This is a genomic window from Shewanella profunda, assembly GCF_023283765.1.
Lineage (GTDB): Bacteria > Pseudomonadota > Gammaproteobacteria > Enterobacterales > Shewanellaceae > Shewanella > Shewanella profunda.
In genome coordinates this window covers 1-57,671 of the sequence record NZ_JAKILG010000014.1, presented here as the reverse complement: position 1 = coordinate 57,671, position 57,671 = coordinate 1, and the positions used below count along the sequence as shown (strand labels likewise).

At 43.9% G+C, this 57,671-nt stretch carries 62 protein-coding genes and 2 pseudogenes (1 of these 64 running past the window's edge); 30 read left to right on the top strand and 34 right to left on the bottom strand.

All coding sequences use genetic code 11. From position 1 onward, the window contains the following. Positions 1-794 carry the 3' end of a bifunctional metallophosphatase/5'-nucleotidase gene (locus tag L2744_RS09265; RefSeq protein WP_248991636.1) on the top strand. Its footprint begins 958 nt before the window's first position, so 794 of the gene's 1,752 nt are visible here — the last part of the coding sequence; its start codon lies beyond the left edge, outside the window; it ends in the stop codon at positions 792-794. A gap of 59 nt (positions 795-853) precedes the next feature. On the opposite strand, the gene L2744_RS09260 is transcribed toward L2744_RS09265, so the two are convergent. Continuing rightward, positions 854-1,747 carry a LysR family transcriptional regulator gene (locus L2744_RS09260; RefSeq protein ID WP_248991635.1) on the bottom strand — a complete coding sequence of 298 codons (894 nt, stop codon included), beginning with the start codon at positions 1,745-1,747 and terminating at the stop codon, positions 854-856. A gap of 166 nt (positions 1,748-1,913) precedes the next feature. Here L2744_RS09260 and L2744_RS09255 point away from each other — a divergent pair, with 166 nt between their 5' ends. Together L2744_RS09255 and L2744_RS09250 are read left to right on the top strand one after the other, a co-directional pair. Continuing rightward, on the top strand, positions 1,914-2,357 hold the full coding sequence (locus tag L2744_RS09255) for a DoxX family protein (RefSeq protein WP_248991634.1): 444 nt from the start codon (positions 1,914-1,916) through the stop codon (positions 2,355-2,357). Between the two features lie 12 nt (positions 2,358-2,369). Beyond that, positions 2,370-3,065: a pirin family protein gene (locus tag L2744_RS09250; RefSeq protein WP_248991633.1), complete on the top strand. Its 696-nt coding sequence runs from the start codon at positions 2,370-2,372 to the stop codon at positions 3,063-3,065. 128 nt (positions 3,066-3,193) lie between these two features. On the opposite strand, the gene L2744_RS09245 is transcribed toward L2744_RS09250, so the two are convergent. The 5 genes from L2744_RS09245 to L2744_RS09225 form a co-directional block, all read right to left on the bottom strand. After that, on the bottom strand, positions 3,194-3,727 hold the full coding sequence (locus L2744_RS09245; RefSeq protein WP_248991632.1) for a GNAT family N-acetyltransferase: 534 nt from the start codon (positions 3,725-3,727) through the stop codon (positions 3,194-3,196). 60 nt (positions 3,728-3,787) lie between these two features. Further along, entirely contained in the window at positions 3,788-4,300 is a 513-nt protein-coding gene (locus L2744_RS09240; protein ID WP_248991631.1) for a GNAT family N-acetyltransferase, read from the bottom strand. A 180-nt stretch (positions 4,301-4,480) separates the two neighbouring features. Further along, positions 4,481-4,783, bottom strand: a complete 303-nt coding sequence (locus tag L2744_RS09235; RefSeq protein WP_248991630.1) for an NrfJ — start codon at positions 4,781-4,783, stop codon at positions 4,481-4,483. 126 nt (positions 4,784-4,909) lie between these two features. Then, complete coding sequence (locus tag L2744_RS09230) at positions 4,910-5,119, bottom strand: DUF3820 family protein (RefSeq protein WP_011788692.1); 210 nt, start codon at positions 5,117-5,119, stop codon at positions 4,910-4,912. A gap of 160 nt (positions 5,120-5,279) precedes the next feature. Next, positions 5,280-5,738 (bottom strand): GNAT family N-acetyltransferase, encoded by a 459-nt coding sequence (locus L2744_RS09225; RefSeq protein WP_248991629.1) that lies wholly within the window; start codon positions 5,736-5,738, stop codon positions 5,280-5,282. A 291-nt stretch (positions 5,739-6,029) separates the two neighbouring features. Here L2744_RS09225 and L2744_RS09220 point away from each other — a divergent pair, with 291 nt between their 5' ends. The 4 genes from L2744_RS09220 to L2744_RS09205 all read left to right on the top strand — a co-directional run bounded on the left by L2744_RS09220 (position 6,030) and on the right by L2744_RS09205 (position 10,693). After that, a complete protein-coding gene (locus L2744_RS09220; protein WP_376711940.1) occupies positions 6,030-7,475 on the top strand; it encodes an ABC transporter substrate-binding protein in 1,446 nt (481 codons plus the stop codon). Further along, a complete protein-coding gene (locus L2744_RS09215) occupies positions 7,472-9,208 on the top strand; it encodes a GGDEF domain-containing protein (protein WP_248991628.1) in 1,737 nt (578 codons plus the stop codon). Before L2744_RS09220 ends, L2744_RS09215 begins: the two co-directional genes overlap by 4 nt. A 103-nt stretch (positions 9,209-9,311) precedes the next feature. Continuing rightward, positions 9,312-10,136 carry a M90 family metallopeptidase gene (locus L2744_RS09210; protein WP_248991627.1) on the top strand — a complete coding sequence of 275 codons (825 nt, stop codon included), beginning with the start codon at positions 9,312-9,314 and terminating at the stop codon, positions 10,134-10,136. Between the two features lie 104 nt (positions 10,137-10,240). Further along, positions 10,241-10,693 (top strand): nuclear transport factor 2 family protein, encoded by a 453-nt coding sequence (locus L2744_RS09205; protein WP_248991659.1) that lies wholly within the window; start codon positions 10,241-10,243, stop codon positions 10,691-10,693. An 18-nt stretch (positions 10,694-10,711) separates the two neighbouring features. Here the strand turns inward: L2744_RS09205 and L2744_RS09200 are convergent, their stop codons facing one another. Further along, on the bottom strand, positions 10,712-12,184 hold the full coding sequence (locus L2744_RS09200; RefSeq protein ID WP_248991626.1) for an HDOD domain-containing protein: 1,473 nt from the start codon (positions 12,182-12,184) through the stop codon (positions 10,712-10,714). Positions 12,185-12,359: 175 nt separating this feature from the next. After that, positions 12,360-13,373 carry a low-specificity L-threonine aldolase gene (gene ltaE, locus L2744_RS09195; protein ID WP_248991625.1) on the bottom strand — a complete coding sequence of 338 codons (1,014 nt, stop codon included), beginning with the start codon at positions 13,371-13,373 and terminating at the stop codon, positions 12,360-12,362. Positions 13,374-13,623: 250 nt separating this feature from the next. On the opposite strand from ltaE, the gene L2744_RS09190 reads away from it, so the two are divergent. From L2744_RS09190 to tpx, 3 genes are all read left to right on the top strand, one after another. After that, positions 13,624-14,211: an OmpA family protein gene (locus L2744_RS09190; RefSeq protein WP_248991624.1), complete on the top strand. Its 588-nt coding sequence runs from the start codon at positions 13,624-13,626 to the stop codon at positions 14,209-14,211. Positions 14,212-14,244: 33 nt separating this feature from the next. Next, the gene (locus L2744_RS09185; RefSeq protein ID WP_248991623.1) at positions 14,245-15,072 is read left to right on the top strand and encodes a mechanosensitive ion channel family protein; all 828 of its coding nucleotides are present in this window, start codon (positions 14,245-14,247) and stop codon (positions 15,070-15,072) included. A gap of 122 nt (positions 15,073-15,194) precedes the next feature. Further along, positions 15,195-15,788, top strand: coding sequence for a thiol peroxidase (tpx, locus tag L2744_RS09180; protein WP_248991622.1), 594 nt, complete (start codon positions 15,195-15,197; stop codon positions 15,786-15,788). Between the two features lie 48 nt (positions 15,789-15,836). Here the strand turns inward: tpx and L2744_RS09175 are convergent, their stop codons facing one another. Together L2744_RS09175 and L2744_RS09170 are read right to left on the bottom strand one after the other, a co-directional pair. Then, positions 15,837-16,478 (bottom strand): trimeric intracellular cation channel family protein, encoded by a 642-nt coding sequence (locus L2744_RS09175; RefSeq protein WP_248991621.1) that lies wholly within the window; start codon positions 16,476-16,478, stop codon positions 15,837-15,839. A 353-nt stretch (positions 16,479-16,831) separates the two neighbouring features. Next, positions 16,832-17,392 (bottom strand): DUF4136 domain-containing protein, encoded by a 561-nt coding sequence (locus L2744_RS09170; RefSeq protein WP_248991620.1) that lies wholly within the window; start codon positions 17,390-17,392, stop codon positions 16,832-16,834. Between the two features lie 181 nt (positions 17,393-17,573). Here L2744_RS09170 and L2744_RS09165 point away from each other — a divergent pair, with 181 nt between their 5' ends. The 4 genes from L2744_RS09165 to ruvX all read left to right on the top strand — a co-directional run bounded on the left by L2744_RS09165 (position 17,574) and on the right by ruvX (position 19,517). Continuing rightward, positions 17,574-17,888 carry a hypothetical protein gene (locus tag L2744_RS09165; RefSeq protein WP_248991619.1) on the top strand — a complete coding sequence of 105 codons (315 nt, stop codon included), beginning with the start codon at positions 17,574-17,576 and terminating at the stop codon, positions 17,886-17,888. Between the two features lie 166 nt (positions 17,889-18,054). Continuing rightward, positions 18,055-18,384: a stress response translation initiation inhibitor YciH gene (yciH, locus tag L2744_RS09160; RefSeq protein WP_248991618.1), complete on the top strand. Its 330-nt coding sequence runs from the start codon at positions 18,055-18,057 to the stop codon at positions 18,382-18,384. 112 nt (positions 18,385-18,496) lie between these two features. Further along, positions 18,497-19,060 carry a YqgE/AlgH family protein gene (locus tag L2744_RS09155; protein ID WP_248991617.1) on the top strand — a complete coding sequence of 188 codons (564 nt, stop codon included), beginning with the start codon at positions 18,497-18,499 and terminating at the stop codon, positions 19,058-19,060. Positions 19,061-19,091: 31 nt separating this feature from the next. Next, positions 19,092-19,517, top strand: coding sequence for a Holliday junction resolvase RuvX (gene ruvX / locus L2744_RS09150; RefSeq protein WP_248991616.1), 426 nt, complete (start codon positions 19,092-19,094; stop codon positions 19,515-19,517). A 67-nt stretch (positions 19,518-19,584) separates the two neighbouring features. Here the strand turns inward: ruvX and hemH are convergent, their stop codons facing one another. The 4 genes from hemH to L2744_RS09130 all read right to left on the bottom strand — a co-directional run bounded on the left by hemH (position 19,585) and on the right by L2744_RS09130 (position 23,480). Beyond that, a complete protein-coding gene (hemH, locus tag L2744_RS09145) occupies positions 19,585-20,598 on the bottom strand; it encodes a ferrochelatase (protein WP_248991615.1) in 1,014 nt (337 codons plus the stop codon). A 38-nt stretch (positions 20,599-20,636) separates the two neighbouring features. Further along, on the bottom strand, positions 20,637-21,176 hold the full coding sequence (locus tag L2744_RS09140; RefSeq protein WP_248991614.1) for a glutathione peroxidase: 540 nt from the start codon (positions 21,174-21,176) through the stop codon (positions 20,637-20,639). Positions 21,177-21,320: 144 nt separating this feature from the next. Further along, positions 21,321-22,433, bottom strand: a complete 1,113-nt coding sequence (locus L2744_RS09135) for a PilT/PilU family type 4a pilus ATPase (protein ID WP_248991658.1) — start codon at positions 22,431-22,433, stop codon at positions 21,321-21,323. A 9-nt stretch (positions 22,434-22,442) separates the two neighbouring features. Continuing rightward, complete coding sequence (locus L2744_RS09130) at positions 22,443-23,480, bottom strand: type IV pilus twitching motility protein PilT (RefSeq protein WP_248991613.1); 1,038 nt, start codon at positions 23,478-23,480, stop codon at positions 22,443-22,445. A 35-nt stretch (positions 23,481-23,515) separates the two neighbouring features. Here L2744_RS09130 and L2744_RS09125 point away from each other — a divergent pair, with 35 nt between their 5' ends. The 8 genes from L2744_RS09125 (at position 23,516) to L2744_RS09090 (ending at position 30,560) form a co-directional block, all read left to right on the top strand. Next, positions 23,516-24,214: a YggS family pyridoxal phosphate-dependent enzyme gene (locus L2744_RS09125; RefSeq protein WP_248991612.1), complete on the top strand. Its 699-nt coding sequence runs from the start codon at positions 23,516-23,518 to the stop codon at positions 24,212-24,214. A 180-nt stretch (positions 24,215-24,394) separates the two neighbouring features. After that, on the top strand, positions 24,395-25,213 hold the full coding sequence (gene proC / locus L2744_RS09120) for a pyrroline-5-carboxylate reductase (RefSeq protein WP_248991611.1): 819 nt from the start codon (positions 24,395-24,397) through the stop codon (positions 25,211-25,213). 48 nt (positions 25,214-25,261) lie between these two features. Beyond that, positions 25,262-25,810 (top strand): YggT family protein, encoded by a 549-nt coding sequence (locus L2744_RS09115; RefSeq protein WP_248991610.1) that lies wholly within the window; start codon positions 25,262-25,264, stop codon positions 25,808-25,810. Beyond that, entirely contained in the window at positions 25,810-26,100 is a 291-nt protein-coding gene (gene yggU / locus L2744_RS09110; RefSeq protein ID WP_248991609.1) for a DUF167 family protein YggU, read from the top strand. Before L2744_RS09115 ends, yggU begins: the two co-directional genes overlap by 1 nt. Before the next feature lie 90 nt (positions 26,101-26,190). Further along, positions 26,191-26,625, top strand: coding sequence for a DUF4426 domain-containing protein (locus L2744_RS09105; RefSeq protein WP_248991608.1), 435 nt, complete (start codon positions 26,191-26,193; stop codon positions 26,623-26,625). Between the two features lie 114 nt (positions 26,626-26,739). Beyond that, on the top strand, positions 26,740-27,357 hold the full coding sequence (rdgB, locus tag L2744_RS09100) for an RdgB/HAM1 family non-canonical purine NTP pyrophosphatase (RefSeq protein ID WP_248991607.1): 618 nt from the start codon (positions 26,740-26,742) through the stop codon (positions 27,355-27,357). Next, positions 27,357-28,520 carry a radical SAM family heme chaperone HemW gene (gene hemW, locus L2744_RS09095; RefSeq protein WP_248991606.1) on the top strand — a complete coding sequence of 388 codons (1,164 nt, stop codon included), beginning with the start codon at positions 27,357-27,359 and terminating at the stop codon, positions 28,518-28,520. Before rdgB ends, hemW begins: the two co-directional genes overlap by 1 nt. Positions 28,521-28,673: 153 nt before the next feature. Further along, positions 28,674-30,560: a DUF885 domain-containing protein gene (locus tag L2744_RS09090; RefSeq protein ID WP_248991605.1), complete on the top strand. Its 1,887-nt coding sequence runs from the start codon at positions 28,674-28,676 to the stop codon at positions 30,558-30,560. A gap of 754 nt (positions 30,561-31,314) precedes the next feature. On the opposite strand, the gene L2744_RS09085 is transcribed toward L2744_RS09090, so the two are convergent. From L2744_RS09085 to trmB, 5 genes are all read right to left on the bottom strand, one after another. Then, positions 31,315-32,256 (bottom strand): LysR family transcriptional regulator, encoded by a 942-nt coding sequence (locus L2744_RS09085; protein ID WP_248991604.1) that lies wholly within the window; start codon positions 32,254-32,256, stop codon positions 31,315-31,317. 372 nt (positions 32,257-32,628) lie between these two features. Then, complete coding sequence (locus L2744_RS09080) at positions 32,629-33,450, bottom strand: YggN family protein (RefSeq protein ID WP_248991603.1); 822 nt, start codon at positions 33,448-33,450, stop codon at positions 32,629-32,631. Positions 33,451-33,629: 179 nt separating this feature from the next. Continuing rightward, positions 33,630-34,544 carry a glutaminase B gene (gene glsB, locus L2744_RS09075; protein ID WP_248991602.1) on the bottom strand — a complete coding sequence of 305 codons (915 nt, stop codon included), beginning with the start codon at positions 34,542-34,544 and terminating at the stop codon, positions 33,630-33,632. Next, complete coding sequence (locus L2744_RS09070) at positions 34,544-34,870, bottom strand: YggL family protein (RefSeq protein ID WP_248991601.1); 327 nt, start codon at positions 34,868-34,870, stop codon at positions 34,544-34,546. Before L2744_RS09070 ends, glsB begins: the two co-directional genes overlap by 1 nt. Positions 34,871-34,922: 52 nt before the next feature. Beyond that, positions 34,923-35,639: a tRNA (guanosine(46)-N7)-methyltransferase TrmB gene (trmB, locus tag L2744_RS09065; protein WP_248991600.1), complete on the bottom strand. Its 717-nt coding sequence runs from the start codon at positions 35,637-35,639 to the stop codon at positions 34,923-34,925. Between the two features lie 446 nt (positions 35,640-36,085). Here trmB and mutY point away from each other — a divergent pair, with 446 nt between their 5' ends. Further along, complete coding sequence (gene mutY / locus L2744_RS09055; protein ID WP_248991599.1) at positions 36,086-37,108, top strand: A/G-specific adenine glycosylase; 1,023 nt, start codon at positions 36,086-36,088, stop codon at positions 37,106-37,108. Positions 37,109-37,244: 136 nt separating this feature from the next. On the opposite strand, the gene tnpC is transcribed toward mutY, so the two are convergent. From tnpC to L2744_RS09030, 6 genes are all read right to left on the bottom strand, one after another. Next, positions 37,245-38,741: an IS66 family transposase gene (gene tnpC / locus L2744_RS09050; RefSeq protein ID WP_248991657.1), complete on the bottom strand. Its 1,497-nt coding sequence runs from the start codon at positions 38,739-38,741 to the stop codon at positions 37,245-37,247. Positions 38,742-38,827: 86 nt separating this feature from the next. Beyond that, positions 38,828-39,025, bottom strand: a complete 198-nt coding sequence (gene tnpB / locus L2744_RS21725; RefSeq protein WP_376711941.1) for an IS66 family insertion sequence element accessory protein TnpB — start codon at positions 39,023-39,025, stop codon at positions 38,828-38,830. Between the two features lie 71 nt (positions 39,026-39,096). Further along, positions 39,097-39,924, bottom strand: coding sequence for a restriction endonuclease (locus L2744_RS09045; RefSeq protein WP_011918368.1), 828 nt, complete (start codon positions 39,922-39,924; stop codon positions 39,097-39,099). A gap of 103 nt (positions 39,925-40,027) precedes the next feature. Further along, complete coding sequence (locus L2744_RS09040; protein WP_248991598.1) at positions 40,028-40,453, bottom strand: hypothetical protein; 426 nt, start codon at positions 40,451-40,453, stop codon at positions 40,028-40,030. 579 nt (positions 40,454-41,032) lie between these two features. After that, positions 41,033-41,449, bottom strand: coding sequence for a helix-turn-helix domain-containing protein (locus L2744_RS09035; RefSeq protein ID WP_014611555.1), 417 nt, complete (start codon positions 41,447-41,449; stop codon positions 41,033-41,035). A 5-nt stretch (positions 41,450-41,454) separates the two neighbouring features. Continuing rightward, positions 41,455-41,766, bottom strand: a complete 312-nt coding sequence (locus L2744_RS09030; RefSeq protein WP_011074398.1) for a type II toxin-antitoxin system HigB family toxin — start codon at positions 41,764-41,766, stop codon at positions 41,455-41,457. A gap of 296 nt (positions 41,767-42,062) precedes the next feature. On the opposite strand from L2744_RS09030, the gene L2744_RS09025 reads away from it, so the two are divergent. Further along, positions 42,063-42,305 carry a type II toxin-antitoxin system RelB/DinJ family antitoxin gene (locus tag L2744_RS09025; RefSeq protein WP_248991597.1) on the top strand — a complete coding sequence of 81 codons (243 nt, stop codon included), beginning with the start codon at positions 42,063-42,065 and terminating at the stop codon, positions 42,303-42,305. A gap of 501 nt (positions 42,306-42,806) precedes the next feature. On the opposite strand, the gene L2744_RS09020 is transcribed toward L2744_RS09025, so the two are convergent. Both L2744_RS09020 and L2744_RS09015 read right to left on the bottom strand, forming a co-directional pair. Continuing rightward, on the bottom strand, positions 42,807-43,097 hold the full coding sequence (locus L2744_RS09020) for a hypothetical protein (RefSeq protein WP_248991596.1): 291 nt from the start codon (positions 43,095-43,097) through the stop codon (positions 42,807-42,809). Positions 43,098-43,121: 24 nt separating this feature from the next. Continuing rightward, positions 43,122-43,424, bottom strand: a complete 303-nt coding sequence (locus L2744_RS09015; protein WP_248991595.1) for a hypothetical protein — start codon at positions 43,422-43,424, stop codon at positions 43,122-43,124. Positions 43,425-43,956: 532 nt separating this feature from the next. Here L2744_RS09015 and L2744_RS09010 point away from each other — a divergent pair. After that, on the top strand, positions 43,957-44,178 hold the full coding sequence (locus L2744_RS09010; protein ID WP_248991594.1) for a CopG family ribbon-helix-helix protein: 222 nt from the start codon (positions 43,957-43,959) through the stop codon (positions 44,176-44,178). 425 nt (positions 44,179-44,603) lie between these two features. Here the strand turns inward: L2744_RS09010 and L2744_RS09005 are convergent, their stop codons facing one another. Beyond that, positions 44,604-44,858, bottom strand: coding sequence for a hypothetical protein (locus tag L2744_RS09005; RefSeq protein WP_220777756.1), 255 nt, complete (start codon positions 44,856-44,858; stop codon positions 44,604-44,606). Positions 44,859-44,981: 123 nt separating this feature from the next. Here L2744_RS09005 and L2744_RS09000 point away from each other — a divergent pair, with 123 nt between their 5' ends. Continuing rightward, entirely contained in the window at positions 44,982-45,182 is a 201-nt protein-coding gene (locus L2744_RS09000; protein WP_248991593.1) for a hypothetical protein, read from the top strand. On the opposite strand, the gene L2744_RS08995 is transcribed toward L2744_RS09000, so the two are convergent. The 4 genes and pseudogenes from L2744_RS08995 to L2744_RS08980 form a co-directional block, all read right to left on the bottom strand. Further along, positions 45,179-45,331: a hypothetical protein gene (locus tag L2744_RS08995; RefSeq protein ID WP_161808794.1), complete on the bottom strand. Its 153-nt coding sequence runs from the start codon at positions 45,329-45,331 to the stop codon at positions 45,179-45,181. The genes L2744_RS09000 and L2744_RS08995 overlap by 4 nt on opposite strands. A gap of 49 nt (positions 45,332-45,380) precedes the next feature. Beyond that, a complete protein-coding gene (locus L2744_RS08990; protein WP_248991592.1) occupies positions 45,381-46,250 on the bottom strand; it encodes a phage integrase N-terminal domain-containing protein in 870 nt (289 codons plus the stop codon). 683 nt (positions 46,251-46,933) lie between these two features. Beyond that, a pseudogene (locus L2744_RS08985) lies at positions 46,934-47,437 on the bottom strand (Tn3 family transposase); the annotation flags it as partial. Between the two features lie 256 nt (positions 47,438-47,693). Then, on the bottom strand, positions 47,694-50,099 hold the full coding sequence (locus L2744_RS08980; RefSeq protein WP_069453487.1) for a heavy metal translocating P-type ATPase: 2,406 nt from the start codon (positions 50,097-50,099) through the stop codon (positions 47,694-47,696). 85 nt (positions 50,100-50,184) lie between these two features. Between L2744_RS08980 and cadR the strand changes: the two genes are divergently transcribed. Then, positions 50,185-50,625 carry a Cd(II)/Pb(II)-responsive transcriptional regulator gene (gene cadR / locus L2744_RS08975; RefSeq protein ID WP_011638890.1) on the top strand — a complete coding sequence of 147 codons (441 nt, stop codon included), beginning with the start codon at positions 50,185-50,187 and terminating at the stop codon, positions 50,623-50,625. 369 nt (positions 50,626-50,994) lie between these two features. After that, on the top strand, positions 50,995-51,771 hold the full coding sequence (locus L2744_RS08970) for a hypothetical protein (RefSeq protein ID WP_248991591.1): 777 nt from the start codon (positions 50,995-50,997) through the stop codon (positions 51,769-51,771). 463 nt (positions 51,772-52,234) lie between these two features. Here the strand turns inward: L2744_RS08970 and L2744_RS08965 are convergent. Continuing rightward, positions 52,235-55,276 (bottom strand): annotated as a pseudogene (locus L2744_RS08965) (Tn3 family transposase). 148 nt (positions 55,277-55,424) lie between these two features. On the opposite strand from L2744_RS08965, the gene L2744_RS08960 reads away from it, so the two are divergent. Both L2744_RS08960 and L2744_RS08955 read left to right on the top strand, forming a co-directional pair. After that, positions 55,425-56,000, top strand: a complete 576-nt coding sequence (locus L2744_RS08960) for a recombinase family protein (protein ID WP_014611549.1) — start codon at positions 55,425-55,427, stop codon at positions 55,998-56,000. Then, a complete protein-coding gene (locus L2744_RS08955) occupies positions 55,997-56,269 on the top strand; it encodes a hypothetical protein (protein ID WP_014611550.1) in 273 nt (90 codons plus the stop codon). The genes L2744_RS08960 and L2744_RS08955 overlap by 4 nt, the downstream gene beginning before the upstream one ends. 599 nt (positions 56,270-56,868) lie before the next feature. Here the strand turns inward: L2744_RS08955 and L2744_RS08950 are convergent. After that, entirely contained in the window at positions 56,869-57,480 is a 612-nt protein-coding gene (locus L2744_RS08950; RefSeq protein WP_248991590.1) for a hypothetical protein, read from the bottom strand. Between the last annotated feature and the right edge of the window lie 191 nt (positions 57,481-57,671).

The following is a 57,671-nucleotide window of genomic DNA, read 5'->3' as shown; positions in this document are numbered from 1 at the left end:
ATTACCAAGCTGTACGTCAACAACTCTGCCGTCATCCCCATATTTATTGGGATGACACAGATGAAGATATCGTAGGGATCATTAATGATATTTATCGCCCTGCGATTGCCGAAATGGAAAATAAAGTTCTTGCATTCGTCCCTAAAAATTTAGTCCACACTCGCTTGCCATCAAAAGCGTTGCCCCATGGCAGTGAAGTCGCACCTTGGGTGAGCCGAAGTATGTTCCAAGAGGCTAAAATTGAAGATCCTAGGGTGAACTTTGCATTGCATAATGCCGGCGGCGTACGCCAGTCGGTTGCCCAAGGACAATTGACCCTAGCGGATGTAATGGGGCAATTGTTGCCGTTTGAATTACCTCTAGTGAAATATGAAATTCAGGGCCAGTTCCTCTATCAAGCACTTGAATCGGCAATTAATGCTGCAACCAATAATAGTGTACGAGGCACTGGGGCAGGCAGTTTCCCTTATACCTATGGCTTACGTTATTACTATGATGGTAGACGACCACTGGGCGAGCGCTTATTTAAACTCGAAATGATGCAGCAGGATAGCCAATTGCTTTGGTATCCCGTCCAACCAGAGTCTTTGTATGTTGGTGTATCTACCTCATATACGGCCGCAGGTAAAGAAGGCTATTCCCCTCTGTTACAGGCAAGCTGGCAGGAATCGATGGGATCCCTCACCCTGCCACAGGCATTTATTCGCTTCTTAAATAGATCACCTAATTTAGCGGACTTTTTATCTCCACATGTTCACTACACTAGCCATTTAAAGCGCTCTGGCCAACTTTAAGCACATTACCGGCGAGAATAAGCCCTAAGAATCCTAGGGTATATTTATGAACTGTCATGTTAAAACTGCCATTCACAATGGGGTAACCGCTCGGCAAACCAGGTTTGTGCCTTGCCTTGATTCCCCTTACGCCATGCCAAAAATACCGTCTGTGTGGGGCGGGGGATCTCGACGGCACAGGCAATCAAATCGCCCGATGCAAGTTCTTTAGCAATAAGGTGCGCTGGAATATAGCCCACACCTAAGCCCAGTTGCTGCGCTTTAATCTTAGTTTGCATATTCGGCACTCGAATGACTTGACGACTATCAAATAAACCACTCGAGCGCTGTGCCAATGCCATAGAGCTATCTGCAACCACTATAGATGGAAACTGTAACAGCGCTTCAGTGGGTATTGGCGCCCCATGTTGGGCTAAGGGATGGGTTGGATTAAGCGCAAATACAAACTCAAGATGACCAATTTCAACCAAATGATATTGCCCTTTTGGCAACTCCCCGGTAACGCCAATAGCAATATCAGCGCGTCCTGAATAGAGCGCATCCCAGCCTCCACCTAAGGACTCTTCACTGATATTCACCGTGACCTGTTTGCCCAATTCCGTAAACTCACCAATTAGTTGCAGTAAAGGTAAAATCGGTACAACGGTATCTATCGCTAAGGTTAAGGACGACTCCCAGCCAGTTTCCAACTGGCGCACCGCCTCTTCGAGCCGCGATGTGGCAGCAAGGATCTCCCGACCTTGGCGCAAAACGAGTTGGCCGACAAGTGTCAGTTCAGCCCTTTGTCCCTTACGTTCAAATAATTTTACGCCTAAATCGCTTTCAAGTTTCTGCACTGTATAGGTTAAGGCTGAAGGTACTCGAAATAACGATTCTGCCGCGGCTGAAAAACTCCCTTTTTTATCAATAGCATCGAGCACAATTAATCCATCAAGGCTAATAGCTGGCAACATAGACACCTCTTATTCAAATTATTTGAAGTTAACATTGAAAATGTTCCGATTTTCTTTGCCTAAGGTCAAGCCTAAACTGTTTAGCAATGGAGAGGTTCACAGAGAACATCCACCTAACAGCACTATTAACTCACTTAGTTAAAAAATTTGAAATAAGGAATATCCCATGAAAGCACTCATCGTAAAAACACTGAAATCAGCTCCTAGCTTTGCACCACTGTCCCTGCGTATTCCGATAGGGATTATCTTAATCGCCCACGGTGCTCAAAAACTGTTTGGCTGGTTTGGCGGCTACGGCTTAGAAGGCACTGGACAGTGGATGGCATCAATTGGTCTAACGCCTGGCTATTTAATGGCACTGATGGCGGGTTCAAGTGAATTCTTCGGCGGCCTATTCCTATTACTCGGCCTACTAACACGCCCAACCGCCCTCGTACTGTCATTCACTATGATAGTGGCGATTTTCTCGGTCCATATAGGCAATGGCTTGTTCCTTGCCAACAACGGTTATGAATTTGGTCTAGCTCTATTAGCAGCAACAGTATCTCTAGCGGTTTCAGGGGCAGGCAAGTTAGCTGTAGATAATGTATTCGCTAACCGCATCAAATAAAGGGGAATGAAGATGATCACATTAAGAAAAGCACAGGATCGCGGTCAAGCAGACTTAGGCTGGCTAAAGAGTCAACATACCTTCTCTTTCTCTAGCTACTATGATCCAGATCACATGGGGATCTCATCCCTAAGAGTCATTAACGATGACAGAGTAGCGCCCGGTGCAGGTTTTGATACCCATGGGCATAAGGACATGGAGATCATCAGTTACGTGATATCTGGCACTATCGCCCACAAGGATAGTTTCGGTAATATCAAAACCTTACCAGCGGAAGAGTTTCAATTGATGTCTGCGGGTAAAGGGATTTATCACAGCGAATTCAATGCTTCAAACACTGAGCCGCTGCACTTTTTACAGATTTGGATCCAACCAGACACCTTAGGGATTGATGCGGGCTATCAACAAAAAGCCTTTGCTCAAACCTCGGCTCTTACGCCTGTAGTCACACCAACGGGTGAAAATGGCACGTTGAAGGTACAGCAAGACGCAACACTTTATCGACTTAAGCTTGCCCCAGCCGAGCAAGTGACGATGGAGCAAGTGCAAGCGAACCGTAATCTGTATGTGCAATTAGTGGAGGGGCAATTGAGTGTCAATGGAGCTCTGTTAAATCCGGGGGATGGAGCACACATCACAGGACTCGATACGCTTACGTTTACGGCAGCACAAGAGGCAGTGACAGCCCTAGTATTTGACTTAGCTTAATGTTAGATCGCGTGACATAAACTCGTTAAGCTGCTGCTAAATGATAATAAAATAACCGCCTTTGTTTGCATTGGCGGTTTTTTATTGCCTAGACGGATAGCATAAATGGCGATTAACTAAGCGAGGCCTTAGTGAGAGAGTGACAGCATCAAGCTAAAATTCACTAATACCTGCGCTTGATCCTGCTGTTTATCTTCAGGGGTTAAGTATCGACGCAGCTCATTACGGCGAATACAGTTAAATCCATGCTTTTCAAAGAATGGACGCGCTTGATATGAGGCCTCGACCGTTAAACGTTTAAACTCACGCTTTTTAACCTCTTCAAACAACGCTAGATATAACAGCGTGGCTACGCCTGCACGACTGTATTCAGGGTGAACAAATAAACAATCCACTTCCCCGACCTGCACATCGAGTTCGACTATGGGGCAAGACTTCAGGGTGATAAACCCGACCAACTTATCACCGAACTCAGCCACCCAAGTGGTTGTATCTTCAAGTTTAGCGAGCCAGTAATCATCGCTACGGGCTTCACCTTGATTTTGTGCCCACGCTAAACGCTCGGTCAGCGAGTAATATTCCTGTGCGCCTTCCATCACACTGGCATTGAACACAGAGGCAATCTGTGCAACATCCTTAGGGGAGAATAAGCGTATCTGCATTGTGTTCGCTCCTATGGGTAATGGAGGTCAATCGACAAAAGGGAGGATAATCCCATTCAGTTACAGTTTTTTAGTCATATAAAAACTCGAGAGCACTTGCCCCAGTTTTTGTTGGTAGCTACGTTGGATTTGGATAAATCCCAATTTAGTAAACAATCCCTTAGATAAATAAGAGGCATCAACACTTAAACTGGCATATCCCTGTCCCTTCGCCCACTGTTCTAACGCGCTATAGACGCGCCCACCCAATCCTTGGTGCTGCCAATCAGGATGAATATAGAAACTATCTATGTAACCACGGTGGTAATAATCGCTTTCAACGTTGATAAAACCAACACAAATCTTAGATAAGCTCTCGGCCGATGTCACCAAAATAATCCAAGCTTGGGAGCGACTTAAGCGTAAATGCCAATGTTTCGCCGATCTGGGCGCTTGGGACCAAGCATTAAGCTGCGCCTGCGAATAGCGCTCATGCTTAATTTGGTGGACGCACAAATGAAACAGCTCACTTATTTCTTGGGCATATTTAGGTTGGTAAGGCAGAATCTCCACTTGTCGAACAATTGTCACCATTTACTCCAAACGCCAAAATACGCAACGACTATTCTGCCGTGTTTTTTTACATTGCCGATAGCACAAGAGTACAAGAGCACACTAAGTAAGGCCGAGAATAATCCCGCTGAAAACAAAACGGCCTCGATATCTTCGAGGCCGTTTTATGACTGGCGTTCGCCAATGGCAATATTAAAGCGATTATTTCTTTTCGATTTGCCCAACAAAAAGCAACTTATCGAAGGTACGATTTAACGTTTTACTGGTGAACTCGTTCATCCACATTTGTTCAACAACGGCCACTTTATCGCCTTTGCTGACTTCAGTTTGTGGACCTGCAGCCCAAAATGTCTTGTCCGCTTCTTTAATCTGAACATAGGTGTAACCACCGCCGTTCATTGTATCAACAACAGTACCTTCATGGGTTACGCCCTGAGCCCAAGCACTTGACATACCTAATGCTAAGGTTGCTACTGCTGCTAATTTTACCAATTTTGCCATCATGCCTACGTTCCTTTTGTTTTGCTAATATGCTTCATTAAAGCACGCCAAACGCAATAAATCGCTAATCTCTATCACGAAATACAACACCTATCGCAAAAGTATGATTTTTATCCCAAGGATGGGAACTCATTTCAATAGGGGTTTTAGCATACCTTCCAAGCCATTGAGCTTAATTTCATACATCAGAGCTAACTGTTCTCCGAGCTTTCCTTGGGGAAATCCCTGTTTATGAAACCAAACAAGGTAAGGCTCGGGTAATTCTAAGAGTTTTCGTCCGGCATATTTACCAAAAGGCATGGTTTGATTAACGGCATCGATAAGCTGTTGCTGATCCATCTTATGACCTCAGGGCAACGCCCTGTATGCAATATTTGGATCAAGATGCTACATCAGAAACTGGGCAAATACTTGCATAAAATCGATCAACGCACCGAGTCACGTGCGCAAACCATGCAAAAGCGGGTTGGTACTAACGTTAACCCGCTAATGCTTCATTTTAAGCATAGATTTTCAATAAATTTGGCCCAAAACTGGCACAATAGGAATGCACAAAACCATACTCAGCGCACAAGCGATCATCTTCACCATAGGCATTAATACTCACACAAGTACCAGACTTGGCCTGCTCATCCACAAAGGTCATCACACGTTCTAAGACTATTTTTGCAAGCCCATGATGTTGATATTCTGGAAGCACAATAAAGTCTTCAATGGCTAAATGAGTAGGCCGATCTCGATAGACACAGGCAGTTGCAACCACATTTGATTGCAGTTTTTCCACCTCCCCCTTCATCCGTACTGATACCCAGTACAATACTTGGGATTGCCTATGATCCGCGAGCTCAACCCCGATTGATGGTCGCCCCACCGCATCACGTAGATAAAGTAACTCATGGAATAAAGGCGCTGTTTCAACTAATTCAAATTCGATTGGCATGATAGTTTTGATATCCATTTTGCATCCGTTCTCTAATGGTAAAAATCAAGGTAATTAGACGACATATTATGAAGATAGTAACGGGATTATTTGGCAGTTTGATGACACAGATACCGATTCTTATGCCTACTTTCGACTGAAAAGATGCTGCTATCTCCCTATTTTTTAAAATCTTTAGATTATCGGTTTTTTTATGGCATAAAACCCTCAAAAAACCACCTCATAAATTTTTATCCCGCCTATCATTAACATATAACAACCATGATAAAAGTGATCTATTAACATATTAATAAAAATAAGGGGCATTTTTTGTTAAAGAAGCTTCATTTCATACTCATTGGATTTGGATTAACGCTAGTGACGCCGTTGAAGGCTGAGTTCACTGTAGCGCAAATACCGCCACTGACAAATAAAACCCCCATCACTTTAGTGGCTGAAAAAGGCTTTTGGACCGATTACCTCACCCAAGAAATGCTACCTAAATTTACTGAAAAAACAGGTGTCAGTGTCAAAGTTGTCAGCACTGAACTTGAGTCAATGTTTAACCTTCAGACTCAGGCATTAAAACAAGGTGAAGGGAAATATGATCTACTCACAATGGAGGCTGGATGGGCAAAGGAATGGGCTGCAAATGGTTATACCGTTCCCCTCGTACAATTAGCAAAACTATATGATCCAGACGGCGAAAAGGCGATGCAGTGGTATCTTGAACCTTACTATCCTTCCCTGCTCAATATTTTATCCTATTCCGGAGAGATCCATGCCATTCCCTATAATAATTATGTGATGGGAAGCCATTACCGTGCGGATCTTTTTAATCATCCAACTGAGCAAGCGGACTTCTTAAAACGTTTTGGCTATCCGTTAATTCCAGCCACAACCCCAGAAGAACTGCTCGATCAAGGCATGTTCTTTACCCGTAAAGCCGGTTCCATGCTTGCAGATAAAATGTTAACCCACGACTTTTATGGCCTTGCGTTAATGTCAGGTAATAAACCTCATATTAATGATGAATTTTCAAGCATGCTCTGGAGCCTAGGAGGCGCTTGGATGTTGCCTCAATATAATCAACAACAAATCACCCACTTTGAAGTACCAATAATTAATCATGAAGCCATAAAAACCGCCGACATTTATCGCAAATTAATGGCCTACGCAGTCCCTGCAAATGAACAATTTGCCTTTAATGAAGCCGCAAATGCCATTGCCACAGGTAAAGCAGCCATCTGGCCCTTCGCCTACAACAATCTTTGGTCAATCTCTTTTCGTGTCGAGAAAAATATCCCCGGTGCACGTCTTGCCGTCGCACAAGTGCCCGGCGGACACCCCTATAACGGAGCCTATGCTTTTGCCGTCAGTTATGACAGCAAAAACCCACAGGCAGCATATTGGCTGCTTAAATATATGGGAACATATGAAGCACAATATGCCTACGCACTCGGGGGCGGCAACCCTTGTCGTATGGATGTAGTCACTGCAGCAGAATTTAATAAAGAAGAATTAAGAGAAATAGCCGGAGCATTCAACGCAAGTCATATAGCTAATTTATTTTGGTCAACTAAGGTATTAACTCTTGGACACTTTACGACAACGGCAATGGGACAAATCTACCCAGAACTTAGTCAAGCATGTTATGCCGCGAGCAATAACGCTACAGATAGTACTGATATTTTTATCAAATTAAGTACCAAGATAAAAAACATCCAGAATACCTATGGAGAAGTTCCAGCAATTGACAAGAACAATAACAAATGACCTCTAAACGGTTGACTAGTTTAAAACGTAAAATCGCCTTTGCCTTCTATATTGTAGTGGGCATGGCACTCTTTAACGGTATTATCGCCATCGTACTATCCCAGCAATTAAGAACAGAAATTGAACACTTAGTGACTAAAGATGTCGTCAAAGTCAGCACGGCGTTAAAACTTGCAAAAGATACTGAAAAACTCCAAATCATCACAACCAAACTCAATCACTACGACAATGAACTGCAACGTCTTCAACTTTTAGCTGAGCTATCCGCACAGTGGGGGCTGCTTATTGATAACTCTCGAACAATTGCCAACCTTGAAATATCCCCTCAGCTACATCAGGCATTAAATGAGGCTATTGATACCCAACTCTATTATATGCAGCAAATACCGCTGCTTAGCACATTGACAGATAATGCATTACAAGCAAAATTACAGGCTGGAAATATTCAAGCTAACTTGACCAGTTTAACATCGGCCTTTGGCGATAAGATGCAGACTCAACTAAAGCAAATAAACAATCGCTATCCATCCTTTCTTGCTCACAAAGATTTCAGCGCAATTTCAAATAACATTAAAGAAAACCAATTAGTATCAGAGTTTCTTCACCAAGGAGAACATCTTTTTACACTACTTGCACAGGTAAAAAATGCTGAAGATATAGTGCAATTAAATCAACTCCAACGGGAGGCTATGCGACATCTAATCAACATGGAAACAGTGTTAGCCGCATTCGATAAAAATCAAAGTATGTATGTGGATTGGCTATCGCAAATAAGGCAAAACATAGTTGGGGATGAAAACTTGTTTGAATTATCCCGTAATGCGTTGAAAAACACCCATATTGCCAATGCCCATTTAACTTACCAAGCTAATGCCGCACAGGTGGTTGCCATATTTACGGAAAAGCTTGTCGAACAGGTCGATAGCCAAATCCAACAAGCAGGAGGTGCTCTTAAAAACCATAGTACGGCATTTGTGCTCCTGATCTTTTGCGGTGGCATTCTGTACTGTTTTTTTATCTGGCTCACAAGCTGGCACTTTATCGCTAAAGGCATCATTAAGCCGGTAATAGCGACACGCGATGCTATGGATGCAATCGCCAATGAAAAACTTGATACCCCAATGCCCATCACAGACAACCTTGAGCTTCAGCAAATGGTGAGTTCACTCGCGACCTTAAAAACCTATGCGGCACAAGTAAAAGCCATGGCCGAAACCGATGGTTTAACGGGTTGTTACAACCGCCGTTATTTAGACAGCCAGCTAGAAAAAGAATTGATATACGCTAATGACCACCAGATGCCACTTAGTATTGTGATGTTTGATATTGATAACTTTAAGCAATTTAATGATAGATATGGGCATGTGATCGGAGATCAGTGTTTAAAGCAAATCGTTAATGCCGCCAAATCCATATTGCAGCGTCCAACCAACACCCTTGCCCGTTATGGCGGTGAAGAATTTATGATCTTACTCCCCTCAAGCCATCTTGAAGATGCGTACAAAGTCGCGGAGCATTTGCGGGAAACTATTATGGGCCTCGAAATTCCCCACGAAGATTCCCCCCACGGGGGCGTTGTAACTATCAGTGCTGGCATTACCTGTTGGCAGCCACCCCAACTACTGGATGCAAATAGTCTTATCAATCGGGCCGATGAAGCCCTTTATCACGCTAAACTCACTGGACGCAATCGCACAGAAACCCTTCTTAACGTCGCGCAGCATTCTTCATAAGCATTTACGCCCACAGGAAAATCTGTTTTATTTTTAGCCAAGGATTGACTTCAGCACATTTTATCCCCATTAGCTAATATACTCACTGCGTGAAAGGACCCCTATGTTAGCTATTGTACTCACTCTCATTCTGGGCATTGGTGCTATCACTTGGTTACTCTCGAGTCGTTGGCGTAAAACCTTACATAGACGTAAAGTTACGGCTAAACCCTTTCCTAAGGCTTGGCGCGCAATTCTCAAGCAAAGGCTACCATATTTTCATGCACTCCCCAGCGATCTCCAACTTCAGCTTAAGCGTCACATTCAAATATTCATCGATGAAAAAATCTTTATCGGATGCGATGGCTTAGAGATTAATGACGAAGTTAAAGTCACTATCGCCGCCCAAGCCTGTCTGTTGCTATTAAATCGGAAAACAGACTTTTACCCCAAACTGAAACAAATTTTAGTCTACCCAGATGCCTTTATCGTGAATAATCAACATCAAGATATCAGTGGTGTCGTGTGGGAACAACGCAATGTACTCGCCGGTGAATCGTGGGAGCAGGGGAAAGTCATCCTCTCCTGGAAAAATACACTCGATGGTGCAGCCGATCCCCATGATGGTAATAATGTCGTGATCCACGAGTTTGCCCATCAACTCGATCAAGAAGATGGGCACGCTAATGGCGCTCCCATTTTGCAACACAGTGCAGACTACCGCACTTGGTCAACGGTACTTAATCAAACCTTTACCGAATTAGAAGAATCCGCGACGCTTGGACGACCTTCGCTATTTAATTACTATGGAGCAACTAACCCCGCTGAATTTTTTGCTGTCGTCACTGAAGTTTTTTTTGAAAAGCCAGAGGCACTGCATCAGCAGTATCCCAGCCTTTATCGCGAAATCAGTCATTTCTATCAACTTGATCCGATAAACTGGCATTGATGAATTAACAGTATAAAAACAAGGAAAACAATATGTTAAGTAAAAAGCTTCAATACCCACGTTTAATCCTCACTGCAGTGGGACTCGTGTTTATCAGTTTTATAATGAACTCTCAGCAACTTACTGCTAAAACCCTGACACAAACTGAAATAGCAATAAGCCCTGATCAACAAGCTGCAGCACAAGTGCTCGATTTGCTGAATCAATATTCAAGCAACGCCGATTGGGATAAGTATTTTGCACTGTATAGAGAGGATGGCATTTTTATTGGAACAGATGCCAGTGAACGCTGGGGCATGACGGAGTTTGAACGTTATTCCCGCCCGACAAAAGGCTGGCGATACGATTTAACTGAGCGGCACTTAGTTCAACACGGGGATACCATACTATTTGATGAGCTGTTGAACAGTCCAGCCTACGGTATAAGCCGCGGAACAGGCGCCTTAATCAAAACCGATGGCCAATGGAAAATTGCTCAATATCATTTAAGTTTTCCAATCCCTAACAATATTGCTAAGCAGATCACCAATGAAATCAAAGCAGTAAATAAAAAATAACCTCACATTTTGAATGTTCTACCTCAAGCATACGGTAAAGCACACATTAGCCAACTGGGAGAAGTGGATAAAACTTTGAAAATCATCTTCTTCAAAAAACCTTTCAGATGGTCCCCTGTCTGCGTAATAAAAACCGATAACCTTGCTATCCACCAACAATGGTGCAAGTAAAAAACCTTGGCTAGATACATGCTGGATTTGCAGCTCCTTGCACTGCTCTCGCCATTTTGTAGAGGTAGGGTCATCTATCCAAAGAGCCTCTTTATGCTCCATCGCTTGAGGAAATAATCCCTTTTTATCACTTAAATCAATAATAAATTGCTGTTTCATCTCTTCAGCATCCTTGCCTAACATCACTCGAGGCTGAAGCTGCTTACGGCTAGGAGATAATAGCAATACCCCACAGCGGTCTACTCCAACGCCCTCTAAAATACCTTCTAACACGGTTTGCATGATCTGATTAAAATCACCCTTATTAATGGCATAAGCGGTCAACTCCCTAAGTTTAGCCAACTGAATACTCAAGTTGGCTTGATAGGGAGGCATTTCTAAGGGAACGGCTCCAAGCTCAGTCTCATCAACAATACGTTTAGGATCAGGCAGGTATTGGTGTAATACCCTAGCACCATATACCTCTGCTAATTTATGGGTTGCATTCGCACAGCGCTGCATACGAGTTTTAAACTCACTTTCCTCTAACCCTGTAAAAATAGCGGCTTGACTGATACGTTTATCCAACTCAACTTTATCGAGGATTGGCTGAGAAAGAATACTGCAAAGTTTATCTGCAAGGAAAATAGCGCGAATTTCGGGACGTTGATCATCTGGATAATTAACCGCATTGGTCAATAATTCTCCCAATCCCCAATGGCGGGCAATACTTTGCGTTAATTGTAAGAATGAAGTTCCGAGTGTTTCGCGAATGAGCGCTTTTTCTTCTATAGGTGTTTCACATTCACTGAGCTTGTGATCGAGTACCTCTGTCAGTTCTCCACCAATACTCCAAAATGCACTTTCACCTATGTGGTAGAGCAAAGAAGCGATAAAGGCTTCTTCCTGTAAATCCTCATCATAATGACTCAACATCATCCGCGCTATCATGGCCGATTGAAATGCCTTCGCCATCAACTTAATTAATCTTTGATAAACAGCGGGTGACAAATTTTTGCTTTCAAGCAAACTAGAAAGTAGTTTCGCCGTTATACAAATATTACGTACCACATCAAAACCAAGCACAATTGCAGCACGGCTAACGGTAGAGATTTGCGAACTGCCTTTATGATATATGGCGCTATTAGCCACTCTTAATATGCGGGAAGTTAAGGCGTTATCGTGCATCACGCTACGCCCCAACAGTGCGAGAGAGGAAACGTCATCCTTGGCGAGCTTTTCTAACGATTTGACCGTCGAACACAGTGCTGGCATCTCTAATTCACTGATCCGATTTGTCCAATAATCAACCCCTTTATTTGTATTATTATCAGGTTTCAACCTATACCTGCCCCAGTGATATTATCTCGTTGTTTTAGTATAGATAGGCACAAAAAATTCGCCCAAACTCTAGTGCCGTTTCAAGGCACTAAATGTTCAATCAACCACATTAAATTGATTTGTGACTATAAAAATGCCCAAGACAATGCTTGGGCAAGAAATACCTAGGACTCAATTAAGCTTGAAAATATAACTTAAAGACGTTTAGCACTTTATCAATATCCTGACGACTAATATCCTTATGTGTAACTAAGCGAAGTGTTCTTCCTGGGCTAATTAAAATACCGGCCTCTTTGCATCGCTTTGCCAATAACACAGCATCGATATGGGGCGCCAAGGCCGCAAATAACATATTGGTTTGTACAGTGGCTAAATCAACCTCAAATTCGGTTAATTCGGCTAATTTGCGGGCAAAGTATGTTGCATTTTCATGATCCTCTGCGAGTCTTTCCACTTGCTCTGTCAATGCCAATTTACCTGCGGCGGCTAAAATCCCCGCTTGGCGCATGCCGCCCCCGAGCATTTTACGCCAGCGTGTCGCCTTCTTAACCAACCGCTCATCACCTAGGAGTAATGAACCTACTGGTGCACAAAGCCCCTTTGAAAGGCAAATTGACACAGAGTCAAAGTGCGCGGTGATCTCACTAATGGTAATATTTTGTGCTACAGCAGCATTGGCCACTCTAGCGCCATCAAGGTGAATTTTTAAACCACGATGAAAAGCCAACGCCTGTGCATTCGCCAGATAGCTTTGCGGTAACACTTTGCCACCAATGGTATTTTCTAAACTTAATAACCGTGTTCGCGCAAAGTGGATATCATCAGGTTTAATCGCAGCCTCTATGTCGGCTAAAGCAATAGTCCCGTCCAATTGATTCATCAATGGCTGAGGCTGAATACTGCCTAAAACTGCGGCGCCGCCTCCCTCAAACTTATAATTGTGTGCCTGTTGCCCACACAGATACTCATCCCCACGCTCACAATGGGCCATTAGGGCAAGTAAATTTGCCTGAGTACCTGAGGCAGTAAAGAGCGCACTCTCAAAGCCAAACATCTCCGCCGCCATGTCCTGCAAACTGTTTACGGTCGGATCATCACCATATACATCATCACCGACCTCAGCTCTGGACATGGCTAATCGCATCGCTTCTGTCGGCTGGGTAACAGTGTCACTGCGTAAATCTATCATCTTGCCCTCAACTTCATTTGCTTAATCCCAATGGGCTAGAGACTCTAGCGCCAAAGTACATAAAAGTAAAAAATGAATATACTCAGATTATTTCTTTTGTTAAGAACAGCGCTCGCAGATGAAAAACCTGCGTTAGAGTTGGCGAAGTAGCTGTAAATAGATAGAATACAACACTAAGGTAGTCCAGCGGCAGTAAAGCGAACTTCTTAGCTTTTTTGACTAACACCCATCATATATAAGGTGATTTGTGGTGAATATATCCCTATTGCACTGGATTAAGCTTACGCTTTTGATATTAGGATTAAGCCTAACATCACAGGTTTATGCTTGGCAGGATACAGATCAAGATGGTGTACCGAACATTAAAGATGCCTGTCCGAATACGCCAGCAAATACAGAAGTATTGGCAAATGGTTGCCCCTATGAAGCAGAAGTCATCACAGACAACATTCAATGTGACATAAATGATCCAAGTACTTATTCAAGCGCTGATTGTCATAATATCGCTACAGCAATAGTATATTTTGAATTTGCAATTGCCGAGGTTGACTTATCACAATGGAAAACGTTGGCTTTAGTCAAAGCATTCCTAGAAGCCAATGATGTTGCCTTGGTCTTAGTTGGACACACTGACATAGTAGGTACACCTGAGTTTAATTATCAGTTGTCACTACAGCGGGCTGAAAATGTGAGACGAGTTTTGGTTGAAGACTATGGCTTTAATCCAAATCGATTTACCGTTATCGGTAAAGGCATATCTGAACCTGTCGCAGATAATCGTTCTAGCGAAGGGCGCAGATTAAATCGACGAGTACAATTTATCGTCAATAATAAATAGTTTTTGTTAGCGTATTTTTTAGGGAGTTGTTCAATGGAAAACCTAGAGGGTCTATTAAATCAAGCACCAGAATTAGTTATGACCTATGGTCTAAAAATCCTGTTCGCTATTATTATCTTTTTTGTCGGTAAATATTTTTCAGGCGTGGCACAAAAGGTTATACGTAAATTGCTCAACAGCCGAAAAATTGACCCAACTGTTGTTTCCTTTGTCGCAAACTTAACTTGGACGATTGTATTTGTCTTCACTATCATTGCAACATTAGGACAAATTGGCGTACAAACAGCATCACTGGTTGCCGTTATCGGTGCAGCTGGTCTCGCTATAGGTTTAGCTCTGCAAGGTTCATTATCTAATTTTGCCTCTGGCGTATTAATGGTGTTATTCCGCCCTTGCCGCGTGGGTGATTATATTGAAGCAGCAGGGATAGCCGGTACTGTTGATGAAATTACTATTTTTTCAACAAAATTACGTACCCCTGATAATAAAGTTATTGTTGCGCCAAATTCCTCTATTATGAATGGCACTATCACTAACTACTCCGCCTTAGAAAATCGCCGTATCGATCTTGTCATCGGAGTCTCTTACACTGCGGATATCGCATTAACTAAAAAAATATTAACCGACGTTCTAGATAACAATCAATACGTATTAAAAGATCCCTCCTACACTGTAGCCTTGTCTGAGTTGGCAAACTCCTCAATTAACTTTGTTGTTCGTCCTTGGGTTAAAACCCCTAATTTTTGGGACGCACGTTTTGAGATCCTTGAGCAAATCAAAAATGCTCTGGATGCCGCCAATATTGAAATTCCATTCCCACAGATGGATATTCATGTGAAGCAATTACCAGAAACGAAATAATCTGATATCAGATAAAGAGGTCGGTTAATACCGATCTCTTTATGGTTCATAAAAGCGTTTTAGCGTAACATTAGTGACTAATGTTACGTTCGCACAGAAATACTTAAGTGCAAGGAGATAAAATGCAAAAGTCTATTTCATTTTTAGCCGTCAGTTGTTTTTATAGTTTAGTACTACTGAATTCAAATGCTGTCGCCAGTGAAAAACCACAAGTGCTTATGGGCGAAAAGACCGTAACCCTTGAAGGTAAACTACCTAAAGTCGCTGAAATTGCACCGGGATTTAAAGTGGTTGATGAGCAATTTACCCCTGTTACCTTAAGTGATTTTAAAGGTAAAACCGTGCTGATAAGCGCAGTACCTAGCTTAGATACTGGCGTATGCGCCCTACAGACTAAACGCTTTAACAGCGAAGTTAGCCACTTTTCAGATGATGTAGTAATGCTGACCATAAGTACTGATCTGCCATTCGCACAGAAGCGCTTCTGCAAAGTTGAAAATGTTGACAAAATCAAAGTACTTTCTGATTCAGTCTGGCGTGATTTTGGTGAAAAATACGGTCTGTTAATTGAGAATTATGGTCTATTAGCTAGAGCAATCTTTATTATTGATGCAGAAGGTAAGCTCCAATATCAAGAGTTAGTGCCAAACATCACCGAACATCCTAACTATGATGCCGCACTTGAAGCGTTAAAAACGATCCAAAACCAACAGTAATCGCCAAAGTAAAAAAGCAGGGAACTTGCCTTGCCTGCTTCTTAGAATTTAATGGGTCTGTTGGTCACTGTTCGCTTGATAGTCGAAAGTAGGCATTGACCAATGGTATCGCAGCGCTAACATCCGCAAACTAAAACCCATGCTAAGGCAGATCACGAGGTTAATCCATTCAGTCAATTGGTAGGTTTTGAGGATGATATATAATCCAGCAGTTAAAAGTGAAATCACCGCGTAAAGTTCCTTCTTAAAAATCAAAGGTACTTGATTACACAAAATATCACGGATCACCCCGCCAAATACGCCAGTAACAAGCCCCATCACAACCGCAATTGTGGGACTAAATCCCAACATTAACGTCTTCTGTGCCCCAACAATTGAAAATACGGCAAGACCTAAAGCATCTATAGCAAGAAATAGTTTAGACAGATAGCGCATGACAGGTGCAATAGCGACCGTCAATAAAGAAGCAAACGCTATGGCGATAAGGTAATGCACATTCTCAACCCAGATCAGGGGATAGTTTCCTAGCATCATATCCCGTAGAGTACCGCCACCAATTGCCGTTGCGCAGCCAATAATCACAACCCCAAACAAATCCATCTGCTTTCGCCCAGCGGCCAGAGCTCCTGTCATCGCTTCAGCAAGAATACCAACAAGCCATAGTAATCCAATAAATTGCGCTTCTTGCATTTCAACTATCATTCACAATAAAAAGAAGCTGATTCTGCCTGATAAAATTCAAGTTATATAATGATTTAATTTTCAAATTATCATTAGAAAAAATAATAGATAATGAAACATGAGAATGACTAACGAATACAGCAACCATATAATAAAAACAACAATAACAGCAATTTAACAATACAAACCCAATATGTACCATTAAAAATAAGTCACTTTTTAATAAGTATAAATAAAGAGAACTTGGCAAGTTTGTAAATAACCGCATAAAAATGTATTTTAATATACTAACTACATAAAGAAAGCCAAAAAAAAGCGACCTACAGGTAGGTCGCTTAATCTTTATTTGTAGCGTCTAATAACTACTTAATATCTGATTTAGGCGGGTAATTAGCCATTACGCTACCTACAGCTTTATTGATAATCTGTACTCTTTCTACAGGGGTATTTTTATCACGGATAGTATCAGCGACAGAACCACGCCAAACAAGCTTGGTTGTTTTATTATCTATTAAATCAATTATTAATGTACCCACTTCATACTCTCTGACTGTAGTTTGAGTTTGCATATTGCCACCCCATCCCCAGCCTGGGCCATAGTAGGGATGATAACCAAAGTTAGTGTTAAAGGTATCGACATTAATCTTCTTATCGATTTTAGTGAGATAATTTACCAACACATCAGCCTCTTTTGCATCGACTAAGTTCATTCCCTTAGCAGCTAATTGAGCATTTACGGCGTCTCTGACTCGTTGATCCATCAAACCATCCAAATGATATCCTGACTCCTCATTTTTTTGAGCAACCCAAGCATAGGTTTTATATTGAGTAAAACTCACACTAGGATCATAGTCCCAGCCAGACTTCAGTGAGCTACAAGCACTCAATGCCAGTACGGCTAAACCAACAATTATGTTTTTCATCTTATTTTCCTCAAATGTTCAAACTGAACAAAGACAAGTATCAGAGATATGAATTTAGCTTACAGAGCTATTCAGTGTTCTACAACTCAATTGATGGAAAAGCGGTAGCTCATTGAGCTTGACTTCAATAAAATCACAGATGATAATGATTATCAATTAAAGAAAAGAGGGAGTAAGTGATATGTACTGGTTTATTAGCGCATTTATTGTTGCATCAGCGATATTTTTCATCGCACCACAAAAAGCGCCCGCTGAAGTCAACAGTACAAAACTTAAACGTCATTTGCCTTTTAGTTTATTGATATTACCGATAATTGTACTCAGTTGGTTAGTTATCGACGCCATCACAAATGGCGCCAATTACGCTACTGTAGCGGCTTTCGGATTTGTATCAACCGCCTGTTTAATTGCACTGCCTAAGTTGCACCGATATATCATGCCTTGTGCTCTACTTACAGCAATAGCATTGATCGTGATGGTAGCTCAGCGCTTTTAAAGGTTCTAACTTTCAAAAATATGCTTACCTCCCTGCAAAGAGTTAGCATTTTCTCCAGACCACTTACAGTCAATCTTTAAGTGGTCTTTTTTTACCTCCCCGAACTCCAACGAATTTGATAAACTACCGTCGCATAACGTCACTGACATCCCAATGAAAATTACTTATGAAAGCAGATCCTAACGTGTCCTTAGTGTACAGTACCGATAAAGGCCGTATTAGCCCAGAGTCAACCGCCAAAGCAATACCTGAATCAGATGGTATTGTGCGGATCCACCGAGATAGTAAGGGGCGCAAAGGCAAAGGCGTATCAATTATTTCAGGGTTAGGGTTAGATGAAACGGCACTAAAAGCCCTTGCTCAAACCCTTAAAAAACAATGTGGTTGTGGCGGTACAGTTAAGGATTTCACTATCGAAATACAAACTGACAATCGAGAACAATTAAAATTGTTACTCGAAAAGCAAAACTACAAAGTGAAGTTAGCTGGTGGTTAACAGTACTTATTGAGATAAGCAGTGCGTTAGTCATTTTAAGTGAATGATCTCAAAACTAAGGCTTTGAGTTCGCCCTGTAGATTAATGCTTATTGGCCTGAACGGAGTTTTTAATGGAGAGTTTACAAAACCATTTTTTAATCGCAATGCCTTCACTAGACGATACATTTTTTGAGCGCTCAGTCATTTATTTATGTGAGCATGATGATAAGGGTGCAATGGGCATTGTGATCAACAAACCGTTAGGTATTGAAGTCAACTCACTCTTAGAACAAATGGATTTACCTGCAGAGCAGGTTTTGGCCGATCTTGCAGTTAACGCTCAAGTATTAATGGGAGGTCCAGTTTCACAGGATCGCGGATTTGTGCTCCATACCTCCCAACCCTATTGGGCAAATAGTACAGATCTGGGTTCAGGGCTAATGCTGACAACTTCTCGCGACGTATTAACTGCGATTGGGAGTAAAAGATCCCCAGAGAAGTTCCTCGTGTCACTTGGTTATGCTGGCTGGAGCAAACATCAGCTAGAACAAGAGCTCGCTGAAAATTCTTGGCTGACTATACCGGCCACTCACGCCCTGCTATTCGATGTAAAACACGAGGACCGCTGGCCACAGGCGAGTCGTTCACTTGGATTCGACGCTTGGCAAGTATCAGCACAAGCTGGCCACGCTTAAGCCTAAATAATCACCATAAGTTAGTCATACTATGAATTCTAAAACTGTTTTAGGCTTTGATTTTGGTACAAAAAGTATCGGTGTTGCCATTGGGCAAGAGATTACCGCAAGTGCAACCCCACTGCAGTCACTTAAGGCTGTAGACGGCATTCCTAATTGGGATCAAATTGGGGATCTCATTAAAGAGTGGCAGCCAGATCTCGTTGTTGTTGGCTTACCCCTTAATATGGATGGTACTGAGCAGGACATGACCCACAGAGCCCGTAAGTTTGCCAATAGGATCAATGCTAAATTTGGAGTAAAAATCGTGACTCAAGATGAAAGATTAACGACGACAGATGCCAAAGCAAGATTGTTTGAGTTAGGTGGTTTTAAAGCCTTAACGAAAGGTCAAGTAGATGCGGTTTCTGCAGTGCTTATCATCGAAAGCTATTTCGAGAATCAATTTGGTCGTTAGATCTAATGTAAAGAAAAGGATAAGTTGCCTTATCCTTTTTATTTTCGTGGGTCTGAATTATGTCAGGTTATAGATAAGGCCTGACAAGATTTGCCATCATAGTAATGTGTGCATCATCATCGTTAAGTGCGGGAATATAACGGAACTTATTCCCTCCCGCCTCGGCAAAAATATGTCCATTTTCACCAACAATTTCTTCTAATGTTTCGAGGCAATCGGCACTAAATGCCGGACACACAATAGCAACATCACGAACACCCGCATTGGGTAATGCTTGCATTGTGGCATCGGTATAGGGTTGTAACCACTTAGCTTTGCCAAAACGCGACTGGAAAGTCATCACAAATTCATCCTGACTTAATCCAAGCTTTTCGGTGACTAACCGCGTGGTCTTTGCACAAAAGCAATAATAGGGATCACCTAAATGCAGATTCCTCTCCGGCATACCATGGTATGACAACACCAATTTTTGAGGCTTACCATGGCTTTCAAAATCGGCTCGAATTGACCCAGCCAAAGCCTCAATAAAATCAGGATGATCATGATAGGTATTAATAAAATGAAGTGATGGAATATAACGCCATTGGGATAACTCTTTTGCTATCGCATCAAAAGCAGAGCCCGTCGTCGGTGCCGCATATTGGGGATACAATGGCAATACAATAATCTTATCAATCCCTTGCTTGTGCATATTTTGCAATGTGTTGGCAACCGAAGGATTTCCATAACGCATGGCCAAATGCACAGACACATCTAATCCCTCGGATGCTAGCTTATCCGTAAGTTTTGCAGTTTGGCGCAAACTGATATCCATTAAAGGTGAACCCGCTTGGGTCCATACTTTTTCGTATAGAGCCGCAGATTTAGCCGGACGAACTCGCAAGATAATTCCATGCAGAATTAACATCCAAATTAATTTAGGGATTTCTACCACTCGAGGATCGGATAAAAACTCAGCCAGATAACGTCTTACTGCAGATGCTGTTGGGGCATCTGGTGTACCTAGGTTTAATAACAGCACACCAACCTTGCCGCGCTTTGCATGTCCAATTTCTTTAGATAACCCTGAAAATTTAGCCAAAACAGCCTCTTAAATAATTTAACGTATTGAGATTAAAGTTAAAGAACCGATTCAATAGCCTGTTTAAGTTCAGCGCTATCGGGTTTCACTTTTGAATTGAACTGCTGTACGACTGTGCCATCACCGCTGACAACATACTTATAGAAATTCCACTTTGGCGAACCCGTTTTTTCGGCTAAGTATTTAAATACACTGTTTGCATCATTTCCACGGACCGGAGACGTAGCCAACATGGTGAAGGTCACACCGTAATTGATGTAGCATACCTTAGCCGTGTCTTTCTCATCATTTTCTTCTTGGAAAAAATCATCCGATGGAAAACCTATCACGACTAATCCTTTGTCTTTATATTCCTTATTAATGGCTTCTAGGGATTTAAACTGTGAGGTATAACCACAGTTACTGGCAGTATTGACGATCAACACGGGTTTACCTTGAGTCAACTCACACAGATTAATTTTATCCTCTGAATGTAATTTACGTACTTCCAGATCGAGATAACTTGGGCAAGTGGCGGCCATGGCTCCCGCACTGATGATGCTTGCTGTCGCTGCTAACACTAGGGTGAATTTATTCATCGTTTTCTCCTTTATCTGGCATTACGTAAATGCCCGAGATAAAGATCATATTGAATTAAAAAATAAAAGCTAGGATTAGCCTCATGGTAAGCACTCACTAACAATCGGCTCATCAGAGCCGCCAATTAAATTAAATCAACTGCCTTAATCCATATCTAGGGTCACGCCTTCCATAAAGCTTGAACCGGTAGGCTCTTTGTTTTGCAATTTAATCATCAAGCGTAAATCGTTTGGTGAGTCAGCATGATGTAAGGCATCGGCGTAACTAATTTCGCCATCAACATATAATTTCAGCAGAGCTTGATCGAATGTCTGCATTCCTTGTTCATTCGATTTTGCCATTGTTTCCTTGAGTAAATGCAGTTCATTTTTTGCAATTAAACTCGCAACCCTAGGTGTATTAATAAGCACTTCAATTGCGGCACGGCGCCCCGTGCCATCGACTTTGGGGATCAATTGCTGCGCCACAATACCACGTAAATTCAATGATAAATCGAATAGTAACTGCTGGTGTTTACTCTCTGGCACTAAGTGCATAATCCGATCGAGTGCTTGGTTAGCATTATTTGCATGTAAGGTTGCCATACAAAGATGACCTGTTTCAGCAAACGAAAGCGCAAATTCCATCGTCTCTTGGGTACGAATTTCACCGATTAAGATCACATCGGGCGCCTGACGAAGGGAGCTTTTTAATGCAGCATCGAATGACTCAGTATCTATACCTACTTCACGTTGGGTGATAATGCTTTTTCTATGATCGTGAACAAACTCAACTGGATCTTCAATCGTCAATATATGACCACGGGCATGGGCATTTCGATACCCAACCAATGCTGCTAATGAGGTTGACTTACCCGTACCTGTGCCACCGACCATAATGATAAGCCCACGTTTGCTCATCACCAGATCTTTTAAAATAGGGGGTAACTTTAAGTCATCGACTTCGGGAATTTTGGTCTCAATCCGACGCATAACACATCCCGGTGATTCCCTTTGCCAAAAAGCACTGACACGGAAACGACCGAGATCCTTTGCCGCAAAGGCAAAATTACATTCACGGGTGGTATGAAACTCCTGTTTTTGCGCTTCGGTCATCAAAGATTCTACAAAATCTAAAGACTGCGCAGGCGTAAATGCACTCTCGGCGAGGGGACGTAACTCGCCATCAATTTTCGCACTGGGTGGAAAGCCTGCGGTAATAAACAAATCAGAGGCTTTACGCTCAACAATGGCTTTTAAAAACGGATGTACATCCATCATAAATCCTTAAAATGTGGCTTGTTTATTTGAGCTTTTCGACATTGCGTCTTCACGGGTGATCAGGCCGCGGTTGACTAAATTTTGCAAACATTGCTCCAGAGTCTGCATTCCATGGGCCATACCCGTTTGAATGGCGGAGTACATTTGCGCGACTTTGTCCTCACGGATCAAGTTACGAATTGCGGGCGTGCCCATCATAATTTCGTGCGCAGCCACGCGGCCACCACCAATTTTTTTGATAAGTGTCTGTGAAATAACCGCTTGTAATGATTCAGATAACATAGTTCGTACCATGTCTTTCTCCCCTGCGGGGAATACATCCACCACACGGTCTATTGTTTTGGCTGCGGAGGTTGTATGCAAAGTACCAAACACTAAATGGCCAGTTTCAGCTGCGGTCATCGCCAGACGTATGGTTTCAAGATCACGCATCTCACCCACTAGAATTACGTCAGGATCCTCACGCAAGGCGCTCCTGAGGGCAGCGTTAAAACTGTGAGTATTCCGATGAACTTCCCTTTGGTTAATCAAACATTGTTTACTGGGATGAACAAATTCAATAGGGTCTTCAATGGTTAAGATATGATCATGGCGGTTTTCATTGATGTAATCCACCATGGCAGCAAGTGTGGTACTCTTACCCGAACCAGTGGGTCCTGTCACTAGTACTAAACCACGCGGATAGCTGGCAATTTTTTTAAATATCTCTGGCGCACCCAATTGTTCAAGTGACAATATATCACTGGGAATGGTACGAAATACTGCGGCGGCACCACGGGATTGGTTAAATGCATTTACACGGAACCGGGCTAAATTGGGCACTTCAAAAGAAAAGTCAATTTCTAAATGTTCTTCAAAGTCCTTGCGCTGTTTATCATTCATAATATCGTACACTAAGCTGTGTACGCCCCGATGATCGAGCGCTGGCAGGTTAATTTTTCTCACTTCACCGTCAACACGGATCATGGGAGATATCCCTGCAGAGAGGTGTAGATCCGAGGCTTTGTGTTTTACACTAAAAGCTAATAACTCAGTGATTTCCATCGTTTGGGATATCCTTGCAACCAGATAATTACATCATGACAACAATAGCAGACAGACTCGCAATCGCCCAGTGTAGGATCGCCCAAGCGGCGCAAAAATGTGCTCGCCAAGCTCACAATATCCGTCTTCTTGCAGTGAGTAAGACTAAACCCGTTGAAGATATAGTCGCAGCCTACCATGCTGGACAACGTTGCTTTGGTGAAAACTATGTTCAAGAGGGTGCAGCGAAAATCATCGAACTAAGCAACGACTATCCGGATATCGAATGGCATTTTATCGGCCCACTTCAATCAAATAAGACCAATATTGTTGCTCAACATTTTGACTGGATGCACACAGTATCACGGGACAAAATCGCCCTTCGTCTAAACGAGCAACGCCCAACATCCATGGCACCTCTAAATGTTTGTATTCAAATCAATATTAGTGACGAAGATACAAAATCAGGTATAGATGCCAACCAAATGATGCCATTAGCAAAATTGATCTCACAGCAGCCTAATTTAAAACTGAGGGGACTGATGGCTATCCCGGCAGCAACAGATAATCCAACTGTACAACTTCAAGAATTTAGTAAACTAAAGCGACTATTCGACGAGTTGAAACAGCATTATGCCGATGTTGATACCCTGTCTATGGGAATGAGTAATGACCTTGATATCGCGATTGCATGTGGCTCAACTATGGTACGAATTGGCAGTGCCATTTTTGGTGAACGTCACTACTCTGAGTAAGATTTAGCTTCATCAACTCAGCTTTGGTCTTGTTTTTACAACCTAATGCCCAAATACTGTATCAATAATTGCATAACGAGAGCCCCAATTTAGGCTCTATCGTTTAATCTCAAAACCGTTACAGCTTAAAACGAGCACGGTAAATTATGACTAAACGGTTAATTAACTAACGGGGATCACATGGAACAACAGAAAATCTGCTTTATCGGTGCAGGCAATATGACCCGCAGCATCATTAGCGGTTTAATTCGTAGCAGCTATCCTGCTCAACTCATCCAAGCGACCAATCCTAGCTTGGGTAAGCTTGATGCGCTGCAAACCGATTTTGGAGTGCTAGTTTCTCAGGACAACTTATCCGCTGCCCAAAATGCCGATGTGATAGTGCTATCAGTGAAACCGCAGCTCATGCAGCAAGTATGTGAAGCATTACAAGCTATCGATATGTCGAAAAAGTTAGTCATCACCATCGCTGCAGGAATTAAAGCGCAGCGTTATACCGACTATTTAGCGCAAAACATTACGCTTATCCGTGCTATGCCAAATACACCGATGCAAATAGGTGTAGGTATGACAGGGCTCTATGCGCCTCAGGCAATTTCTACTGAGCAAAAAGCCATTTGCGATCGTTTGATGTCAAGCGGCGGCGAAATCGTTTGGGTAAATGAAGAACCAGAATTAGATCAAGTGATCGCACTATCAGGCAGCTCACCGGCTTATTTCTTCCTATTAATGGAATCTATGGTAGATGCGGGTAAACAACTGGGCATGGATGAGGACAAAGCCAGAGCGTTAGTGCAGCAAGCGGCGCTCGGCGCTGCTATGATGGCAAAACAGAATCCTCAACTTGGCCTAGGCCAGCTAAGGGAAAATGTGACATCTAAGGGCGGCACGACAGCCCAAGCGATTGCGACATTTGAAGCTGCAGATATGCGCGGCTTAGTTAAAAAAGCCATGGAAAACTGTATTAGTCGTGCAGAAGAAATGGCAAAAACATTTTAATATTTACTAACGCGTTTCTTTATCGAACACACATAGGCAGAAATCTCGATGAATGCATTGACCTTTTTAATTAGTACACTATTTGATCTGTATTTAATGGTAGTGATACTACGGATTTGGCTACAACTGGCTAAAGCCGATTTTTATAACCCTTTTAGCCAGTTTATTGTTAAAGCCACTCAGCCACTTATCGCTCCTATGCGCCGAGTAATTCCCTCAATGGGACGCTTTGATACAGCTTCTTTTGTGCTCGCCCTGATTGTGGTCATGACAAAAGTACTGCTGATTAGTCTTATCGCTGGCGGAGGCATCGACGCCGTCTTATTCCTTGTTTTTGCCTTAGTGTCAGTGGTCAAAAAAGCGGGCGTACTGCTGTTTTGGATGCTCATCATTCGTGCCATTTTAAGTTGGTTTAACCAAGGTTATAACCCGATTGTGATGGTGATGGATCAGTTAACTGAACCCTTGCTTGCACCCGTGCGCCGCATTATTCCGCCTATAGGTGGTTTAGATTTATCGGTAATGTTGGTTATTATTGGTATGAACTTCATTAACATGTTACTCGCTCAATATATCCCCTATTGGGCCGTCATTTAATGAGTGCAGTCGTCCAGCAGCAAGGCAACTTGCTGCTTAATGTGTATATTCAGCCAAAGGCAAGCCGAGATCAGATAGTCGGGCTTCACGGTGATGAGCTCAAAGTTGCTATTACTGCCCCACCGGTGGATGGCAAAGCAAATGCACATTTAAGTAAATATTTAGCTAAGACATTTAAAGTGCCAAAGAGTGATGTGTATATCATCAAAGGTGAGCTTGGGCGTCATAAACAGATCCGAATCGTGGCTCCCAAGCTTATTCCACCTGAGGTGAGTGAACTTTTAGAATAAGCCTTAATATCCATTCACTCAGCAAATGCCTTAATAAACATGAGGTCTTACGGCCTACATTTAAGAACCCTAATATGAAGGAATCCAGTTATGCTTCGTCAACTCCTCGCCATGCTAGCCTTAACAGCAAGTCTGTGCGGCGTTGCTAACGCCGAGCAAAAAGAGACTGTTGGTAATTTCGATATTCATTACATGGCATTAGGCAGCACGTTTTTAACGCCGAACATAGCTAAAGCCTACGGAATTGAGCGCAGCAGTTACACAGGTATTATCAATATTGCCGTATTGGACGTGAGCGAAACAGGTTCACCGGCAGTCCCAGTTGAAATTACGGGCGTTGCTAATAACCTACTCGATGCCAGAATTGATTTAAAATTTAAAGAGATCCGTGAAGGCAATGCCATTTACTATATCGCTCAAGTGCCTTACCGCGACAATCAAGAAATAAACTTCAATATCGCCATAAAGCACGGTAACAAGCTCAATACTAACTTGCAATTTAAGCAAAAGTTTTACGTCGATTAATCCCAAGCCAATCTAGGACGATGTAAACGGCATAGTCCCCTCCTTTCACTGTCCTTTAGTTATCGGCTTGGGTATCATTGCCACAGCAACATAGCCCGACGATATAGGTATTTCATGCAACACATCATCCTTGCCAGTGGCAACAAAGGTAAACTCGCTGAATTTGAGCAAATGCTTGCCGCTTATGGTGTAAAAGTACTGCCACAGAACCAATTTAATGTCACTGAAGTGGCAGAAACCGGTACCACTTTTGTGGAAAACGCCATTATCAAAGCAAGGCATGCCGCCCAAATTTCTGGACTTGCAGCCATTGCGGACGATTCGGGATTAGAAGTGGATTTACTCCAAGGCGCTCCTGGTATCTATTCTGCGCGCTACGCGGGTGAAAATGCCAAAGATCAAGATAATGTATTGAAGTTATTAGAGACCCTTAAAGACAATCCTGCGCCGCGCAGTGCAAGATTCCAGTGTGTATTGGTGTATATGCGCCACGCCAAAGATCCTACTCCAATCATTTGCCAAGCATCTTGGGAAGGCCAAATAGGCTTCGAACAAACAGGCGAAAATGGCCATGGTTATGATCCCATTTTTATACCTGAGCAGCATACTTGCAGCGCAGCAGAAATGAGCAGTGATGAAAAGAATGCCTTAAGTCACCGCGGCAAAGCCCTAACTCAACTTCTAGCAGCAATGAAAGCACAGGGCATTTTGACTGGCGGGAATACGCAATAATGTCATCGAGTGCCATGCAACCCCCAACGCTCGTATTACCGCCATTGAGTTTATATATCCATATTCCTTGGTGTGTGCAAAAGTGCCCCTATTGCGACTTTAACTCCCACGGACAAAATGGCGAGCTACCACAAGAGGCCTATGTAGATGCCCTGCTGGAAGATTTACGTCAAGATCTGCCTTTAGTCCAAGGTCGACAAATCCATACGATTTTTATCGGTGGTGGCACACCATCATTATTCGATGCTAAACAAATCAAGCGCATACTCGATGGCGCAAATGATCTTATTCCTTTCAGTAAAGATATTGAAATCACAATGGAGGCCAACCCTGGCACCTTAGAGCACGATGACTTTAGTGCCTATCGTGCAGCTGGCGTAACCCGTTTATCTATCGGCGTACAGAGTTTCTCCAAGGATAAGCTCAACTTACTCGGGCGTATTCACGATCAAAATGAGGCCCAAGTCGCGGCTCAAAAAGCCAGCCAAGCAGGATACTTAAGTTTTAACCTCGATTTAATGCATGGATTACCCAACCAAAGCTTCGATGAAGCCATGCTTGATATAGAAACTGCAGCGGCACTTAATCCACCCCATTTATCTTGGTATCAGCTAACGATTGAGCCCAACACCCTATTCCACTCAAAACCGCCGCAACTCCCCGATGACGAAGCGCTGTGGCATATCTATGAGCAAGGTCAACAAAGGCTTGCTGCATTAGGTTATGAGCAATATGAAATCTCAGCCTATGCCAAACCAGGGTACCAATGCAGGCACAATCTCAACTATTGGCAATTTGGGGATTACTTAGGTATCGGCTGCGGCGCCCACGGCAAAGTGACATTACCAGAACAAAATCGCATTATCCGCACGGTAAAAATTAAACACCCTAAAGGCTATTTGAGTTCAAACCAATACACTGTCGAACTGACTGAAGTTGCCGAGGAGGATAGAGCGCTCGAATATTTAATGAATCGTCTGCGTTTAATGACGCCTATTCCTAAGCAAGAATTTGAACAGCGGACAGGTTTACATCGAGAAACATTGAGCGAAGGAATGGAAAAAGCCAAACAGCGTGGTTTACTCACCGAATCGGTGGAATATTGGCAATTAACCCATAAAGGTCATATGTTTGTAAACGATTTGCTGACACAATTCTGCTAGCAGTCAAAGTTAAAATTACTGTATTTCAAATGCTTAACTGTTAATCACCTAAGTTAATGCTTTTACGACTAACACATTTTCTAACATTAATATCCACACATTTTTGCTTGGCTTCTTTAGAATTAGATAATCTAACCCTAGGGAAGCCAAATCATGCCAATAACAACGACAACAAATACGGAAAGATCCCAAAAGCTAAATCTTAAAATTAGCTTAGTCGCCCTAGCACTATCGACTGCAATGGCTTTATCGGTACAAGCTGCGCCAGCAGCAATGGCACATCTAAATGCCAGTGAACCGACACAATCCACAACTCAAACAGAATCCGAAAAAGCCAATGCTCTCTTTGAAGCTATTTTTATGGAGAACATTATGGCAAGCCCCATTGCCCAAACTTATATGGGGATCAAACAGGATTATGATAAATGGGATGATATTGGCGATGAGGCCGATGCCATAGAATTAGCTCGCACGAAAAAGCAGCTTGCGGAGGTTAATCAACTCGATGCAGCGAAGTTAGATCCACAAACACAGCTAAGTCTGAAGCTACTAAAACAAAACCTGCAAAACGACATCGATGACTATCAATGGCGCTATCATAATTATCCAGTAAATCAAATGCGCGGCGGCCATTCAATGATCGCATCATTCTTAATTAACCAGCACCAAATTAATAACATCAACGATGCCAAAGCCTATATTAGTCGCTTAAATGGTGTACCTAAGCGCCTAAGTCAATTACAAAAAGCACTTGAGCTTAGAGCAGAGAAAAACATCATAGCCCCAAAATTTGTATTTAGTTACGTGATATCCGATAGTCAAAACATCATCAAAGGCGCACCATTTAACAGGGGTGACGACAGTGTCCTTCTGGCTGATTTTCGTCGGAAAGTAAATGCCTTAGATATTCAAGATAAAGAGAAAAAGACACTAATAGCAGGGGCAGAAAAAGCCCTGATAGATAACATAGAGCCAGCTTATAACCAACTGATAAATTATATAAAAACCTTAGCAGCTCAAGCTGATACTCGAGATGGCGTTTGGAAACTCCCTAACGGTGCCACATTTTATAACAATGCATTAGCTCGTACTACGACAACAAATATGACCGCAGATCAAATCCACGAACTCGGTATTGCTGAAGTGGCACGTATCCATGATGAAATGCGTACCATTATGCAAAAAGTGCATTATAAGGGCTCTTTACAGGAGTTTTTTGGGTTTATGCGCGACGATCCCCAGTTTTACTATCCTAATACAACTGAAGGTAAAACGGCTTATCTCGCTGATGCAACAAAACTTATAGATACTATTCAGTCACGTTTAGATGAAGTATTTAAGGTAAAACCTAAGGCTGCAATGGTCGTTAAGCAAGTGGAAGCGTTCAGAGAAAAATCAGCTGGCAAAGCCTTTTATGAACAACCCGCTCCCGATGGTTCTCGACCAGGCAGTTATTACGCCAATCTGTATGATATGAAAGCCATGCCCAAATACCAAGTGGAGGCTCTCGCCTACCATGAGGGTATTCCTGGGCATCATATGCAAATTGCTATTGCTCAAGAACTCAAGGACATCCCTAAATTCCGTAAATTTGGTGGCTATACCGCTTATATTGAAGGTTGGGGTTTATACAGCGAGTCCTTTCCAAAAGAAATGGGGCTCTATGCAGATCCTTATTCTGATTTTGGTCGCTTAGCAATGGAATTATGGCGAGCATGTCGTTTAGTCGTAGATACTGGTATCCATGCCAAGCAATGGACCCGCGAACAGGGTATTGCCTTCTATGTTGACAACACACCCAATGCCAAATCAGATGCAGTAAAAATGGTCGAGCGCCATATCGTTATGCCATCGCAAGCCACAGCCTATAAAGTTGGTATGATCAAATTACTGGAACTAAGGCATAAAGCCGAACAACAACTCGGCAGCAAGTTTGATATTAGGGATTTTCACACCTTAGTGCTCGCAAACGGGGCACTACCGTTGGATGTACTTGAAGAACAAGTTGATCAATGGATTATCAGCATAAATAAAGTTTGACGTTAACATATGAAGCACATTCAAAGTGCTTCATATATACCCAAACAACCTGAAGATGCAGGGTTCAGCGACTGATGTTGACGGCATGGTAACGCATTTTAGGAGGACCATTAATTGCTCCTGCATTAATAGTATTCATGCCATCCATAGCGCTTGCGGCTATTTGCAGACCTAGCGGACTAAGTTAAAAATAGCCAATAAAAAAGCCACTATAAGTGGCTATTTTATTGGATCTATTACCAAATAAGTAACAGAACCCATCTCACTGTTATTCACTATATTTGATATGGTTAAGCCTAGTGTTCAAGCCTAATATTCAGTTGTGACTTTAGGGTACAGAGAGATAAAACTGGTGCCCCAAGCGTAAACCACCAATAAAAAATTACCTCAGCGATAAGGCTGAGGTAAACCAAAAACTAGGATGATGGTTTTAAAAGCCAACATTGTTTTAGTTCGCAAACCTCTGTTGGCGGTGATCCAGAATTGCACTTCTGCCAACCTGTATACCAAAATCGAAAGGGGTCATTTCCAATAAAAGTATAGGACTCAGGTCATTCCGTATCATCTGTTCCCATTGTATTCAGATAAGAACAGAGTTCAAGGTGCTTTCAACTTACCACTTTAGAATTATCTAAAAAATCGAACTCAAATACATTAAAAACAAAAGCACAACTATTTGATAAGTAATAAAAATATAATATTTCAACTTAACTTAAAACCAATATAACTGATTTTCAGAACAATGTTTCCGTTTTTACTGACGTTCACTAAAAAGTTCCGCATAGGGAATATCCCAATATGGTGGATTCCCTATATGATCTTTAATAAATTCAATGAAGGCACTCACCTTAGGTGCGAGATGTTTGCGACGAGGATAGACAGCTTGCAGTGGTAAATGGTGAGTTAATTGCCAATCCTTTAGTAAAGGAACAAGCGTTCCCTTAGTAATCTCATCTTCCATCAAATAACTTGCCAAATACACAACGCCCAGACCACTAATAGCAGCAGATTTTAATGCTGGAGCATTATCGACTCTAAAATTACCCGACACACCAATTTCACAGTAATCATCCCCTTTCTTAAATTGCCACATACTGTGCTCATGCCACTCACCTTGATAAACCAAACAGTTATGGTCAACCAATTGCTCTGGACGAGTTGGCTCACCGTGCTTAGCAATATAATCAGGAGATGCAACCAACAGGAACTGACATTTCATCAAAGGTCTGGCTACCATACCTAATGGTAACTGTTCAGACATAGTAAGGAGTAAATCTAAACCTTCGCTTACCACATCAACTTTATGATCGAGTAAACTGACTTGCAGTTCTAGCTCAGGGTGCTTTGCCATAAATGACGGCAACGCGGGAATAATATGCATTGCACCAAAAGACTGTGAAATACCAACCTTAAGAACGCCGCGGGTCGCATCATTTAAATTATGTACACTAGCAATCGCTTGCTCTGCATCACGGAGTAATTCTTCCCCTTGCAGATACAATAAATGCCCAGCTTCAGTCAGACTTAAGCTTCGGGTAGTACGTTGTATTAATTGAACTCCGAGTCTATGTTCAAGATCGGCGACCTGCGTACTGACCTTAGACTTAGAGATCCCAAGCCTTCTTGCGGCGGCACTAAAACTACCAGCTCTGGCCACATGAGTAAAAATCGCAATAGGTTCTAACAGTTCTAACATGGAAAGTCGCCTTAAGCAGTTTACGACAATGATATTAACTTTCGGTATAATGCAAAAGCACAGCACAAACACAACAAAATGCTCATAATTGCATTGATATCTCATAGCAAAAGCATTTATTGCAGAGATTTTGACCGAAAAAGCCCGCTGAAGTAGAGTGTTATATCTGACTGAATTGCCAGCTTTTCATTATATTTTAGGAGTATATCAAACATTAGCCTTGAGAATGTAACATTCCAAACTAAATCGCCGCAAGTTATCAAGTCAACTCAAGTTAAATCCCTCTGCTCGCGAGTATCAAATAAAAAGGCCCTAATACGCTTACCGTATTAGGGCCAGAATGCCAATTGAGTAACAAAGGAGATAAATGCTTTATTGACGCAGTTGACGGGCAGAATTTTGCGTCAACGCATAAGGCGCTAATTCTGGTACTTCTTGGCGTAGTTGATTTTCAAGCACTAACAGATTTTCAAATCGATCGCACAAACGATCAGCCCTAGCTTCCAGTCCTTTAGATTCACTTTGAATTTGTTGCTCAATATCTTGGCCTAAGTTGTCCATTTTTTTAGAAAGCGCATCCATCTTAGTTTCAAATGAATCCCCATCAGCCGACATTATTTGACTACCGAGTGTCATCATAATAGTACCAATAGAATTTTGAACAATTTGTTCCATTTCTTGGGAAAACTCATCATTAAAAGTGTTTTGCATTGATTCTTCTGTGGCTGCTAAATAAAAACTATCACCTTGCTTGTAAGCAATTGTATCTACCCGCTTTTGTACGCCAACCATCATTTGATCAAATTTAGTTCCAGCCGCATCACCCATTAATGGGGTTAACGCCATGCCTACAGCTTTTGATGCGAGGGATACTGACTCATTGATGAGTTCGATCACTTCAGGCACTTGAGTCGACACTTCCTCGGCATATTGAGTGACTAACTTTTTCTGCTTATCGGTTAAATCAACTTGTTTGCCTTCAACATATAATTTATCAACTTCGATACGGTACTTCTCAGTCCCCTTCTCACTCATGACTAATTTTTTAGGCTCGACCTTAACGTCATAATTTAAAGACACATCGCAGCGTTCATCGACTTTAAGCTCTGTTTGCGCTTGCGCTAACGGTAAGCCTGATAATCCTAGAATAACTCCAGATAACGCACATCCAGCCAATAGCTTATTTATTTTCATTTTTTAATAGTCCTTTAATCTGAGAAATTCGATAGACCTACACCACTAAATAGCTGAAGCAGGATATACGCCAACTTTTTAACGCATTGATTATGATGGATTTAGAGAAGTTAGCGCTAATACTAACATGGCGAAATTCGCTAGTTTTAGCTTAATAGCGCTAATAAAAACGAGGGAAGCTAGAAAATAGAGCGTCCAAGACGCTGACTTAAATGCTCAAGCATAGCAGTACCCGCAAGTGAGTTGCCATTCTCATCAAGCTCCGGTGACCAAACACAAATCGACAACTCGCCAGGGATGACAGCAATAATGCCACCACCGACACCACTTTTACCCGGCATGCCGACACGATAGGCAAAATCTCCTGCGCCATCGTACAAGCCAGAAGTCGCTAATAGCGCATTAAGTTGTCTAGTTTGAACCGGAGAAATCAACTTAGAGCCTGTGATGGTCTTACCCCGATTAGCCAAATACAACATAGCCTTAGATAAGTCAGCACAACTCATTTTTAGAGCGCAGTAATGGAAATAGGTGCGCAGTACTGTATCCACATCACCTTGAAAATTGCCGAATGACTTCATCAAATAAGCAATCGCCGCATTGCGTGCGCTGTGTTGATATTCAGACTCTGCTACTTGTTTGTCGAAACACACTTTATCGTTTTGGCTTAGATGTCTGACTAACTCTAGCATTCTGTGTTTAGGTGCGCCTAAACGGTTCTGCAATAAGTCAGCAATAACTAACGCACCCGCATTGATAAAAGGGTTACGCGGCTTGCCACGTTCTAACTCGACTTGTACTAAAGAGTTGAATGAATGTCCCGAAGGTTCTTTTCCAACACGGCTCCAAATTTCGGCTTCTTCATATAAAGTTAACGCTAAGGTTAAACTGAAAACTTTGGAGATACTTTGAATCGAAAACGGCTCAAGGTAATCGCCCGCACCTGAGGTTTCACCGTCAACAGTGGTGACGGCAATAGCGAGTTTATTTGCATTAACGCTCGCCAGTGCGGGGATATAATTTGCTACCTTTCCTTGGCCGAGCAAGGGCCGAACTTTCTCGACCACTTCCTCTAATAATGCCAACTCGGGCATTAACTCCACCAAATATCGTACAATTCGCTAACTTCAAGCTGAGTCAGTTTTTGTTCAGCCCAAAATGCCTTAACTGCGGCGATATCTTCTTCGGTACATTTACCAATGGTTTGAGTGGCGATAATGCCTTCCCATTCGATATGACCACCGCCGTGGAAACCTAACTTGCGGGTCTCGATCACTTCATCGATAAATTTATCTACCGTTGCATCGATATCGGCTTCAGATACGGATGCATCAAAAGTCCAAGTGATATCAAAACCTAACTCTTGGAATTCATCGACGCGCATTTTTTTACGTAAACGACGGCTACGATTCGTTGCCATAGTGATTTTCCCTTTTGTGTTTGAAAATTAGATAATCATTGAGGATTAAAGCTTAAGCGATACGCTCAAACATTAGATCCCATACACCATGGCCGAGTCTATGACCGCGGGCTTCAAATTTTGTCAGTGGACGGTGATCTGGACGTGGCACAACAGTGCCATCTACAGATTGGTTTTTATAACCAGGTGCCGCTTGCATCACTTCCAACATATGTTCGCTATATTCTTCCCAGTCGGTCGCCATATGGAACACGCCGCCAATTTTGAGCTTGCGACGAATAAGTTCGGCAAATTCAGCTTGCACTATACGGCGCTTATGGTGACGCTTCTTATGCCAAGGATCGGGGAAGAATAATTGCACTCGCGCAAGTGAACCATCGGCAATCGCATGCTCTAATACTTCCATGGCATCGTGGTGATACACACGTAAATTAGTCACACCAGCAATGGCTGCATCACTTAGGCAAGAACCGACACCCGGTTTATGCACTTCAATCCCGATGAAATTTTGCTCTGGTGCGTCTTTAGCCATTTGCACTAAAGAGGCGCCCATACCAAAACCTATTTCCAGCACAGTATCGGCTTCACGACCAAAAACGTCGCTAAGTACTAATGGCGTTGGCTTGTAATCTAAGCCCATTGTCGGCCACTGACTTTCAATAGCTTGCGCTTGGCCTTTAGTTAAGCGACCTTCTCTTAGGACAAAGCTTCTGATCTTACGCAGATACTTGCCTTCTTCATTAAATTCAGCGGTAGTGACTTCGCTCATTTTTGCCTCGTCTAGTGGACAGCACCATCATAAAAAGAAGGGCATTATCCAAAGTTCAACATACAGTGCAAGCACTAATGGGGCGGAAGTATACCAAGATTATTTAAGAGTGCGAATTTAGCGGTGATTTTCGGTTTGATATCCCTTGCCGACTTATCTTTGGAGCTTGTCTAAGAGGACATCTGCCGCTACACTGCGCCGATGAAATCTACAGCCTCCTTTGCTACACGTATCATCTCTTGGTACGACAATCACGGTCGTAAAACCCTCCCTTGGCAGCAAGATAAAACCCCATATAGAGTATGGGTTTTACAATGAATCACGACCGAATAGTGGTACTCAAAGATAGCTAGTTGTTTTTTAAACTTAATTACGTCTAATTTTAAATATGTGGTTCACTTTCTAATTTATCACTAAAAATCAACTCAATCGGATTACTAAAATTAATGGCTACTAAGTCGCTCACACCAGAGCAATTTCAAAAACTCTTACTCAGTTGGCAACATCAACACGGTCGACACGATCTTCCATGGCAACAAACCCCATCACCGTATCGTGTTCTTGTTTCTGAAGTGATGCTGCAGCAGACACAAGTTATGACCGTCATCCCCTACTTTGAACGTTGGATGGCTAGTTTTCCGACCATTGAAGCGCTTGCGAACGCCACAGAAGACAAAGTCATGAATCATTGGCAAGGTTTAGGCTACTACTCGCGGGCTCGAAATTTACGCAAAGCAGCAATTTATATCCATGAAACATGGGGAAATGAGTTTCCTTCTGATCTGAAAACCTTACAAGAAATTCCCGGTGTAGGTCGGTATACCGCAGGGGCTATCGCATCATTTGCGTTCAATACATTTGGCCCCATCGTAGACGGCAACGTCAAACGTCTATTTTGCCGATATTTTGGGATCGAAGGGGTGCCAGGTACTTCAGCTGTTGATAAGCAACTCTGGAACACAGCCGAAACTTATACCCCCATAATCAATAACAGGCAATTTGCCCAAGGTCTTCTTGATATGGGGGCGACCCTATGTAAGCCCAAAGCCCCGGATTGTCACGCTTGCCCATTTACTACTACGTGCAATGCATACCAAACCAATCGCGTCAGTGAGCTACCAACACCCAAGCCTAAGAAAGTGATCCCAACCAAATCCGGGCATTTTCTCTGGATCGAATCCTGTGGAAAGTTGTTACTCGAGAAACGTGCTGATGATGGCATTTGGGGAGCTCTATGGTGTTTCCCCCAGATTGATATTGAACCTGAGAAAATGGATGACCTCGTCAAACTGCAAGGTTCATTCAAGCATACATTTTCACATTACAAACTTGATGGAAACGTATGGTTCATCGATAAGTTAGGCGAAGATAATCCCCAACAGCAGTGGATTCCGTTTAACAGCTTAGATGACTTTGGAATGCCAAAACCCATTCGAACCTTCATCGAAAAACACTTAAGTAATGTTTAAATCCATACTTTTCAAAGGCTCAGTATTGAAGTTATAAATCTCACACATTCACCTCGGCCACTGGTCAATTGCATACCCATGATTGGCAACCTTTGCCAGTTTTAATGTTGAACCGTATCCGTCCGGTGATCTGCACCTAGCCTAGTTTTGCATTCCAAGGTAACAAATGATCCAGGCTTTCTGGCTTGAGTGACAGCTGCTCTAGGCAGTACATGAGATAGTCAAAAGGCATCAGCCCATTAGCCTTGGCAGTTTCTATCATGCTGTACAGTATGGCACTGGCTTTTGCTCCATTGGCCGTGTTGGCAAATAGCCAATTTTTACGGCCAATGACGAACGGCTTTATGGCTCGCTCTGCGCGATTATTGTCGATATTCAGTCGCCCATCCTCAAGATAGCGGTTCAGATTGGGCCATTGATTTAGGCAGTAGGTTATTGCCTTCCCTAAGCTGCTTTTAGGTGGCACATGGTGTTGTGATTTCTCCAGCCAACGATGCAACTCATCCAGTAAGGGTTGGCTGTGCAGCTGCCTTTGTTGGCGCCGTACCTCGGGGCTTGAGTCTTTATTCAAGGTTTCGATTCGGTAGATTTTCTGGATATGGTTCAGAGCCCAGTTTGCCTTGCCCGTTTTGCCTTTAGGCTGAGCGATTTCAGCCTCTGTGAACTTACGACGAGCATGGGCCCAGCAGCCCACGAGTTCGGCATCGGTTTTAGCATAACCGGCGTAACCATCGACTTGCAGGTAACCACTAAATCCGTCAAGGAAATCAACCGCACATTGGCCGGCACGACTAGGCTGGTAATCGTATAACACGATATTGGGGATGCCTTGATTATTCGGTGTGTCGGTACCAGTGACATACAGCCACATATAGCAGGTCGCTTTGTCTTCTTTGAGCACATTGACCGTGGTTTCATCCGCTTGGATAACCGCTTGTTGCAGCAAAATTTCACACAATTTATCGTAAAGCGGGAGCAACAGTTCACCGCATTTCAAAATCCAGTCGGCCATGGTTTTGCGACTCAACTCGATACCATATTGCTGAAACAGGCTCTCTTGGCGATATAGCGGCAAGCCATATTGGTACTTACTGGTGATGATTTGGCTCAGCAGTGACGCAGTAGCAATACCCTTGAGAATAGGACTGGCTGGCACCGGCGCGATTTTGATTTTCACCTCTGTACTGTGTTTGTCACAAACGCGACAACTGTATTTAAGCCGAACGTGTTCGATGACTTTCACTTGGGCAGGAACAAACTCGAGTTTCTCGCTTTTTTCTTCTCCCATTTGATGCAAATCATTGCCACAGCAGTCGCAGACTTTGTCTGCTGCGCTAATATCATGGATAACTACTTCACGGGGTAACTCGGCAGGGAGCGGTTTGCGCACCGGCTTTTTACGACGAGGTTTGCTAACCTTTGCTACGTCTTCAGCTTCAAGTGTTTCAACTTCGACTTCAGCCTCATTAAACAGTTCGGCTTGGCTAGGATACCCCTCGGCACTTTTGCCGAACTGCTTTTGCTGGGCAAGCCGAAATAGTTCTTCGAGATGCAGCAGTTTACTCTGCTGTTGCAGAATAATTTTCTTCAGTAACGCCGGATCATCCGGGAGATTTTTAAGGTCGAATTTCATGCGGTTATTATCGGACAATTCATCACTAACCGCTTGTGTTTATTTAGATTAATTGGTGATCAATAAATCCTGCTTATGATCACTGGTTATAAGTCGTGATAGTGATAACAGAGCGTTGGATGGGCATGAGGTTGCATAAGCGGCAGACCGGCGATGAGCCAATCGAGTTGCTGCGAAGTGATGCGCAAACTAAGCTGCTCGTCTTCAATCCCTGGCCACTTAAAGGTATTTTGCTCAAGTCGTTTGTAATGTAACCAAAAGTGAGCTAGGTTTTTTACTCTAATTCGTGGAGTTCGGATTAAAATTTCTATGGGGTAATGCTTAAAGCCGCGGCTGCGAAGCAGACCGACAGCCTTTACTTGTTATGTTCTTTGTTAAGAGTGTATTCAATATTACCACTTCCGAAATCTTCGAGAACAGCATGAACAAAATCCATTGCATCAACAGATATAGATAGTTCTTGCCTACTTAACTCCCATAGAACAAAAAAGTTTTTAATCTTAAGTTTTTCTTTTGTAGGCAAAACTACAAAGGCATTTTCTGGCTCAATCACTTCAGTCTTTGGAGTATTTAGTTCACCTAAGTTAGCCACAATCTTCGAGTCTAACCATTTTCCAACAAAACTAACTACGCCCCCCTCTTCAATTGAAGAGTCGTAGACATTGAATGAGATTTGACTGCCGTGTTTATCAAAGTACGCCTTTGTATCACAATCATATCCGTCAAAGGCTAGTTTCATATCCAAATATTGGTTCTGATATAGTTCTCCATTCACAGTTATAATCTGGATATAACCATCCCAATCAGAACCTTGTGGAGGTCGAATTCTCTTTAAATTTATTTCATAATGACCACAAAAATCAATTACTCCAGATTGGTAGCCTTGTGTGGTAACTATTAATCCTTGACTATTAGGAATATCACTTAGTAGGCCCAGCATATTTCTTGCGTGTATTAGTGAGACTGGCTTCGAATAATATTTGCATTCGATTAAGACTTTATGACTAACCCCTGCGTATCTATACTCCCAAAAAACATCTATTTGATGCTCGACACCAGATTTCCCTTTTATCTTCACATCGTGCTGTACATCAATATTCTCTACGCCTTCAGACTCAATAATTGCTCGATATATCTTTTGAGTTAGTAACTCATAATCTTTAGATGTTTCGCAAAGTTCCAATACTTACTCCTTGAACAGCCCCGCTAGAAGGCGAGCAAAGCGAGTCCTAGTGAAGGCCACGCTTTTTGTGGCCGTAACGAATTTCAGCGGTTTGTTATGCATTTCAGTAGTGCTCGCACTTTCCAAAAAATACCGTCGCATTCATTAAGAATACAAAAGGCTTTTCAGGGCCTGATTCAAACTCTTCGATAGTGAGCGCATAAACACTCGATCCAGCTCCAGCACCTTGATCTACTCTCATAGTTGCGACCACTTTATAGGCATTCTCAGATGAACCAAAATCTATAACTTGAGGTTCTGTTACATATGAATTTTTGAGTGCACCGGCCATCACACCGCTAGCTCTATCCACTGAGAAGTCCCTTCCTACGTAGTTATCTACATAGAATTGGTGTAAACTCCCGTTATCACCAGATGCAGAAGATACCCTTTCAACGACACACTTATAATCACGCCCCGCTGCTGTAGCGGCGACAGTCCAGCAAGAAAATACAAAACAGAAGAAAAGACTGACTATTCTATGCTTCATTGAAAACTCCTTTTCCTGCATAACGTCTTAGTATTTATGCGCTGCGCTGTTTGTAAGGCATAAATCGCTTGTTGGACTTGGCCGTTGCCACATCCGTGTAAATGGGTATGAATGATGCTATAGGAATTTGCTTTTTTGCGGTAGCGGTTTTTTATACAGTTTGATGGGTAATCACTTGATATCGTTTTAGCTTTCTCATTTTTTTACGATTACTTTCGACTGATTATTGACCTTAGTCGACAGCATTTCGGCCCCACATTCAGGCTGACACTCGCAGCACGTCCCCTAACAGGCTTGCGTCTATAAGTCTGGCTACTTTTTGTCGGTCATTCCGCTTCGTCTTGAGGGAATGGCTATCCTGACATGAGTATTAGCAGGCATTTGAAAGATCGGATGGGCATGACTTCTAGGTTGAAAGTAACCTCATCACATTAGCTTTTCTATAGCCAAAGCTTTATTCGCCCTACTTGCATTTTTAACTTTGAAACAAGCTTTGGGGCAAAGATTTGTTAGCCCAAAGCTCATGAAAAATGATCGCGTTCGCCCAAGAACCAGACTAGGCAAGTCTGATTCACTGAGCTAAAAAAATAATGATACAGGCACACCAAAGCGCTGACTGAGTGCTTCTATGTGGTGTCTATTAAGCTTCTTTCCTTCTGCGGCATTGAGTAACTTACTCACATTACTTTTTGAGCCTAATTCGGGAAGATCTGCAACACCAAGGCGATACTGAGACATTAGCGTTTTCAATACAGCTATACCACTGTCCATTTCGGCAATGGCAGCATTAAATTCCGCAAATTCATCAGCCTGTTCTTCCCATCGCTCAATGCTAAGTGACAACATCTCAATCAAAAATTTGTTTGAGTCATAGTCATCAACCAAGTCGTCCATTAATACCAATGCCTGCTCGTAGTCGTCCTGAGTTTCAATGTGAGCGAGGTATGGCACTTTGGCCAATGCTTCTCTAATTTCAATACATGCAGTAGGTAGCATATACATTACTCCTTTGTTCGACGGTACTTGTCAGTCAGCTTGCTATAGTCTGCATGGCTAACCACGTGCTTTACATACATCCTGTTATCTCGGAACTCGATGAAAGCGATAATTCGTAGATTATTGCCCCCCACATCAATCACCCACCATTTATCTCGATATTTAAAGTTATCCAAAGATGGAAATACTTGTCGTAAATCATCAGGATTGGTGAATGTGCCACTGCGTAAGGTGCTGTATATTTGCACCAAAGCGTCCTTATCGTTAGGATACTTTTGGGCGGCATCATTAAATGGTTTTCTTGAAATAACGTGCACGGTCTTTTCCTGTTTCCGTTTTGGAAACTATAGCACAGAAGTTTCCAAAACAGAAACTTCTGTATACACGTATAACAGACATGCCTAATGTGGAATAAATTAATCACTCTGTCTTAGAGTGATTCACTGGCTCATTTTTGGACAAAATTTTATAGTTTCAAGGTCATCGTTAGAATGCCATTTACACAGGTTTTTTACACTCTACGGATGCAGTTCCCGTAACTGTAAATAAAATCTTGCCGCAGGCAACGGATAAGACCATATTGTAACTACATCTGTAATTACGCGAGATTTCTATGGGCACAATCAACATACGCATCGATGACGAACTCAAAGAGCGTTCTTTTGCTGCATTGGAAAAATTAGGTGTAAGCCCTTCAGAAGCCTTACGCCAGACGCTTGAATATGTCGCTACAAGAGGCGCTTTACCCTTTAAGCCGGTACTGCTCACAGCAGATGATGAAGCCTTGATTACCTTGGTAAAAGAGCGTTTAGCGAACCCTAGTAAGGGGATCGAGGTTTCGCTCGATGACCTATAGGTTAGAGTTTGATCCCCGCGCCCTAAAGGAATGGAAGAAGCTCGGAGATCCCATCAGGCAGTAGCTAAAGTGCTTGCAACGATTCAGCAAGATCCCAAAATCTACGCTGTTCTTGCTGCTCATTTATATTATTCAAAGGCTCTTCTTGGGCCTTTGAATTAACCAACATCTTAAGCATTCGGTAGCTATGATAAATATGTTTGCTATACCATGGTGATGAGAAGAAAGAGTTGGAAGGAATAAATTATGACCATTGTTGATTATATCTTAGTATCATCCCCGTTGCTGTTAGTGGTAGCTTTAGGTGTAATGTATTTTAAAAATCATCATAAAGACTCTAACTAATCAATTTTTCATTATAAAAAAGCCTTGTAAAAATAAGGCTTTTTTATGCCATAAATTTGGTTCTGTTATCTAATCCCCCCCGATTTGAAAATCGTCCGGATAGTTCATAAAGCAAAACCAGTTAAAAAATTTATAAAACAATTTTGCATTGCAAAATTATCTGCGTCTTCTAAACAAAACACTTGGCAGATAAAAAAATGGAAATAACACAGTATAAACAACAGCATACAATGCACTGTGCGGCTTTTTTGAAGCAAAATATTTACAATAACCCCAATAGCCGATCAGCGTAAAAGTAAACGAAACGGAAGCCGCCACAAGATATTGGATCGATAGGGTGACATCGGACTCCTGAATCGCAAGCCAGGCAAAACCCAGCATACAAGATGAGATGATCACACACGGCAACGCATGGGCCCAAAACGCATTCAACGATACTTTATCCATTAAAAACAACCTCTCGATTACAATTTATGCTTCTCTAATCATTGAAAAGCCATGCTTAACCCCACTAAGACACACTCTTTCAATATGCTTCTCACTACCCGCTAATGAGGCAATAGCTATGCCGATCTCATTAGCCAAATCACATACCTCAATATCCTTCTTAGGAAGATCACTTAATGCTGCCATTAGCTTAGTTATGAACATTTCAACATCAACTCGATTTGATACAGTGGCTTGTTCACGCAAGTAAGCCTCAAGAACGGCAGGATTGGCGAGCGCCGCAGCTTTAACTTCTGCAAATGGAATACCTTTAACCTTGTTATTCACAATTCACCACCTTGATTTTGTAACTTTTTCAATAATTGAGGTTGCTTGATTCAATTATCACAGGGAAGGAATTGAGCGCCGGAATGGAGCGAATATATCCAAGTGAATAGGGCAGCCTGATTTATCAAGGTAGGCCTACTTCACACATCCTGCCCAGTATTATATTTCGCATTTATCCATGTTTTTTTTACGGTTATTTAGCGGTTTCAGTGCGTAAAAGCTCAACCCTACAAAAAACCGCTATAAACCTGAACAATACGAAGAAAAGCCGTGGTATATCAGTGGTAAATACGCGCTATATACTAGCTATATACCTTCCATGCCCTACATCCTACACGGGATAATCAATACGTCTCAATATGGTATCCGTCATATAGGGTTTTATGGCCTAACTATATTGATACGTATTTACTCAAATTTGATTTTGAAACAAAATCAAATTCAGATTGGCTATAAGCACAGCATGACAATTGGAGCCCAATCGGTGTAATGTCGGTTTATATCTTTTATGTTGAGGTTTGCAATAAGAATCATGTCAGTACGATTATCTGATGGAATAGAGCAAAATCGAATACAGCTTGATCAGTTAACCGATAGAACTGCATCTTGGCTGACCAAGCAAACAATTCAGGATGATCTAGATCTGGAAGCGTGGAAAATAGCTGAAATCCATACCGCGCTATGCGAAGCGGATGCTGGTGATTTTGTGTCAGAAAACGAAATGAACGCCAAGTTTAAGCGTTGGGGGAATTAATACAGATTGAGTTAGAACTATTCTTTAAAACCTTTGTATAAGACCACTCCGGATGCGATGACTAAACCGAGTGTCACGAACATGACGAAGATAGACCATAGTTGTAGCTCACTCATAATATACCTCTGCTCAGTTTATGTTCTTCCGCGCTGTTAATGTTAACAACCACCCCATGAAGGAGCAATGCAAATTGCCCTTACGCTAAGATAAAAAATGCTTATCTAAAGGGATAATTTTGCAACTCATAAATGACCGTTAATGCTGAAATCATGCTCACGTTTTTTTGCATTGCAAATTTATCTCTCGAAAATGATGCTAAAAAACGGCAAATACGGCCCACCCTTTTGGCCCTTATTTTTTGCATTGCAAAAATCCATTGCATTTAACACCCCCTGTTTCACGGTGCTGCACTGTGCAACACCGCCTTAGAACGGCATGGTTTTAAAGGTAATATTCTGCTTATTGTCATCGAGCGAGCGCAGATACACCGGCTCAGATTCCTGCCCATTTTTATAATGACTATTCAGATAAGCAGTCTCGTCTAAGTGAGTGATCAGTGCCTTAATCACCTCTTGGTACTTCTCAGGCACCCGCATCACCACCGTCTTTTCATACTTGGTTTTACGACCCGCACCTGGGCGTGCGCCGCCATGGTTATTTGACTTGGTTTGTTCAGTCATAAGCGTTACCCTTGATTAAGTTACAAAATCAATATAGCTTGAAATAGTTACAAAATCAAGAAATCAATATCGTGACGCAATGAAGATAATGATAAAATCGTGACAAAATGAAGAGGATTTAGCATGGCACTCACCCCAGAAAAGCAAGCGTTAAAAGACGAGTTATTGGCCATGGTGCAACAGAAGCTGGCCGTAGACGATCCTCTTGTCCTTAATTGGCTAGAAAGGGCTGCGAATGTGTTAGGCAAGGATCAACTCGACCTCAACGAGCTTTGGGGGTATGACAGCGCCAGCGACATGCTCGTGAAGAAAAAAAAGCACTAGCGCTTTTTACCACGCTGACGAGACTTACCTGACTCAACGGGCTGACGAGGTAAGTTGCTATTTGTACATAACAACAAGTATGCCGAGTACCCCAGCAGGCCAACTGTCGCGACAATCATAAACATACCAACAATCTGAATCGTACTCATGGCGCCCGCCTCCTAAATGGGATATTGCACTGAGTTGATAGTAACAGCACTACGCGCCCAGATAAACAGCCGTAACCTGCAACCGACCATGACCTAACTCCTGCGTAATCACCGCCCTTGCCATTTTATCTAACGCCCGATGCGCCTCAGACAGCATTCTGGCCGACACCCCAGACACGGCATGACATTCAAAGCCGGTTAATGCGGCATAACGCTGCTGCGCGTAGCGGTGACGCAAGCCATGCGCCCGATCAAGGCCAATCTTAAGACAAGTATTTTCATAGCGTTTCATTTGCTGCACATACATCAATTGCGGTGGAATGAGGGAACGGCCACGGGCTAATGTGCGCGCCTGTGCCAATAGTTGGCGCTGCTCATCCGTCAAAATCGGGATCGCGCGATCTCGACCGCCTTTACACCAAGACGCATCCAGCACCAAACGCTCCCCTTGAATCGCCTTATCGACAATGATCTTCATCGCTTCCTCGCGCCTTAATCCAAAGGCAGCTTGAAGCTGCAGCGACATTTTTAGATACGGATCGGACACCGCATTAAGTTGGGCTTCAGTAAGCGCTTTTCCCTTATTTTCATTGGTGACATACACCCGCTTATCGATCCCTAAATCAGAATTTGATTGGGATATCACGCCCTTTTTGCCTATTTTTTCTGTGAGCCACCGAACATGCACCATGCGGTTTTTAATTGTCCCAGCTGACAAGCTTTCCGCCTGCCATTTTTGCAACAGTGCATCAATATGTTTTGGTTTGAGCCCATGCAACTGCAGGTTTTTAAACCCGAGCTCCCTCAATTGCTTATCGAATAAACGGATCGTTTTAATCCGCTCCGATCTGGTTGCGAATGAACTGGCGCAGTGTTGCTTCAAAAATTGATTGGCCTGAAACAGGAACGTGGACGCCATAACACCCCTTGAAAACCTTTGAAAAAGTTACGAAATCAAAATAAAGGTAATGCGCCATATAGGCGCATTAACAATAGAATTGGGTTTGCTCGGGCGGATTAGCAACACATCGGCCTTCAGCATGCGCTAGGCGGCCACTTCGGAAGTCAGTTTAGTGTTAATGCTCGTTCCTACTGCCGAGAACAGGTAAGAACCCACAAGGGTATTGAGCAGGTGTTGCTAAGGGCAATTGCCACAAATGATGCGTCTCTGTTGAGCGCCGCCATCAAGTCTGAGTGCTAGTCAGTGATCCTAAAAACGTCCTGTTGGACGGGAGCAAAAAAGTTTTTCTTAAGGGGAAATATTGAAGCATCGAGAGATGCGCTGGAAGAAATGTCACTTTACCGCAAGGCAAATTCGCACGCAATAGCGACCTTCGCTATCACGCGCTTATCATGCCAAAAGAAGCCAATATCCCCCGCATCAGGAGCACACCAGGGTGGATGTCACTCCCTTAACATGGAGTGACATCCACCCCCTCAACGTTGGCTTCTTTTGGTATTTGATTTCGTAACTTTTTCAACCTATCCAAGCCGGCCACTTCACGCATACCGGCAGACTTCGCTAGCCGGCATGCGCTCAGCGGCAAGAGATCGCGAACGTTTTTAATCGGGGTCGTCTCAGAAAACGGAAAATAAAGCACGCTAAGCCGGTGGCAGCGGTCGCAATGGCCTGAACTTCCCCGCACCGACCTTGGCACTGCTGCGCCATAGGTAATCGCCGGTCAGGTTGATATGCTCCCACCCCAGCGGGGACAGATATTGCAGCAACGTGTCGTCCAGCGCCATGCCGTGGGCACGCAAAGCACTGGTGGCACGCTCCAGATAGACCGTGTTCCACAACACGATGGCCGCCGTCACCAGATTGAGGCCGCTGGCCCGGTAGCGCTGCTGCTCAAAACTGCGGTCGCGGATTTCACCCAATCGGTAGAAGAAGACCGCCCTGGCCAGCGCGTTGCGCGCCTCGCCCTTATTCAGCCCCGCATGGACGCGGCGGCGCAGCTCCACGCTTTGCAGCCAATCCAGAATGAACAGCGTGCGCTCGATGCGCCCCAGCTCGCGCAGGGCGACGGCCAAGCCGTTTTGGCGCGGATAGCTGCCGAGCTTGCGCAGCATCAGCGAGGCCGTCACCGTGCCCTGCTTGATGGCTAAATTTGCCCAACGCGCCAAAAGTGTAAAGTTAGATTTATGCACGAGGTAACAACTTGTTTTCAATATCAAATACACCTTAAACCTAAAAATTAAAAATTTGCCATAATCTCTTTAGAGATTTTGATAACCGACTTATGATAGTAGTTTTGATAGGTGATAAATTACTCTATCAAATTGTATACATTTTGAACCTTATAAAATTCGGCTAAATTTACGTTTTAACCGCGTTGGGCAAATTTAGCCAATTTCCAGCTCATTTGCGCAACAGCCTCAAGCCATTGCCAACGACGAGCAAGCTGGCCCCCATATCAGCAAACACCGCCATCCACATGGTCGCTTGACCCGTGAAGGTCAGCACCAGAAATACTGCCTTGATGCCAAGGGCCAGCACAATGTTTTGCATCAGCACCTGCGCCGTCGCACGCGACAGGCGCACGAAGGTCGGAATCTTGCCCAGGTTGTCGTCCATCAGGGCCACGTCAGCGGTCTCGATGGCGGTATCTGTGCCAGCCGCTCCCATGGCAAAGCCGATGTCCGCACGCGCCAAGGCCGGGGCATCGTTGATGCCATCACCGACCATGCCGACCTTGCCCTTTATGGCCAGTAGCTCAACTTCGCGCAGTTTGTCGTCTGGGAGCAGATTGCCTTGCGCACGGTCGATCCCGGCTTGTGCGGCAATGGCCTGTGTCGTGTGGGGGTTGTCGCCGGTCAGCATCATGGTGTTGATGCCCAGTGCATGAAGCTCGGCAATGGCGCTCCTGCTGCTTTCCTTGATGGTGTCCGCTACGGCAAATAAGGCATGAACCCCTTTTGCGCTGACCAACATCACGACAGTTTTACCCATGGTTTCCAGCGCCGCGATGCGCTGTTCCAGCTCGGGAGTACGCTGCCCCAGCTCTTCTAGCATCCGCTGGTTGCCAAGATGGTAGGTTTCACCGTTGATTTGGCCCTGCACACCCCGACCGGGCAGCGCGTTGAATTCGGCCACGTCGAGCAAGGCAACCCCGTCCGTCTGCGCGGCCTGTGCCACCGCCTTGGATACAGGATGGTCCGAGCGGGCCGCCAGACTGGCAGCGATGCTGCGGCTGTCCGAGGCGAGTGCATTGCCCCATGTGACAAAGTCGGTCTGTGCGGGCTTGCCGTGCGTGATCGTGCCGGTCTTGTCCAGAGCCAGCCAGCGCAGCTTGCGGCCTTCTTCCAGATAGACGCCACCTTTGATGAGAATGCCGTGGCGGGCGGCGGCGGCCAGGCCGCTGACGATGCTGACCGGTGTAGAGATCACCAGTGCGCACGGGCAGGCGACCACCAGCAGAACCAATGCACGGTAGATCCAGTCGAGCCATGCCGCACCCATGAACAGCGGCGGCAACAACGCGACGGCGATGGCAACGCCGAATACAACGGGGGTGTACCAGCGGGCGAACTGATCGACAAAACGCTGAGTCGGCGCACGACTACCTTGCGCAGCCTCTACCGCGTGAATGATCCGGGCCAAAGTGGAGTTGTTGGCCAAGGCGGTGACGCGGTACTCGAACGAGCCGGATTCGTTGATCGTGCCAGCGAACACCGAATCACCGGGGGATTTTTCGACCGGGAGGCTTTCACCCGTGATCGGGGCTTGGTTGACGGCAGAGCGGCCTTCCAGCACCTCACCATCAAGGGCGATGCGCTCACCTGGTTTGACCCGGACGCGGGCGCCGATGGTGATTTGCTTGGCGCCCACCTCGCGCCATGTGCCGTCAGCCTGCTGTACCGTGGCCTGTTCCGGGGTCAGGTCGAGCAGGCCACGGATAGCGTTACGAGCGCGATCCAGCGATTTGGCTTCGATTACCTCGGCCAGCGCGAACAGTACCATCACCATTGCCGCTTCGGGCCAGTGGCCGATCAACATGGCACCCGTGACCGCAATCGACATGAGGGCGTTCATGTTGAGATTACGGTTCTTGAGCGCAATCCACCCCTTCTTGTAGGTGGAGAGGCCACCCGTGAAGACCGCGACAAGCGCCAGAACGACAACCGACCAGTGATTGCCGTTGTGGAGCCAGTAGACCGCCTCGGCCGCCGATGCAGTGACCAAGGAGATGCCCAGCGGCCACCAGTTGGTCGGCGTGGTCACAGGGGCGGCGGATGGAGATGCGACCTCTGCCGTGTCCACGACCTGCGCCTCGAATCCAAGCGCTTGCAGTGCCACGAGCACGTCTGGCAGAACCTGGTTCGCATGGCGTACCGACAGCGTGCGCTGCATCAGGTTGAAATCGAGATCAGCAACACCGGCCACGGTGCCGAGCTTGTTGCGGATCAACGTCTCTTCGGTCGGGCAATCCATCTTGGCAATGGACAGCTTGGTCGTCTGCTCGGCCGACGCCTGATCCATGCGCACAGCTTGCATGCCGATGGCCTTCAGCGCCTGCTCGACGGGAGACAACGAAGGCAATTCGTGTCGCACGGCCAAGGTACGTTGCATCAGGTTGAATTCAAGACCCGCCACCCCCGCCAGACCGGCCAGTTTGCTTCGGATCAGCGCCTCTTCGGTCGGGCAATCCATGTTCTCGATGCGGTACACCGCTTGAGCCGATCCGGTTGCCAGCGGGGCCGGTGCCGTGGGTTGGATGATCGGCTCAGTCGTGCAGCCACACCCCTTTGAAGCGCATTCGCTCATGAGTAACTCCTGAAAATCTTCTATTCAGCCTCCATTAAAATCTCTATAGTCACTATAGAGTCAAGTGATAATTGGAGATTGATGCATGGAAATCAGAATTGGCGACCTCGCCAAGCGCTCTGGGTGCGAGGTCGTGACCATCCGCTACTACGAGAAGGAAGGGCTACTGCCGAAGCCAGCGCGAAGCGGTGGCAACTTCCGGCTGTACGGTGAGGCGCACATTGAGCGCTTGCAATTCATCCGTCATTGCCGTTCGCTCGAGATGACGTTGAGCGAGATTCGCGCATTGCTGGGTCTGCGAGACAACCCGATGCAGGACTGTGGGGAGGTCAACACGCTGCTGGAGGCCCATATTCAACAGGTGGAAATGCGTGTGTCCGCGCTGTTGCAGTTAAAACGGCACTTGGTTGATTTGCGCGAGAAGTGTTCTGGCTCTCGATCTGTAGAGGCGTGCGGCATTTTGCAAGGGTTGGGCAATTGCAATTGCCATGGTGAAAGTGCCACGAACAGTCAAACATCTGGGTAAGTAAGGGCTTAGCGTGCTTTATTTTCCGTTTTCTGAGGCGACCCCACCAACAGATGAACCCAATGTTGCATCTTTAAATTACTTAATTTTTGATAAAACCTAGAAAAACGCCCCTTAGAGGGCGTTTTTTGTTTCAAACGAACAGCGCCATCTTTGCCCTGTAAATCGCTCTGAAAGCGTTGCAAACTTACAGCACGAATTCTGGGTGAGTAGGAGATAGTAAGTGCTTAAAAACGATATCAGGAGGCTGTCAGAGGTTGAGATAGGTGTTTTTAGGGGTAAAATACGCTATTGAACATAATGACCATTTTGCGACTCGTTATGATCCTGGTATAATATTTTTTGTTTTTTCTTATCGTTGGTTTAGTTGTGAAAAAAATAATAATTGCTGTTGTACTTGCGCTTAGTTCGTTTGGGTATGGATTCTTGTCTGGTGTTTATAAGTTACCTCCGTATTCAATGATTAAGTTGGTTAAAAATGGTTACTCAGATTCTCTTGGTCGTGACTCTTTACCAAAAGTTGAAGCGCCATCTTTTGACGGTAAGGCTCAAGCTGTGATTCTCGGAAATAGTCTAACGTTGCACCAACCAGCACCGAATTTAGGGTGGAATGGATTTTATGGCATGGCTGCGTCGAATGAGAATTCGGATTATTCCCACCAACTTCTTGATCTATTAGGTATTAATAGTCAATCGGCATACATTAGAAATATGTATCCTTTAGAAGTAGATTCGTCGGCAATTTTGGAGGTTAAAAACCAATTAAAAGATCTTTTTGCTAATGGTGCGAATACTGATGTTGTTGTTTTACAGCTTGGTGACAACACTCAGAATGTTAAAAGTGCAACAAAAGAATTATCCATATCTTTGAATGGAATCTTTAACGCCATTCCAAAAGAAATTCATTCATCTGTGTTCTGCGTTTCAACTTATTGGGGTAAGTCAGTTGTTGATAATGTTATTCAGGGTATTTGCCAAGAGCACAATGCCAATTTTGTTTACATTGGCGACATATACCCACGTCAAGATTTGGCTAATGATAAGTATGAGCACCAAGGTGTAAACGAGCATCCTAAGGATAAAGAAATGCTTATGATCGCAGAAAGGATTTATGGCGAGATAATGTCGCACAAAGCAGGATTTTAGTTCACAGCATGCTTCAGTAATAGAAGGCTGCCAATGGCGGCCTTTTTCTCTTTTTTGAGTCTGTAGTAAAAATTAGTAACCTTGTAAGAAAGGTACCTCTTTAAGCCAGCACTGAGAAATACGGAATTTGCTTCGCATTCCTTAATTTCTCGTCTGGTTAGGGAGTATCCCTAAAACCCTAAAAGCAAAAGCCATGACACAGGAGAAACTTACTAGACACGAGTTCATGCTATCGGCAGAACATCAAGAACGACTCGATGAGATGGTCAAAGACCACCCCACCATAAACACACGAGTTGGCATCATCAGAGCCTTGCTCGATTCAAAACTAATCGAACAAACAAAGGTTGTTCGACTCGACCAAGAGCACGTAAACCAGATCGCCCGACTTGGTAATAATAAACACCGAAAATGAGCTACCTGGGGTTGTAAGCGGGAAGCCGCCAAAAGTTTGCAGGCCTGACTATGACAACGTCAGTCCCTCAATCATGGCGTCCAGATCGAGCTCTTTCCCTTCACTGATAAAGGTGTAATGCCCATTCAGAAAGATATGCTGCCAGGCTACGGGCGACATTCGTCTGAGAAGAGCAGGTCCCCGGGTGTTACCGACATCTTCATACTTCTGCAGCAATCGCGACAGCAGGGCTGAGTTATAATAAATAATAATGATGCTGAGTAGCCGCCCGCACTGATTGCTGATTTCCAGCTCAACATCATTCTGTCCGGTCAGCTCTTTTTTGCCACCAACCTGCGCGATCGCTGAACGAAGCTGATGCCAGGATTCAATACGATTTTGAGACCTGTGACTGTTTCTGGCCACCTGCGGGTTACGAAGATATCGGAGGATGTAAAGACTACGGATCAGTTTATCAAATTCAAACAGGGCCTTCCTTGTCGTATTTTCCGCTGAATAGGTACACAATTTACGGATCAGGGCACCCTGAGTTATTTCTTTCATACCCAGCGTAGCGACAATCTGGTCCAAGTGAGGTTTTTCATCGATGATAACTTTCTTATTTATCTGACCTACAGGCTGGATAAGACATTTTTTATAACGCTCCGGATCGCCCGCACAGTATAGCTCTTTAAGCATGTCCTCTGTCGAGGTAAAGCGGGGTTCAAAACGCAGACCAAACCAGTGAAGAATGGCAAAATTAGCCCTGTTAATACTGTGCATGTCACCGGTTATCGCCGTGGGTACAATCCCGCTGGTATTCCTGTACCAGATATCGAAGACGTGATGTGCTTCATACTCATGGGCACCAATGAGATACCCATTTAGTGGAATATGGTTGCACAGTAGAGTGTAAGCCACTACGCCCTTACCAAGTCCAAAATATTTTTTTGATGCACGGGCTTTGATCGTCGGACGTTCTACGCTGAATTTTTGCCCATCGACAGCGCCATACAGTTCCCCCAACTCCAGTGAATAATACGGAAAGACAGGAAGCGTCTTAATTCCGTCGCCAATACAGTCACATGCGGCCTTCAGCGTGGAGAGACGCAGATATTGCTCGTAGGAATCATTGAGCGCATGATAGGGAATATCGCTGGTCTGGGACATAGTCAGATTACCGTGATTCATGGCCTGTGCCATTATTACCGCCATCAGACTGTCTGCATCAGCTCCCGTTTTCACATACAGGGGTTGTAGCGGTGTGAGTGCCGACAGAAACTGACACCGCTGATTAACGAAGCGAAAAATATCCGCAAGTTCACACAGAGGCAACTGTGAATAAAAATCCGTCACACTGTTCGATTGCTCGGTCATGTCCGACTTACGCCAGCTAAGTCTTTGTGTATCATGATCAAATTCAAGATGTGACAACTTACCCTGCTTAAGCTCCCTGTTGAACGCTATCCACTGTTCATGCAGTTCGCTGGTCAGTTCATCCAGCTGCTGTTCGACCGGGGTTCGTAAAAACGGGATATCCATCTGGGTCAGAATATCGGTTTTTTCCTCTACGGAAACCAGCTCATCTGAAAGGTGGCGGTGTTGCAGGCTGTCATCAAGATAAAGCTCTCCCGCCTCAAATCGTTTTCTGATTTGCCGGTACAACCAGAATTCATAACGGCTGGCATGAAGCTCGGTTGGTGTATCGTTTTCATCAACGCTCAATAACCAGGTTCGCAGTCGTGGTGGGAGCGTAGCCGGTGGGCATTCTGCCAGCGGCCGCTGCGTCAACCGTAGCTGCTTTGAGAACGTCCCTCTGACCCATGCCAGCGCAGCAAGCCAGGGACATTCAGGCGTCACGCTGGAAAAGTTCAGAGTACAAAACAGCGGGCGTAAATGGCGCCGTATATGAGCAGTCTGAGTGTCAACTGCTTCCCATTGTCGAGCCATCCGACTGGCAGGTTTCACTCGCATTCGCTGCGCGGTGTTCTGCAGGATCTCCTTGGGCATGATTTTCCAGGCCCTCTGGCGCACATCTCCAAAAGGGATGCTATCCATCACATCATCATCGACAAACAAGGATAACAGACGACCGACTTTATTATTCTCTTGTTGCCGCTGCAGAACATCTGCTTCAAAGTTTTTTCTGGCCTCTTCCTTGCAGCGCTCTTCTGTCTGCTTCATGTGCCACATCATGGCGCTGGTGAGGTTATCTGACAGTTGCTGGTAGCGAAGCCAGATATAGCACATCATATATAATCAGGTTTGCTCTGTTCTGAGGTTCCGCAGGTCGTGGATGGTATAAAAGTTGACCAGGCTGGCGAAGTACAACAAATTTTGTTGCGAGATCCCGAGCACGGGCAGCAACTGTCGCGCCTTCTGATATATCGGTTCCAGTTGGTTTCGTTTCTCCCTTTCCCGGGACATTTGTCGCCATCGAAAATCTTTCGCTTCCTGCTTCAACACGGCCAGTCCGGACAGTGCGTCATCTTTCTTCAGGAGTGAATTCAGTGCACTCTGTGTTTCTGTATCGAGGAAAGACAACAGTATGTCTGCCAGGCGTTGTCGCTCCGTTGACAGCGCTTTACTGATGATTTTTTGAAGCGTGGAATATCCTGGCCGGACGATTTTTTTCTCATTCAGCCAGCAGATAAGTTCGGTGGCAACAAATCCAGGCGTAATATCACGGCGTACAATATGTGCTGCACGAGCATCGAGCTGAGGGCGAATGGAGCCGGACCACTGATGATACCCAAAGAAGTCGGTGATAAGCTTACGCTGGGCATAATATTCATGCTCGGTAATGGATTTGTCGGTGATGGATATTTCACGAAAGTAACGCTGAACCACAAAATCGAAATCACTTTCCACGTCCTTCGGTGAAAAATGAAAGAAGGCGTGTTTAGCCTTGAAATAACCTGTCTGCAGGATGCAATAAATCTGTGCCAGTATTCCGGGGCGGCTGGTTATCAGCGCCAGCTCTTCCGGCGTGAGCGACAAATACTCCAGCTGCTGGCCTTCATCAAAATCAGGCAGACCATACAGTGCAAATTTTTCTGCATCTGTTAAAACGGAGAGTCTTTTACCTTTATTTTTACGACGGGATGTCATCCTGACCTCGCACTGAATATGTCCGTAAGAGGATCCTTGAGCGGACAGTTTAAATAATTTTTGCATTAGCCATAAATCACTGCTGAAGTTGTCTCATATAACTGGTACGGTATCAATCTCTTTCATGGCCCCTTAAACGTACACATTTATGACAGAAATACGGATCGGTTATGCTCGGTGCTCAACCGACAAGCAAGATTTAACGGCTCAGCAGGAGGCTCTGCTCAAATTGGGGGTTTCCCCAGACAGAATTTACGTAGATAAGGGTCTAACAGGCTCAAACCGACAGAGACCCGGTTTAGATCAAGCTTTGGCGGCCGTTCGAACAGGGGATACTCTTGTGGTACCGAAACTTGATCGGCTGGCCCGTTCGGTTCCTGACGCACGAGAGATAGCTGATGCACTCCAGCTCAGAGGGGTGAAACTAGCGCTGGGACTTAGCATTTATGATCCAACTGATCCTATGGGGAAAATGTTCTTTAATGTGTTGGCTACCTTTGCAGAGTTCGAAGGGGATCTGATACGTTTGCGCACACGCGAAGGAATGGCCATTGCACGTGCAAAAGGCAAACTGCGGGGCAAACAGCCAAAACTGTCTGAGAAACAACAGAAAGAACTGTGTCGAATGCATGAAACGGGCGAGTACTCAATCAGCGACTTAGCAGAGTTATTTTCGGTGTCGAGACCAACGGTCTATCGAACGCTTTTACGAGGCAAAAAATGATCGATTTAACAGCAGAGCAAAGGCATTTGGCAAAGAGAGTTCATGATTATGCTTGTCGGTTTCCTCTGACAGAGGAGGGTGACGCTCAGTTATTGCAAAGCTGTTATGATTATATGGACGCCTTTAAGCGGGTGATGGATAGCGCATCAAAAGTCCAGATGGACTACATCTGCCTGCAATATCCGGGGTATTTTCGCTTTGCGAAATGGATAGAGCGTTTAGCACAAGGTATTGCTGATGGCGTCATTGAGGTTCCGAAAGAGCACTAAAAATGGTAGGCCGCAAAATTTTGGCGGCTTCCCGCTTACAACCCCAAAATGGACGCTTACAGCATCCTTTGCTTTGGAAATCTGATCATTATTTAAAGATACCAGAATAAGATCGGTTTCCATGAGTGCAGCTCCTTGAACACATAACGTTTGTATAGTGCGTATGCGCGTTTATCTCATTAGACCAGTAAAAACGCTCACAGTTAACTACATGTATTGCAAAGAACTTATCAGCTTTTCATTAAATACACCATCCTGAAAAACGCGCATGCGCGTTTCCCAAACCGATTATCTAATTTGTAAAAAATATATATCAATAATTTAAAAGGGTTTTGTTTGTTTTTGGCTGGAAAAACGCGCAAGCAAATGAGGTTAAAAACACTCAAAAGCATCTAATTTTAAATACGACTGTATACCTATACATTGTTAGTCGCTTTACGGTAGAGCCAAACATTAGGCAAATAGATGAGATTTTTTAGGGCAACTCGTTCGTCAGCTTTCGATTCACTAAACAAGTGCTAGCAAACTTTGGGGCAAAGATGAGTCAGCATCGCTGACCCCATGCGTTTACACTACCGCTCTCACGTTACAAAAATTCATCATGTAGACTTTACCCACTGTTTGTAAAAATCAATTTCTAGCATTTCAGTGATTAAGCGATTAAACGAGCCTTTGTCACCGTAGGAACTAGCTAGGTCTTCAAAAGCTAAGTATTTACAGTTAAACGATAACATGGGAAAACCATTTGAGAACCACTTATCAAGCACTGCCGATCGTGCAATTAGCCCCCACTTATCTGAAACCAAATATTTTTCTCTTAGATAGGTGATATAAAGCTCTTGATTAATGCATTGAGCAGGCAACTGCCGCTCCAAAATGGAAATCATGCTACCTGATACACGAGAATCGTTATGGGAAGTTTTACAGGGTTCCATAAAACGCTTGGTAAACTCATTTTTTGATAGTCTGTCTAGGCCCAGTTTTGCCTCAATAGGGAAGCATGTCTTAGCTTCAGTATCTAGAATGCAAATATCTACTTTATGTACACCATCAAAAATTAACCCTGCACAAGCATCAAGTCTAATTTCTGGTACCGCAATAAAAGTCGAAGATTTAATCTCCATTGCATTCATCAAAATTGACCTTACGGAGTTAGAACGGTTAAACAGTTCGCAAACAAGCGCTTCGCCAATATGACTCAGTTCAATCAAAATTTTCTCCTCCTGTATTGCTACACTTTAAAAAATCGAAGATTTTCGATTTAATTAAACACTACACTGGTTAGAAAAAGTGTAAGCGTCCGGGCAACTACACCTATCTTTTAAAATTCCATGGTAACAGGCTGTCTATATCCGGTGCTGGTTGGCACAGTTCATTAAGGCAAGCCATGATGTAATCAAAT

Coding starts and splice junctions, on each gene's coding strand:
- L2744_RS09260 (WP_248991635.1), bottom strand. CDS start 1,747: ATGTTGCCAGCTATTAGCCTTGATGGATTAATTGTGCTCGATGCTATT.
- L2744_RS09255 (WP_248991634.1), top strand. CDS start 1,914: ATGAAAGCACTCATCGTAAAAACACTGAAATCAGCTCCTAGCTTTGCA.
- L2744_RS09250 (WP_248991633.1), top strand. CDS start 2,370: ATGATCACATTAAGAAAAGCACAGGATCGCGGTCAAGCAGACTTAGGC.
- L2744_RS09245 (WP_248991632.1), bottom strand. CDS start 3,727: ATGCAGATACGCTTATTCTCCCCTAAGGATGTTGCACAGATTGCCTCT.
- L2744_RS09240 (WP_248991631.1), bottom strand. CDS start 4,300: ATGGTGACAATTGTTCGACAAGTGGAGATTCTGCCTTACCAACCTAAA.
- L2744_RS09235 (WP_248991630.1), bottom strand. CDS start 4,783: ATGATGGCAAAATTGGTAAAATTAGCAGCAGTAGCAACCTTAGCATTA.
- L2744_RS09230 (WP_011788692.1), bottom strand. CDS start 5,119: ATGGATCAGCAACAGCTTATCGATGCCGTTAATCAAACCATGCCTTTT.
- L2744_RS09225 (WP_248991629.1), bottom strand. CDS start 5,738: ATGGATATCAAAACTATCATGCCAATCGAATTTGAATTAGTTGAAACA.
- L2744_RS09215 (WP_248991628.1), top strand. CDS start 7,472: ATGACCTCTAAACGGTTGACTAGTTTAAAACGTAAAATCGCCTTTGCC.
- L2744_RS09210 (WP_248991627.1), top strand. CDS start 9,312: ATGTTAGCTATTGTACTCACTCTCATTCTGGGCATTGGTGCTATCACT.
- L2744_RS09205 (WP_248991659.1), top strand. CDS start 10,241: ATGAACTCTCAGCAACTTACTGCTAAAACCCTGACACAAACTGAAATA.
- ltaE (WP_248991625.1), bottom strand. CDS start 13,373: ATGATAGATTTACGCAGTGACACTGTTACCCAGCCGACAGAAGCGATG.
- L2744_RS09185 (WP_248991623.1), top strand. CDS start 14,245: ATGGAAAACCTAGAGGGTCTATTAAATCAAGCACCAGAATTAGTTATG.
- tpx (WP_248991622.1), top strand. CDS start 15,195: ATGCAAAAGTCTATTTCATTTTTAGCCGTCAGTTGTTTTTATAGTTTA.
- L2744_RS09175 (WP_248991621.1), bottom strand. CDS start 16,478: ATGCAAGAAGCGCAATTTATTGGATTACTATGGCTTGTTGGTATTCTT.
- L2744_RS09170 (WP_248991620.1), bottom strand. CDS start 17,392: ATGAAAAACATAATTGTTGGTTTAGCCGTACTGGCATTGAGTGCTTGT.
- L2744_RS09165 (WP_248991619.1), top strand. CDS start 17,574: ATGTACTGGTTTATTAGCGCATTTATTGTTGCATCAGCGATATTTTTC.
- yciH (WP_248991618.1), top strand. CDS start 18,055: ATGAAAGCAGATCCTAACGTGTCCTTAGTGTACAGTACCGATAAAGGC.
- L2744_RS09155 (WP_248991617.1), top strand. CDS start 18,497: ATGGAGAGTTTACAAAACCATTTTTTAATCGCAATGCCTTCACTAGAC.
- ruvX (WP_248991616.1), top strand. CDS start 19,092: ATGAATTCTAAAACTGTTTTAGGCTTTGATTTTGGTACAAAAAGTATC.
- L2744_RS09140 (WP_248991614.1), bottom strand. CDS start 21,176: ATGAATAAATTCACCCTAGTGTTAGCAGCGACAGCAAGCATCATCAGT.
- L2744_RS09135 (WP_248991658.1), bottom strand. CDS start 22,433: ATGGATGTACATCCGTTTTTAAAAGCCATTGTTGAGCGTAAAGCCTCT.
- L2744_RS09130 (WP_248991613.1), bottom strand. CDS start 23,480: ATGGAAATCACTGAGTTATTAGCTTTTAGTGTAAAACACAAAGCCTCG.
- L2744_RS09125 (WP_248991612.1), top strand. CDS start 23,516: ATGACAACAATAGCAGACAGACTCGCAATCGCCCAGTGTAGGATCGCC.
- proC (WP_248991611.1), top strand. CDS start 24,395: ATGGAACAACAGAAAATCTGCTTTATCGGTGCAGGCAATATGACCCGC.
- L2744_RS09115 (WP_248991610.1), top strand. CDS start 25,262: ATGAATGCATTGACCTTTTTAATTAGTACACTATTTGATCTGTATTTA.
- yggU (WP_248991609.1), top strand. CDS start 25,810: ATGAGTGCAGTCGTCCAGCAGCAAGGCAACTTGCTGCTTAATGTGTAT.
- L2744_RS09105 (WP_248991608.1), top strand. CDS start 26,191: ATGCTTCGTCAACTCCTCGCCATGCTAGCCTTAACAGCAAGTCTGTGC.
- rdgB (WP_248991607.1), top strand. CDS start 26,740: ATGCAACACATCATCCTTGCCAGTGGCAACAAAGGTAAACTCGCTGAA.
- hemW (WP_248991606.1), top strand. CDS start 27,357: ATGTCATCGAGTGCCATGCAACCCCCAACGCTCGTATTACCGCCATTG.
- L2744_RS09090 (WP_248991605.1), top strand. CDS start 28,674: ATGCCAATAACAACGACAACAAATACGGAAAGATCCCAAAAGCTAAAT.
- L2744_RS09085 (WP_248991604.1), bottom strand. CDS start 32,256: ATGTTAGAACTGTTAGAACCTATTGCGATTTTTACTCATGTGGCCAGA.
- L2744_RS09080 (WP_248991603.1), bottom strand. CDS start 33,450: ATGAAAATAAATAAGCTATTGGCTGGATGTGCGTTATCTGGAGTTATT.
- glsB (WP_248991602.1), bottom strand. CDS start 34,544: ATGCCCGAGTTGGCATTATTAGAGGAAGTGGTCGAGAAAGTTCGGCCC.
- L2744_RS09070 (WP_248991601.1), bottom strand. CDS start 34,870: ATGGCAACGAATCGTAGCCGTCGTTTACGTAAAAAAATGCGCGTCGAT.
- trmB (WP_248991600.1), bottom strand. CDS start 35,639: ATGAGCGAAGTCACTACCGCTGAATTTAATGAAGAAGGCAAGTATCTG.
- mutY (WP_248991599.1), top strand. CDS start 36,086: ATGGCTACTAAGTCGCTCACACCAGAGCAATTTCAAAAACTCTTACTC.
- tnpC (WP_248991657.1), bottom strand. CDS start 38,741: ATGAAATTCGACCTTAAAAATCTCCCGGATGATCCGGCGTTACTGAAG.
- L2744_RS09040 (WP_248991598.1), bottom strand. CDS start 40,453: ATGAAGCATAGAATAGTCAGTCTTTTCTTCTGTTTTGTATTTTCTTGC.
- L2744_RS09035 (WP_014611555.1), bottom strand. CDS start 41,449: ATGCTACCTACTGCATGTATTGAAATTAGAGAAGCATTGGCCAAAGTG.
- L2744_RS09025 (WP_248991597.1), top strand. CDS start 42,063: ATGGGCACAATCAACATACGCATCGATGACGAACTCAAAGAGCGTTCT.
- L2744_RS09020 (WP_248991596.1), bottom strand. CDS start 43,097: ATGGATAAAGTATCGTTGAATGCGTTTTGGGCCCATGCGTTGCCGTGT.
- L2744_RS09010 (WP_248991594.1), top strand. CDS start 43,957: ATGTCAGTACGATTATCTGATGGAATAGAGCAAAATCGAATACAGCTT.
- L2744_RS09005 (WP_220777756.1), bottom strand. CDS start 44,858: ATGACTGAACAAACCAAGTCAAATAACCATGGCGGCGCACGCCCAGGT.
- L2744_RS09000 (WP_248991593.1), top strand. CDS start 44,982: ATGGCACTCACCCCAGAAAAGCAAGCGTTAAAAGACGAGTTATTGGCC.
- L2744_RS08995 (WP_161808794.1), bottom strand. CDS start 45,331: ATGAGTACGATTCAGATTGTTGGTATGTTTATGATTGTCGCGACAGTT.
- L2744_RS08990 (WP_248991592.1), bottom strand. CDS start 46,250: ATGGCGTCCACGTTCCTGTTTCAGGCCAATCAATTTTTGAAGCAACAC.
- L2744_RS08980 (WP_069453487.1), bottom strand. CDS start 50,099: ATGAGCGAATGCGCTTCAAAGGGGTGTGGCTGCACGACTGAGCCGATC.
- cadR (WP_011638890.1), top strand. CDS start 50,185: ATGGAAATCAGAATTGGCGACCTCGCCAAGCGCTCTGGGTGCGAGGTC.
- L2744_RS08960 (WP_014611549.1), top strand. CDS start 55,425: ATGACAGAAATACGGATCGGTTATGCTCGGTGCTCAACCGACAAGCAA.
- L2744_RS08955 (WP_014611550.1), top strand. CDS start 55,997: ATGATCGATTTAACAGCAGAGCAAAGGCATTTGGCAAAGAGAGTTCAT.